Origin of the sequence: Paraburkholderia fungorum (assembly GCF_003610895.1) — a bacterium.
Classification (GTDB): domain Bacteria; phylum Pseudomonadota; class Gammaproteobacteria; order Burkholderiales; family Burkholderiaceae; genus Paraburkholderia; species Paraburkholderia fungorum_B.
Genome location: NZ_MCAS01000020.1, coordinates 1 through 57,671 on the forward strand (window position 1 = coordinate 1; position 57,671 = coordinate 57,671).

45 protein-coding genes (1 of these 45 running past the window's edge) are annotated in these 57,671 nt (G+C 61.9%); 31 read left to right on the forward strand and 14 right to left on the reverse strand.

Going from position 1 to position 57,671, the window contains the following annotated elements:
* From BCY88_RS19470 to BCY88_RS19515, 10 genes are all read left to right on the forward strand, one after another.
* On the forward strand, positions 1–1,170 hold a 1,170-nt coding region (locus tag BCY88_RS19470; RefSeq protein ID WP_120345836.1), incomplete at its 5' end, for a UxaA family hydrolase.
* Positions 1,151–2,200, forward strand: a complete 1,050-nt coding sequence (locus BCY88_RS19475; protein ID WP_120345918.1) for an aldo/keto reductase — start codon at positions 1,151–1,153, stop codon at positions 2,198–2,200. The genes BCY88_RS19470 and BCY88_RS19475, both read left to right, overlap by 20 nt.
* A 6-nt stretch (positions 2,201–2,206) precedes the next feature.
* Positions 2,207–3,037: an amidohydrolase family protein gene (locus BCY88_RS19480; protein ID WP_120345837.1), complete on the forward strand. Its 831-nt coding sequence runs from the start codon at positions 2,207–2,209 to the stop codon at positions 3,035–3,037.
* A 112-nt stretch (positions 3,038–3,149) separates the two neighbouring features.
* Positions 3,150–3,893: an SDR family oxidoreductase gene (locus BCY88_RS19485; RefSeq protein WP_120345838.1), complete on the forward strand. Its 744-nt coding sequence runs from the start codon at positions 3,150–3,152 to the stop codon at positions 3,891–3,893.
* 464 nt (positions 3,894–4,357) lie between these two features.
* Entirely contained in the window at positions 4,358–5,467 is a 1,110-nt protein-coding gene (locus BCY88_RS19490) for a porin (RefSeq protein ID WP_120345839.1), read from the forward strand.
* Positions 5,468–5,781: 314 nt separating this feature from the next.
* A complete protein-coding gene (locus BCY88_RS19495; protein ID WP_120345840.1) occupies positions 5,782–7,422 on the forward strand; it encodes a methyl-accepting chemotaxis protein in 1,641 nt (546 codons plus the stop codon).
* A 662-nt stretch (positions 7,423–8,084) separates the two neighbouring features.
* Positions 8,085–10,565, forward strand: a complete 2,481-nt coding sequence (locus BCY88_RS19500; protein ID WP_220669677.1) for a sensor domain-containing protein — start codon at positions 8,085–8,087, stop codon at positions 10,563–10,565.
* Positions 10,566–10,591: 26 nt separating this feature from the next.
* The gene (locus BCY88_RS19505; RefSeq protein WP_120345842.1) at positions 10,592–12,775 is read left to right on the forward strand and encodes a putative bifunctional diguanylate cyclase/phosphodiesterase; all 2,184 of its coding nucleotides are present in this window, start codon (positions 10,592–10,594) and stop codon (positions 12,773–12,775) included.
* Between the two features lie 76 nt (positions 12,776–12,851).
* Positions 12,852–14,909, forward strand: coding sequence for a sensor histidine kinase (locus BCY88_RS19510; RefSeq protein WP_120345843.1), 2,058 nt, complete (start codon positions 12,852–12,854; stop codon positions 14,907–14,909).
* A 170-nt stretch (positions 14,910–15,079) separates the two neighbouring features.
* On the forward strand, positions 15,080–15,490 hold the full coding sequence (locus BCY88_RS19515; protein ID WP_120345844.1) for a rhodanese-like domain-containing protein: 411 nt from the start codon (positions 15,080–15,082) through the stop codon (positions 15,488–15,490).
* A gap of 56 nt (positions 15,491–15,546) precedes the next feature.
* Here the strand turns inward: BCY88_RS19515 and BCY88_RS19520 are convergent, their stop codons facing one another.
* Complete coding sequence (locus BCY88_RS19520; RefSeq protein ID WP_259461453.1) at positions 15,547–16,824, reverse strand: glycerophosphodiester phosphodiesterase family protein; 1,278 nt, start codon at positions 16,822–16,824, stop codon at positions 15,547–15,549.
* A 358-nt stretch (positions 16,825–17,182) separates the two neighbouring features.
* Between BCY88_RS19520 and ftrA the strand changes: the two genes are divergently transcribed.
* From ftrA to BCY88_RS19575, 10 genes are all read left to right on the forward strand, one after another.
* Entirely contained in the window at positions 17,183–18,148 is a 966-nt protein-coding gene (gene ftrA, locus BCY88_RS19525; RefSeq protein ID WP_120345846.1) for a transcriptional regulator FtrA, read from the forward strand.
* A gap of 396 nt (positions 18,149–18,544) precedes the next feature.
* Positions 18,545–19,483, forward strand: a complete 939-nt coding sequence (locus BCY88_RS19535; protein ID WP_120345848.1) for a hypothetical protein — start codon at positions 18,545–18,547, stop codon at positions 19,481–19,483.
* 155 nt (positions 19,484–19,638) lie between these two features.
* A complete protein-coding gene (locus BCY88_RS19540; protein ID WP_120345849.1) occupies positions 19,639–20,406 on the forward strand; it encodes a bestrophin-like domain in 768 nt (255 codons plus the stop codon).
* Between the two features lie 54 nt (positions 20,407–20,460).
* Positions 20,461–21,675 carry a DUF2252 domain-containing protein gene (locus BCY88_RS19545; RefSeq protein WP_120345850.1) on the forward strand — a complete coding sequence of 405 codons (1,215 nt, stop codon included), beginning with the start codon at positions 20,461–20,463 and terminating at the stop codon, positions 21,673–21,675.
* Between the two features lie 250 nt (positions 21,676–21,925).
* Complete coding sequence (locus BCY88_RS19550; RefSeq protein WP_120345851.1) at positions 21,926–23,341, forward strand: GH1 family beta-glucosidase; 1,416 nt, start codon at positions 21,926–21,928, stop codon at positions 23,339–23,341.
* A gap of 219 nt (positions 23,342–23,560) precedes the next feature.
* Positions 23,561–24,802 (forward strand): ABC transporter substrate-binding protein, encoded by a 1,242-nt coding sequence (locus BCY88_RS19555; RefSeq protein WP_120345852.1) that lies wholly within the window; start codon positions 23,561–23,563, stop codon positions 24,800–24,802.
* A gap of 9 nt (positions 24,803–24,811) precedes the next feature.
* Positions 24,812–25,753: a carbohydrate ABC transporter permease gene (locus BCY88_RS19560; RefSeq protein WP_120345853.1), complete on the forward strand. Its 942-nt coding sequence runs from the start codon at positions 24,812–24,814 to the stop codon at positions 25,751–25,753.
* Positions 25,753–26,664 carry a carbohydrate ABC transporter permease gene (locus BCY88_RS19565; RefSeq protein WP_120345854.1) on the forward strand — a complete coding sequence of 304 codons (912 nt, stop codon included), beginning with the start codon at positions 25,753–25,755 and terminating at the stop codon, positions 26,662–26,664. Before BCY88_RS19560 ends, BCY88_RS19565 begins: the two co-directional genes overlap by 1 nt.
* 65 nt (positions 26,665–26,729) lie before the next feature.
* Positions 26,730–27,935, forward strand: coding sequence for an ABC transporter ATP-binding protein (locus BCY88_RS19570; RefSeq protein WP_120345855.1), 1,206 nt, complete (start codon positions 26,730–26,732; stop codon positions 27,933–27,935).
* A 48-nt stretch (positions 27,936–27,983) separates the two neighbouring features.
* The gene (locus BCY88_RS19575; RefSeq protein ID WP_120345856.1) at positions 27,984–29,042 is read left to right on the forward strand and encodes a LacI family DNA-binding transcriptional regulator; all 1,059 of its coding nucleotides are present in this window, start codon (positions 27,984–27,986) and stop codon (positions 29,040–29,042) included.
* Here BCY88_RS19575 and BCY88_RS19580 read toward each other — a convergent pair.
* Both BCY88_RS19580 and BCY88_RS19585 read right to left on the reverse strand, forming a co-directional pair.
* On the reverse strand, positions 29,012–29,869 hold the full coding sequence (locus BCY88_RS19580; protein ID WP_120345857.1) for a PA4780 family RIO1-like protein kinase: 858 nt from the start codon (positions 29,867–29,869) through the stop codon (positions 29,012–29,014). The genes BCY88_RS19575 and BCY88_RS19580 overlap by 31 nt on opposite strands.
* 76 nt (positions 29,870–29,945) lie before the next feature.
* On the reverse strand, positions 29,946–30,884 hold the full coding sequence (locus BCY88_RS19585) for a LysR family transcriptional regulator (protein WP_120345858.1): 939 nt from the start codon (positions 30,882–30,884) through the stop codon (positions 29,946–29,948).
* Positions 30,885–31,008: 124 nt separating this feature from the next.
* Between BCY88_RS19585 and BCY88_RS19590 the strand changes: the two genes are divergently transcribed.
* From BCY88_RS19590 to BCY88_RS19600, 3 genes are read left to right on the forward strand one after another with little or no spacing between them, the layout of a single operon-like run.
* Entirely contained in the window at positions 31,009–32,196 is a 1,188-nt protein-coding gene (locus tag BCY88_RS19590; protein WP_120345859.1) for a M20 aminoacylase family protein, read from the forward strand.
* Between the two features lie 39 nt (positions 32,197–32,235).
* Positions 32,236–33,414, forward strand: a complete 1,179-nt coding sequence (locus tag BCY88_RS19595) for a porin (RefSeq protein ID WP_120345860.1) — start codon at positions 32,236–32,238, stop codon at positions 33,412–33,414.
* A 14-nt stretch (positions 33,415–33,428) separates the two neighbouring features.
* The gene (locus tag BCY88_RS19600) at positions 33,429–34,712 is read left to right on the forward strand and encodes an MFS transporter (RefSeq protein ID WP_120345861.1); all 1,284 of its coding nucleotides are present in this window, start codon (positions 33,429–33,431) and stop codon (positions 34,710–34,712) included.
* 12 nt (positions 34,713–34,724) lie between these two features.
* Here BCY88_RS19600 and BCY88_RS19605 read toward each other — a convergent pair whose 3' ends face one another.
* Complete coding sequence (locus BCY88_RS19605) at positions 34,725–35,090, reverse strand: antibiotic biosynthesis monooxygenase family protein (RefSeq protein WP_120345862.1); 366 nt, start codon at positions 35,088–35,090, stop codon at positions 34,725–34,727.
* A 537-nt stretch (positions 35,091–35,627) separates the two neighbouring features.
* Between BCY88_RS19605 and BCY88_RS19610 the strand changes: the two genes are divergently transcribed.
* A complete protein-coding gene (locus BCY88_RS19610; RefSeq protein ID WP_120345863.1) occupies positions 35,628–37,337 on the forward strand; it encodes a SulP family inorganic anion transporter in 1,710 nt (569 codons plus the stop codon).
* A gap of 58 nt (positions 37,338–37,395) precedes the next feature.
* Here the strand turns inward: BCY88_RS19610 and BCY88_RS19615 are convergent, their stop codons facing one another.
* The 3 genes from BCY88_RS19615 to BCY88_RS19625 all read right to left on the reverse strand — a co-directional run bounded on the left by BCY88_RS19615 (position 37,396) and on the right by BCY88_RS19625 (position 39,561).
* Positions 37,396–37,755 carry a hypothetical protein gene (locus BCY88_RS19615; protein WP_120345864.1) on the reverse strand — a complete coding sequence of 120 codons (360 nt, stop codon included), beginning with the start codon at positions 37,753–37,755 and terminating at the stop codon, positions 37,396–37,398.
* 69 nt (positions 37,756–37,824) lie between these two features.
* Positions 37,825–38,463, reverse strand: coding sequence for a LysE family translocator (locus BCY88_RS19620; RefSeq protein WP_120345919.1), 639 nt, complete (start codon positions 38,461–38,463; stop codon positions 37,825–37,827).
* Between the two features lie 222 nt (positions 38,464–38,685).
* Positions 38,686–39,561 (reverse strand): LysR family transcriptional regulator, encoded by an 876-nt coding sequence (locus BCY88_RS19625; RefSeq protein WP_120345920.1) that lies wholly within the window; start codon positions 39,559–39,561, stop codon positions 38,686–38,688.
* 167 nt (positions 39,562–39,728) lie between these two features.
* Between BCY88_RS19625 and BCY88_RS19630 the strand changes: the two genes are divergently transcribed.
* Complete coding sequence (locus BCY88_RS19630) at positions 39,729–40,163, forward strand: VOC family protein (RefSeq protein WP_120345865.1); 435 nt, start codon at positions 39,729–39,731, stop codon at positions 40,161–40,163.
* 99 nt (positions 40,164–40,262) lie between these two features.
* Here the strand turns inward: BCY88_RS19630 and BCY88_RS19635 are convergent, their stop codons facing one another.
* From BCY88_RS19635 to BCY88_RS19645, 3 genes are all read right to left on the reverse strand, one after another.
* Positions 40,263–41,570 carry an MFS transporter gene (locus tag BCY88_RS19635; protein WP_259461454.1) on the reverse strand — a complete coding sequence of 436 codons (1,308 nt, stop codon included), beginning with the start codon at positions 41,568–41,570 and terminating at the stop codon, positions 40,263–40,265.
* Between the two features lie 94 nt (positions 41,571–41,664).
* The gene (locus tag BCY88_RS19640; RefSeq protein ID WP_120345866.1) at positions 41,665–42,624 is read right to left on the reverse strand and encodes a dihydrodipicolinate synthase family protein; all 960 of its coding nucleotides are present in this window, start codon (positions 42,622–42,624) and stop codon (positions 41,665–41,667) included.
* Positions 42,625–42,788: 164 nt separating this feature from the next.
* Positions 42,789–43,682, reverse strand: coding sequence for a LysR family transcriptional regulator (locus BCY88_RS19645; protein WP_120345867.1), 894 nt, complete (start codon positions 43,680–43,682; stop codon positions 42,789–42,791).
* Between the two features lie 127 nt (positions 43,683–43,809).
* Between BCY88_RS19645 and BCY88_RS19650 the strand changes: the two genes are divergently transcribed.
* From BCY88_RS19650 to BCY88_RS19675, 6 genes are all read left to right on the forward strand, one after another.
* Positions 43,810–44,934 carry a mandelate racemase/muconate lactonizing enzyme family protein gene (locus tag BCY88_RS19650; protein ID WP_120345868.1) on the forward strand — a complete coding sequence of 375 codons (1,125 nt, stop codon included), beginning with the start codon at positions 43,810–43,812 and terminating at the stop codon, positions 44,932–44,934.
* 351 nt (positions 44,935–45,285) lie between these two features.
* Positions 45,286–48,510, forward strand: coding sequence for an efflux RND transporter permease subunit (locus BCY88_RS19655; RefSeq protein WP_120345869.1), 3,225 nt, complete (start codon positions 45,286–45,288; stop codon positions 48,508–48,510).
* Between the two features lie 52 nt (positions 48,511–48,562).
* Positions 48,563–49,786 carry an efflux RND transporter periplasmic adaptor subunit gene (locus BCY88_RS19660; RefSeq protein ID WP_120345870.1) on the forward strand — a complete coding sequence of 408 codons (1,224 nt, stop codon included), beginning with the start codon at positions 48,563–48,565 and terminating at the stop codon, positions 49,784–49,786.
* Positions 49,787–49,848: 62 nt separating this feature from the next.
* Positions 49,849–51,384: an efflux transporter outer membrane subunit gene (locus BCY88_RS19665; RefSeq protein WP_120345922.1), complete on the forward strand. Its 1,536-nt coding sequence runs from the start codon at positions 49,849–49,851 to the stop codon at positions 51,382–51,384.
* 79 nt (positions 51,385–51,463) lie between these two features.
* Complete coding sequence (locus BCY88_RS19670; protein WP_091802526.1) at positions 51,464–52,150, forward strand: heavy metal response regulator transcription factor; 687 nt, start codon at positions 51,464–51,466, stop codon at positions 52,148–52,150.
* Positions 52,147–53,571, forward strand: coding sequence for a heavy metal sensor histidine kinase (locus tag BCY88_RS19675; protein WP_120345871.1), 1,425 nt, complete (start codon positions 52,147–52,149; stop codon positions 53,569–53,571). Before BCY88_RS19670 ends, BCY88_RS19675 begins: the two co-directional genes overlap by 4 nt.
* Positions 53,572–53,581: 10 nt before the next feature.
* Here BCY88_RS19675 and dinB read toward each other — a convergent pair whose 3' ends face one another.
* The 4 genes from dinB to BCY88_RS19695 all read right to left on the reverse strand — a co-directional run.
* Positions 53,582–54,748 (reverse strand): DNA polymerase IV, encoded by a 1,167-nt coding sequence (dinB, locus tag BCY88_RS19680; protein WP_120345872.1) that lies wholly within the window; start codon positions 54,746–54,748, stop codon positions 53,582–53,584.
* Between the two features lie 181 nt (positions 54,749–54,929).
* Positions 54,930–56,081: a substrate-binding domain-containing protein gene (locus tag BCY88_RS19685; protein WP_120345873.1), complete on the reverse strand. Its 1,152-nt coding sequence runs from the start codon at positions 56,079–56,081 to the stop codon at positions 54,930–54,932.
* A 127-nt stretch (positions 56,082–56,208) separates the two neighbouring features.
* Positions 56,209–57,210, reverse strand: coding sequence for an ABC transporter permease (locus BCY88_RS19690; RefSeq protein ID WP_120345874.1), 1,002 nt, complete (start codon positions 57,208–57,210; stop codon positions 56,209–56,211).
* Positions 57,207–57,671: the 3' end of a sugar ABC transporter ATP-binding protein gene (locus BCY88_RS19695; protein WP_120345875.1), read on the reverse strand. It continues 1,170 nt past the right edge of the window; the window shows 465 of its 1,635 coding nt (coding positions 1,171–1,635); the start codon falls outside the window, past its right edge — the gene reads right to left on this strand; its stop codon occupies positions 57,207–57,209. Before BCY88_RS19695 ends, BCY88_RS19690 begins: the two co-directional genes overlap by 4 nt.

The window sequence follows — 57,671 nt, forward strand, 5'->3', positions numbered from 1 at the left end:
TTCGATGCATTCGACGACCCCTCCGCCGAGCGCGAACCGCCGGTGCATCTGATCGGCTTTCCCGGCTGCTATCCGAATGGGTACGCCGAGAAGATGCTGGAACGGCTTACCACCCATCCAAACGTAGGTGCGGTGCTGTTTGTGTCGCTCGGCTGCGAGAGCATGAACAAGCACTACCTCGTCGACGTCGTGCGCGCGAGCGGCCGTCCCGTGGAAGTGCTGACGATTCAGGAAAAAGGCGGCACGCGCAGCACGATTCAATACGGCGTCGACTGGATTCGCGGCGCACGCAAGCAACTTGCCGCGCAGCAGAAGGTGCCGATGGCGCTGAGCGAACTGGTGATCGGCACGATCTGCGGCGGCTCGGACGGCACCAGCGGCATTACCGCGAATCCGGCCGTGGGCCGCGCGTTCGATCATCTGATCGACGCAGGCGCAACTTGTATCTTCGAAGAAACCGGCGAACTGGTGGGCTGTGAGTTACATATGAAAACGCGCGCGGCACGGCCGGATCTCGGCGATGAGATCGTTGCGTGCGTGGCGAAGGCGGCGCGCTACTACTCGATCCTCGGGCATGGCAGTTTTGCGGTCGGCAATGCGGACGGTGGCCTCACCACGCAGGAGGAAAAATCTTTGGGCGCGTATGCGAAAAGCGGCGCGTCGCCGATTGTCGGCATCATCAAACCCGGGGACGTTCCGCCGACCGGCGGCCTTTATCTTCTCGACGTCGTACCCGACGGCGAGCCGCGTTTCGGCTTTCCGAACATTAGCGACAACGCGGAAATCGGCGAACTGATCGCCTGCGGCGCGCATGTGATTCTGTTCACAACCGGACGTGGGTCGGTGGTTGGCTCGGCGATCTCGCCGGTCATCAAGGTCTGCGCGAATCCCGCGACGTACCGCAATCTCGCCGGCGATATGGACGTCGATGCAGGCCGCATTCTCGAAGGCCGCGGCACACTTGAAGAAGTCGGGCAGGAAGTGTTCGAGAAAACAGTGGCGGTGTCGCTCGGCGCGGCGTCGAAATCTGAAACGCTCGGACATCAGGAATTCATTCTGACGTACAAGACGTTTGAACCGGTGGGGCCGGCTTGCCTGCCTTCGAATGCCACACCCAGGCATCGCGTGGCCGAAATCATGTCGCATGGAGATGCATTCCTTGAAAACTGAAACGGGGGAAGCGATCGGGCGTAGGCGCAAGATTGGCCGCACGACACTGGAAGTTACAGCGTTGTCGCTGGGAAGCGCCCCGCTCGGCGGCCTATACAACGATCTCTCGGACGAAACCGCGCGAGCCACCGTCAACGCTGCGTGGCAATCGGGTATCCGATACTTCGACACGGCGCCGCATTACGGTCATACCAAAGCGGAGCACAGACTCGGTGACGCGTTGCGCCGCTATCCGCGCAGTGAGTACGTGCTGTCGACCAAAGCGGGTCGCCGCTTCTTGCCGCGTACGACGCCATACGACGGCAGCGAGGGTTGGCAGAATCCGCTGCCGTTTGAGGCGGTCTACGACTACACGCATGACGGCATCCTGCGCTCGTTCGAGGACAGTCAGCAGCGTCTTGGTATCGTCGATATTGACATTCTGCTCGTTCACGATATTGGCCGTGACACCCACGGCGACATGAATTCGCACTACTGGACGCAACTGACAGCAGGCGGCGGTTTTCGTGCGCTCGATGACTTGCGCGCCTCGGGTGCGGTGAAAGCGGTCGGGCTGGGCGTGAACGAAAGCGCCGCTGTTCTTGAGGCAATGTCCGATTTCGATATCGATTGTGCGTTGCTTGCGGGCCGCTATACGTTGCTTGAACAGGCCGCTCTCGACAATCTATTGCCTGCTTGCGAGGCGCGCGGTGTAAGCATTCTGCTCGGCGGCGCGTTCAATTCAGGGATTCTTGCGCGGGGCTTGCAGGGCGATCTGAAGTTCAACTACGGCACCGCACCGCTCGAAGTGATGGAGCGCGTTGCACGGCTCGAGGCGGTTTGTCATAGGCACGATGTGCCGCTTGCTGCCGTAGCCTTGCAGTTTCCGTCTGCGCATCCGGCGGTGGCAACCGTGCTGACCGGCGCTCGCAAAGTCGATGAGGTGCGCGAGAACGTCGCTTCGTTTGAGCGTTCGATTCCTGCGGCATTGTGGGAAGCATTGCGCGACGAAGGCCTGCTCGACGCTCGCGCGCCGGTACCGAAGGACTGATCGACGATGCGTATCGATGCACACCAGCACTACTGGGACCCAGCCCGAGGCGATTATGGTTGGCTTACACCTGATCTGAAAACGCTGTACCGCACCTACGGTCCCGCGGATCTTGCACCGATGCGTACGCTTGCGGACATCCAGCGTACGGTGGTTGTGCAGGCTGCGCCGACTATCGACGAAACCCGCTATCTACTGGGGCTCGCGCGAAATGAGGCGTCGATTGCGGGCGTGGTCGGCTGGGTGCCGTTACTCGGCCCGGAAGCGCCAGCATTGATAGCGGAATTTGCACGCGACCCGAAGTTCAAGGGTGTGCGGCCGATGCTGCAGGACCTGCCGGATGACAACTGGATCGCGGATGTTGCGTTGGCGCCGGCTGTCGAAGCGCTGCTTGCGCATGACCTTGCTTTCGACGCACTGATTTTTGCGCGCCACGTGAATGCGTTCGAGACGTTTGCCACGTGTTTTCCGAGCCTGCGCGTCGTCGTGGATCACGGCGCGAAGCCGCCGATCCGCGACGATCACGCCTGCTGGCGAACCTGGGCCGACGGCATCACGCGTCTGGCGCGCCAGCCGCAGGTGCATTGCAAATTGTCGGGGCTTGCGACAGAGGCGGCCCCAGGCTGGACTGAAACAACACTGAAGCCGTACGTCGATCATCTGCTGGTTTCGTTCGGCCCGGAACGATTGATGTGGGGAAGCGACTGGCCCGTGCTCAATCTTAACGGCGACTACTTGCTGTGGCATTCAGTGGCGAGCACTTTACTCGGGTCGCTATCCGATGTTGAGCGCGAAGCAATTTTCGGTGGGAACGCGAGGGCGTTCTATCGTTTGTAAAGTTCATGAGACGACCGTGACGGGCCGCGGGAATGCCCGGAAGGCACGTTGCTGGGCCGCATGCCGGATCGGCCCTGCGGTCCAGATACTATTTCAACCGGAGCCGTAATAGATGACAAAGAGACTGGAAGGCAAAACAGTGTTGATTACCGCCGCGGCGCAGGGCATCGGCCTCGCCACCGCCGAGCTCTTCGCTGCGGAGGGCGCTCGCGTGGTAGCGACTGATATTCGTACTGAAGCGCTGGAGGGAAAACCTTTCGAAGTACGCCGGCTTGACGTTCGCGACAGCGCGGCAGTCAACGTGCTGGCACAAGAGCTGGGCGCTATCGATGCGCTCTTCAATTGCGCCGGCTTCGTACACGCCGGGTCGATTCTCGATGCAACGGAAACGGATTGGGACCTGGCTTTCGATCTCAACGCGAAGGCGATGTACCGAACCATTCGTGCGTTCCTGCCCGCGATGCTGCAACAAGGTCGCGGTTCGATCATCAACATGTCGTCGGCTGCTTCGAGCGTGAAAGGTGTGCCGAACCGTTTTGTCTACGGCGCATCGAAGGCCGCCGTGATCGGGCTCACGAAGGCGGTCGCCGCTGATTTTGTGACGCATGGGATCCGTTGTAATGCGATCTGCCCCGGCACGGTCGACTCTCCGTCGCTGCAGCAGCGCATCGCCGAGCAGGCGGCGCAGCAGGAGTCGAGTGTCGAGCAGGTGAACGCGGCGTTTGTCGCACGTCAACCGATGGGCCGGGTGGGTAAGCCCGAGGAGATCGCGGCACTTGCTTTGTATCTCGCAGCCGACGAGTCATCGTTTACGACCGGCCAGATTCACGTGATCGATGGTGGCTGGTCGAATTAATCGCACCGTTTAGCGGAACCTCTCGACCTGCGACTTCTGTCGGCAAATCTCCGGCGAGGCGAAGAGAGGCTATTGCATCGCGCAGGAAGGGTCTCGGTGGATGAGATTCACGCGCGCCTGGTTCAGGGTCCGGGAGGGTTCAGGAAATCCGCCAACTGCCGTTATGTGCGATTGGCAGGAATTTTATAGGACGGTATTTCTGCATTCTTGTTGTATTTCGTATACACGTTGCACACTTAATAAAAAGTTAACTAGGAATGCTAAATATGTTTCGATAAGGTTGCCGTCAACGAACTGGGAATTAAATCTGAAGGCGGACTTCTTCGGAAAGACGAGGAGTTCTAGCAGACACACAACATCTGTCGTTCCACTTCAAGCCTTCAGAACGGTTTCGGCTCGGTGCGCTGGCACCGGACTACATAGCAGTACTCGGGGTTTTACTTTTAGAAAGGTTGGAGGAGATCATGAAAAAAACTTTACTTGCAGCTTCGCTGCTGACGTTCGCAATGGCAGCGCAGGCACAAAGCAGCGTAACGCTGTACGGTCGCCTGGATGCAGGTCTGGAATATATGAGTGGGCTTGCAAACGGCAACGGCGGCTCGACGAATCGGTTTAAGGCCGAAAGCGGAGATTGGGGCACAAGCCTGTGGGGCATGAAGGGCGTTGAAGATATTGGCAGCGGCAACAAGGTGCTGTTTCAGCTGGAAGGCAGTTTTAATACGATGAACGGTCAAGGTCCTGGTGCGAACGGGCTCTTCAATCGCTGGGCTACTGTGGGTATCTCGAACGACGCCTACGGCACCCTGTTGCTCGGGCGTGAGCTTTTTATCTCCAACGGCGTCTGGGACTTCGATCCGTTCGGACAGTCGAGCTGGTCCTCGGCATCGCTGGTACGCGGTCGTAACTGGGCGGCAACGAGTAACAATATTTCGTACCAGTCGCCGAAATTCGGCGGTTTTGATGTTTATGGCCAGTACGCTCTTTCTAATGCGACTAACTGGAACGGCAACAGCGCCACTGGACAAGGCCGCAGCGATGGTCTTCAGCTGACTTACACGTCGGCGCTCTTCCAGTTGCGCGGCATGTATGACGAAATCCGCAACCCCGCCAATGGCCAGTTCACTGATCCATTCACCGCTTCGCGTGAATACACCGCAGCAGTTAATGTGTTCCTCGGACAGTTCAAGATTCAAGGGGTGTATCAGGCTCTGCGCACGTCCAATGCAGCCAGCGTGGCGGGCACGACACCTACGTCGCTTGACCATGAATGGGGTGGCGTGACATGGCAAGCTACGCCGGCTGCCGCGCTGATCGCGGCGGTATACCACGTCAATGCGAACAAGAATGCGGGTAACGCGACGATCTACTCAGTAGGCGGTTCGTACAACCTCTCCAAGCGCACGCTGCTGGATCTGCAGATTGCGACAGTGCGTAACAGCAAGAACGCCAACTTCAGTCTTGAGGCGAACAGCGCCGGTGCAGGAGGCCCGCAAACCGGCGGCACGTTCAACGATAACCCGCTGCCTGGCAAGAGCCAGACCGGTGTGTACGCGGGCATCCAGCACTCGTTCTAACCGACGCGGTTGTACTTAAGTATCCAGGGTGGTTCTTTTTGCGCCAATGCGAGAGGCGTATTCCGGTGTGACGTCCGAAAGGGCGTTACACCGTTTTTTTGTTCCGCCTCACTGTATGTGGCGCACTGAGTGCCTCAATTGGGGCATGGATTGATAGTGGCTGAATAGCGACGCATGCCTGGCATCTCAATGGGACGGCACTACGGCGGTTCCGATCGCGTCCTCACGAACACGTGGTTCGGAACAGCACAGAGGGTGATGATCGCCGGGAGCAAATGCGAGCGCTTCCGGCCACCAGGAATTAAGGAGAGGTCATGCTAAACAACATCACCATTCGCGGTGGCTTGACACTGGTCATCAGCGTTTTTGTCGCACTTCTACTGACTGTGATCGCGACCGGCTACGGTGCGCTCAAATTTGTAGGCGGCGGGCTGGAAGCGGCGCAGCACAGTTCGACCTCGCTGTCGCATCTTGCGGCCAGTTCGGGGAAGATGCTTCAGGCGCGGCTCACGCTCGCAAGTTGCGAGACGCTCTTTAGCGTTGGCAAGCAAACCGACGACTTGTTGCCGACGGCGCACAAGATGCTGGTCGATTCGAACGACGCTTTCCGAAGCTATATGGCTGGCCCGTTTGGCAGCGACGAGGAGGAGAAGCTCGCACGGTCCGTCGAACAGGCACGTACGACGCTACTCGATCAGGCGATCACCCCGGAGTTCAATGCGCTTAAAGACAACGATTTCATCGCCTTCCGCAATATTCAGGGAAACACCGGAAACCGCTACTACGAGAACTATGCGGCAGCGATCACGAAGCTCGAACAGGTCCAGGAGGCCGATAGGCTGCGTGAGTCCGAAACGGTAGCGTTGTGGCTTCGCGTGTCGACGCTGTTGTTCGGTGCAATCGGTACGATCGCAATCGTGGTTGGCGTGATTGCTCGAGTCGGGTTGTCGGCGGCGGTGATGAGGCCGGTCAATCAGACCATTCGTCACTTTCAGCGCATTGCGGCCGGTGATTTGACGATCGCTGTCGACGTGAGATCTAAAAATGAAATGGGCCAATTGCTTCGCGCCTTGATGGAAATGCGCGACGGCCTTGTTTACACGGTATCGAGGGTACGCGCCAGCACGGGTGCAATCACACATGGGGCTAATGAAATAGCGTCTGGCAACGCTGATCTGTCGCGCCGTACCGAACAGCAGGCCGCTGCACTCGAGCAGACCGCGGCGAGCATGGAGGAGCTTTCGGCGACGGTGAAGCAGAATGCCGACAATGCGAAGCAGGCACACAATCTCGCGCATGGTGCGTTGGAGACGGTGACGCGCGGCGGCACCGTCGTCACGCGCGTGATCGAGACGATGAACGGCATTACTGCCTCGTCGCACAAAGTCTCCGAGATCATTGGGATGATCGAAAGCATAGCGTTCCAGACCAATATCCTCGCATTGAATGCGGCCGTCGAAGCGGCGCGTGCGGGAGAGCAGGGCCGTGGCTTCGCGGTAGTCGCATCCGAAGTGCGCAATCTCGCTCAGCGCTCCGGTACGGCGGCCAAGGAAATCAGGGAACTGATCGGGGAATCGGCAGCCAAGGTGGACCAGGGCGCGTCACTGGTCACCGAAGCCGGCAAGACGATGCGCGAAGCGCTGCAGTCGGTTGAACTCGTGACCAGTCTGATGGGCGAAATCGAAGCCGCAGCACGCGAACAGACTGACGGAATAGATCAGGTCAACAAGGCAATCACGCAGATTGACGAAGTAACCCAGCACAACGCGGCGTTGGTCGAAGAGGCTGCGGCGGCGGCGGGTTCTCTGGAAGAGCAGACGGCTGTGCTGCGTGACGCGGTAGCGGTTTTCCGTCTTGACGAGACGAGTTTTGATGTAATCGATATCGTCAGTAGTGCAGATGCCAGATCTTCTGGTAAGCAGACGGAACTAGTTCCACGGAGATTGCCGTGTTGAGACGTTGGCAACGCATCGGCATGGAGAGTGAGAATTTCTCGGGACGCGGGGGAATCCTGACAAAGCTTCGGTCGAAATTCCGGTAGCAAACCTGGCACCATCCAGAAAAAGGATGACGGCCGTACTAAAAAAAAGCCGTGCAAGCACGGCGGAAGAGATCCTGCGTTCGGGATACGCAGGACCTGGAGAACGGTGGTCGAAGCCACGGGCGGCTGAAAACACCACCCTGATGACTCTGCCGTGAAGTTCAACAAGTTTCTGCATGCGTCAAGATATACGGCATGCATCAAAGTATACGGCGTGCATCAACAAACACCGAAGACCAAACTCGGTAGGGACTGGCTGAAAATAATGTCGGGCGATCCTTAATTCAAATCCCGCTTCGCAGCAGGATATGACACGAAATTTTTCAGCGTGCATCGCACACAATTGTCATCTCGAGATGCTCGATTGCACGCACGCGATTTTGATCCGGATTGAGTCTTTTGCTCGGGTTGGTACGCAGACAATATCCGCAGACGAATTCTGACTGAACTTTCAGGAAATCCTTAGCTGCATTGGTCTTCATAAGATTTGCACCACTGCCGTATACCTAGCTATGGGATCGGTAGTAAGTGAGAAGGAACGCTAGCAGGTGCGTGTTGGCCGGATCTATGGATGCGATGCCGGATATCAACGTAACGAAGCAGTCCGAACGTAATTTTGAGAAGGCACCGCGTTGCGCGGAGGGGATCATCGAGGCCATTTCTGACATTCTGCTAGAGGTGGATCGCAATGGCAGGTACCTGAATGTCTGGACTGAAGACCCGGACATGCTGGCGCGCTCCCGGGAAGCGCTGATAGGCAGGACGGTCCGCGACGTGTTTCCGCCGCAGCAGGCCGCTGCCCTGGTGCAGGCCATACAGGAAGCCGATAGGGACGGGGGGGCTAGCGGCCGTGTTATCTCCCTGGAATCGCCTGACGGCGCTCGTCGGTGGTTTGAGCATTCGTTGGCAAAGAAATCGGGAGCAACGCCCGCCGTCGACACATTCCTCCTGCTGTCACGCGACGTCACTCCCCGCTGGCAGGCGGACCAGCCGCCGGACGCGGAACTGGCCCGGTTGCGCAGTGTGTTGCAGACCATTCCCGACATGATCTGGCTGAAGGATGCCGATGGCGCGTATCTGGCGTGCAACCGCGCCTTTGAGCGATTGGCCGGCAAGCGGGCGCCTGAAATTGTCGGCAAGACAGATCACTCCCTGTTCGACGCGGAGCTGGCCGACTTCCTGTGTGCGAAGGACAGGGCGACAATCGAGGCAAGACGGACGTACATCGATGAAAGACGGGTGACTTATCCAGACACCGGCGAGCGTGCCTTACTGGAAACGCGCAAGGTTCCAGTGTTCGATGCCGATGGCAACGTGACGGGTGTGCTCGCCGTGGCGCGTGATATCACGGCGCACAAAGGTTTCGAGGAAATGCTTACGCACCGGGAGCGTGAATTTCGGACGCTAGTCGAGCATTCTCCCGACATGATCATTCGCTATAGCAGAGATTTTCGGCACCTGTACGTCAATCCAATTTTTGCGGCGCTGCTCGAGGTCGACGCAAGCGCTCTGATAGGTAAGAGGGGCGGAGGACCACAATCGATCTTCTACGAGCAAAAGCTGGGCGAAGTATTCGCCAGTGGAGAAGATCTGGAATTCGAATTGAAATGGAATCCGAAAGATGGCAGGGAGCTATGCCATCTTATCAAACTGGTTGCGGAACCAGGTGTGGACGGGACAGTGGAAACGGTCCTGGCCGTAGGGCGCGATATCACGGAGCTGTACGCGTCACGAGAAAAAATCCATCGGATGGCCTACTACGATCAGCTCACGTCATTACCGAACCGTGCCTTGTTCGACGAGCGTCTGCGGCAGGCGATTGCCGACACCGCGTCTGCGCGCCGCTGGTTGATTGGCGTGATGATGATCGACATGGATCGTTTCAAGGGTATCAATGACACGATGGGGCACGCGGTAGGCGACAAGTTGCTGCGCGAGGCGGCCGAGCGCCTGAGTGTCTGTGTTCGCTGCGTCGATACCGTGGCTCGTTTTGGGGGCGACGAATTCGCCATTTTGCTGCCGGAGATTCTGGATCATTCTCCTCTGGAGGATATCGCCAGAACGATCATTGACAAGTTCGACGAGCGCTTCGTGTTGAATGGCAAAGAGGTGTTCGTCTCGTGCAGCATCGGCATCGCACTCTATCCGACCAACGGCGTTGAAGCTGACGACCTGATCAAATACGCGGATTCGGCGATGTACCTCGCCAAACGCTCCGGCCGTCGCAGCTTTCGCTTCTATTCGAAAGACCTGACGGTCGATGCATCCGCGCACCTGCTGCTGGAGTCAGGGCTTCGCCGCGCCATCGAGCGCGAGGAACTCGAATTGTGCTATCAGCCCAAGGTGTCGCTCAATACGAACGAAGTGATCGGCTCGGAAGCACTGCTGAGGTGGATGCTGCCCGGTGTTGGTCTTGTCCCGCCCAATCAGTTCATTCCAGTAGCCGAGGAAACGGGCCTGATCAACGATCTGGGCAAGTGGGTGTTGCGCGAGGCCTGCCGCACCGCAGCCGAATGGAACGCCGCAGGTACCGTGCCCCACAAGGTGGCAGTCAACCTGTCGGCCAAACAGTTTCAGTCTCCGGACCTGGCGTCGATGGTGGACGGGATTCTCGACGAAACCGGCTGTCGCCCGGCATGGCTGGAGCTTGAAATCACCGAGAGCCTGCTCCTGAAGGAGGACGACACGATATTGCACACGCTGTCGGCGTTCAAATCCATGGGCGTTGCCATCGCCATCGACGACTTCGGCACGGGCTACTCCGCGCTTGGCTACCTGGCCCGATTCCCCATCGACTCGCTGAAGATCGACAGATCGTTCATCCAGAAGGTGACGACGGACCGACGTCATGCGGAGCTCGTCAAGGCGATTCTCTCGTTCGCCAGATGCCTTGGACTGCAAGTCGTTGCGGAAGGCGTCGAGACGGCGGGGCAGGCGGCTTTTCTGCAGGCGAACGGCTGTCAGGCCGCACAGGGATTTCTGTATAGCAAGCCATTGCAGAAGGCAAAAATGGCATCGTTTCCCAGGCATCTCGACCCGGATGTCTGGGCGAAGTAACTTGACCACTCTAGGGATGTAATGAAATGAGCGACCTTATCTTCTGGGACGAGCAAAATGATGCCTCGGAAAGATCCGTGGCGCCGTGGGTCCTGGCGGTCATCGACGACGAACAGTCGGTCCATGACTCAACGCGCCTCGCCCTGCAAGGTCTGGATTTCGAGGGTAGAGGTTTTGAGTTGCTGTCGGCCTACTCTGCCGCTGAAGGGCGTGCTCTGCTCGAGGCGTCGCCCGATATTGCGTGCCTGTTGCTCGACGTGGTGATGGAAAACGATCAGGCGGGTCTTGATCTGGCCGATGAGATTCGCGGCCGGATGGGCAACAGTGCGATTCGCATTATCCTGCGCACCGGGCAACCGGGCTATGCGCCGCCACTGGAAGTTTTGAGGCGCTTCGATATCAACGACTACCGGGAAAAAACCGAGTTGACGCGCACGCGCCTTTGGGCGGCGGTCGCTTGTGCGCTGAGAGGTTACAAGCATATCCGCGCGTTGGAGCAAAACCAGGACGGGCTGGAGATGATCATCCGTTCTTCGGCGTCACTGGTACGGCGGCGCGCCGTCGTGGAGTTCTCGCAAGGGATCGTCACGTGTCTGGCCTCTCATCTCGGCATCGCTCCCGATGGGTTGATCTGCGTCCAGCGAAAGGGCGATTGCAAGGACGCGATTGTCGTTGGCGGTGCCGGGCGGGCCTCGGAACTGCTCGGCCAGTCCGTCGGCGCGTTGCCCGACGAGGAGATGCGCGCCTCGATCAAGGAATCGTTCGAATGCAAGCGCGATATCGTTGGCCCGGATTCGATTGCCTTCAGTATTGATATGACAGGATGGCAGGGGGTCATCTTTCTTCGCGGCCGCACCCATCTCGACGATACCCAGAAGCGCATCCTGCGCCTCTTCTGCCATAACACGGGTTTGGGTCTCGAGAATGCCCAGTTGTTTGCTGCTATCACCGATCTTGCGTATGTCGACGGCGTGACCGGATTGTCCACCCGCGCCCGGCTCGAGCACGCCATCCTTGCGCTGGCGGAGGCCGGGCAGAAGCCGTTGGTTCTGGTCATCGATATCGACAATTTCCACTTTTACAATCAATGTCTCGGCCAAGCCTTTGGCGATTCAATTCTGATCGCTTTTGCTAACCGGCTACGCTTTATCAAAGGCGATGACTCGCGTCTTGGCCGTCTCTACAGTGACGTCTTCTGTCTGGTTACGCCGGAGCCGAAAGTCTCTCAGGAGCTGATAGCCCGGCTTTCAGAACCGCTGCTGGTCGACGGCAATCCACTGAGACTCAGTTTTACGTTCGGACAGGCAAGGTCGTCGGCCGAGCCGGGCAGTGTCGAGACGGATCTCATTCAGAAGGCGGAAATTGCCCTTAAGGCGGCGCGGGCGCGAAGCCGGGGATCCATCGTCGATTTCTCGGAAGATCTGGAGAGTGTCGAGCGGAGCCGCTCGGCGCTTCCTCACGAATTGCGCGAGGCGCTCGCCAACGGTGAGGGACTATCCCTCGCCTATCAGCCTCAGGTGGATTGCCGGACCGGCCGGGTCCGTTCAGTGGAAGCACTGATGCGTTGGCGCAGCCCCCTGCGAGGCGTGGTGCCGCCTTCAGCGTTCATTCCTGCCGCCGAGGCGACCGGCCTCATCGTCGATCTCGGCTACCTGGCCATGCGCATGGCGTGCCGGGAAATGAAACCCTTCCTGGACCGGGGGTGGATCGAGCATGTTGCGGTCAACGTCTCGCCGCTGCAACTGAGCGAACCGGGGCTGTTGACACGGTTCAGTCAGATCATCGAGGAGGAGGGCTTGAGCGAGCATCAGGTTGAGATCGAGATCACGGAAAGCGCCGCATTAACCGATGAAGGTACCGTGGCGCTGCTGGCCGAAGCGCGGCGCAAGGGGCACAAGATCGCGCTCGACGATTTCGGCACAGGCTATTCCTCGCTATCCATGCTGCGATGGATCCCGCTCGACCTGATCAAGATCGATCAGTCCTTCGTTCCGGCCGATGTGGGTTCTGCCGGCGACGCGATCTCGATCGTCAAGCTGATTACCGGGATCTGCCGTCAAATGAAGTTCGACAGCATCCTGGAGGGTGTTGAAACTGCCGAACAACTGGCGATGGCACAGGATGCCGGCACCGATTTCATCCAGGGATATCTGATCGCAAAACCTTTACCGCGGGCCGAACTTGCGACCTGGCTCACTGAGCGTTGCTGAAGACCGATTCATCTGTCTGTTGTCGCCGGCGCCCACCGATCTGTGACGGCGGGGTGGGGTATTGGGAAAAGACGCTATGTGGCAGCTCAAATCACTGCAGATTCGTACGGTCCTTAGCTCGCTCGTCGTTGCTATGGGCAGCCTGCTGATAATCAGCAGCCTGGTGCAGACGGCCAGCGCAATACATGAGAAGCACGAGGCCAACCGGGTCTACGCTATCGCCACGGTCAGCCGCACGCTCTTCAGAACCTTTGTCAGTACCCGGATCGAGCGCGGCACCTTTGTCGCAGTGACTGTCTCTGAACATCCTGCGACAGATCCGGAGAAGATACGCATTGCCAGTAACCGCGAGATTTCTGAGCGGATGTATCAAGTCACCATGGCCGAACTTGGGCACATCGACGTGCCGGGACTGGAGTCGGCGCGCCGCCGCGTTCTCGTTGCTCATGATGCGATGCAGGCATTGCGTCAACGTATCGATGTCCAGATTCTGAAACCTCAAGCCGCACGAGAGCCTTCGCTCATTGAGGATTCGCCACGAATTGCCGGGGATTACGTCGCGGCGCTGGTCGCCCTCAGCGATCTGATCGATACCTCTATCCAACGGCGGGATGCCGTCGTGGATTATTTTCTGACGATAAAACGAGCAGCCTGGGCTGTGCGTACCTACGGCGGACAGATCGCGTTGCGCATCGAACGGGCTGCGGCGGCCGGGAAAGGTTGGAGTCCGGAGGATCTGGCTGCGGCCGCCCAGGATGCCGGACAGGCAGACTACGCCTGGAGTCTGGTGAGGGCGGACGTTGAACTGCGCGATACGCCAAAGCGTCTGGTCGATCTGGTGAACCTGAGTAAGCAATATTTTTCCGGCCCGATGGCCGACGAACGCAAGTCGCTGATTGGAACCCTGGCCGGCGGCGGGAAAATCGTCATACCCATAAGAGATCTACAGGAACGCAATACGGTCGAACTCGGTTTCATCGTCGACGTTGCGAACGAGGCACTGGACGAGATGGTTTTGCGCGCGCATCAGCAGCGCCGCCATGCCGGTTACGTGCTATTCGTTAGTATGGGACTGGTGGCGCTGGCTCTTCTGTTTACCGTTCTCGGTTTTCTACTCGTCTATTTCCGGGTCAGTTTGCCATTGAGGCGGATGACTCTCGCCATGAAACGATTGGCGAGCCATCGTCTGGACACGGCCGGGAGCGACGATGAGCCATCGGCTCGCCAGGCGCTCGATTTCAAAGTTCCGTATGTCGGGCGCCTCGACGAGATTGGTGACACGGCCCGTTCTCTGGAGTACTTGCGTGGCAGTCTGATCGAGAAGCAGGAACTCACGCTGCGCGAGAAAGAGCACTGTGAGCAATTGCACCGCGCCGAGAAGGAGTTGATCGAGGTGGAAAAACTGGCGGCCCTGGGGCGGCTTGTGGCCGGCATCGCGCATGAGATCAATACACCGATCGGGAGCGCGCTGATGGTCGCAACGACGCTGCAGGAGCATGAGCAGGAATTGAGCAGAAAACTCGAAGAAAACCAGGGGCGCATGCAGCGGAGCGATCTGGAAAATTTTCTGGTTAATGTTCGCACGGCGGCGGAAATCCAGCTAAGGGCACTGTCTTCGGCCGCGAAACTCGTGAGAAATTTCAAGCAGGTTGCGGTCGATCAGGCGGGTGAACACCAAAGGGCCTTCGAGTTGGGCGAACTGGTCGAGCAAGTGGTCTCAACGCTGCGACCGACCTTCAAGCATGTGCCGTATCGAATCGCGCTGGCCATAGACGAGAAGATCGTCATGAAAAGCTTTCCCGGCCCTCTCGGCCAGGTGGTCACCAATCTTATCGTCAACAGCTTTGTTCATGGTTTCGAGGGGCGCGAGACGGGCACCGTGACTGTGTCGGCCGAGAGCGCCGGCGGTCTCGTCAAGGTTACGGTGGCCGATGACGGAGTGGGTATTTCGCCGCAGAATCTGCCGCACATCTTCGAGCCGTTCTATACGACAAAATTTGGGCAGGGCGGTAGCGGGCTGGGTTTGCACATTGTGCACTCGATCGTGACGGTCGCGCTCCGCGGCACCGTTAGCGTCGATACGGTGGAGGGGGAGGGCACGGCATTTGTGGTGACACTGCCGCTCGATCTGTAGCTTGCGTTCAGGATTGCGAATATCACGCCGCAGCGCTATCCGTGCTCACGCGTTTTAACGCGGATAGCGCTGTGGCGTGATGTTACCGGAATCTGTCAATTACGCCACTGGCTGGCTATGCGTGAGAACGGGACAATGTGCTGCAACGATTCACGCACAAGGAGCCTTGTATGTCCCCTGTCTCATCCGTACCCCCCGCCGACAGCGCTGCGGCACTCGCCCACTTCAGCGCGTCGTTGTCATTCGAAACCGATTGCGCCGACGTCCACGCGGCACTCGCGAGCGACGATCCGCGTTCGGTCGATTTCGTACTCCTCGACGTGCGCAGTCCCGCGCATTTCTCGCGCGGCCATGTGCCAGGCGCAGTGAATCTACTACGCGGCAAGATGGTGGCGTCGAAGCTCGCCGAGTATCCGCCCGATACGCTCTTTGTCACCTATTGCGCGGGCCCTCACTGCAACGGAGCAACCCGCGCCGCAATCAGGCTCGCCGAGCTCGGCCGCCCTGTCAAGGTGATGATCGGCGGCATTACAGGCTGGATCGACGAGGGTTTCCAACTGGCTACTGCCGATAAGGAGTGACCGCTGTGCGATTCGCCTGCACTCGATTGAATGAAGGCGAATCCAAACGACACGCCTCAACGACCCAGTTCCTTCAGATAGCGCGCGCGGCCCGCCAATGCCGTGTCGGCCACGTCGGAGAACACACCGTCCACGCCGAGACGGAAATGCTGCTGGTACTCAGCGGCCGCGTCGCCTTTGACGTCGAGCGGCAGGTTGTAGGCGCCCGGTTCGCTGCGGAAGGTGTACTCATGCACGAACAGGCCGGCCTTGTGCGCATCGGCTAACAGCGAAGTCGCGGTTTGCGAGGTGGAGTCGTTGTAGCCAGTGAATTTACCGTCGCCGTCCATGTCCTTGCACGCGCCTGTGGTGTCGAGCGTGCACTTGACCGGGATCACCATCGGCTTCCACGGGCCAATGCCGTCCGCGTAGGTTTTGATTTCGGCCAGACCCGCCGGTGTCAGCATGGCGTCGAACAGGCGTTTGTCACCAGCCAGTTTCCAGTCGGTCGGCTGGCTATAGGAGAGGTGGTCAGGTTCGCTGCCGTAGATCAGCTTGCCTGTCTTGAAGTCGACGTCGTAAGCGGAGATCAGCTGTACCTGCTTGACCTTCGAGCCGATGCTGCGCATGTATTTCAGGCTGGTCGACTCGAAGCTCTGTACCAGGATGGGCGCGTCCTTACTGTTCAGACCGTTGCTGTTGATGAGCTTCATCAGCGTGTCTTCCAGGCGCGCCGGAATCTTGCCGTCTTTCAGCAATTGGAGATGGTAGCTCGGGTTCTTGGTTTCCGGGTAGACGGCGACGGTCTTGCCGGTTTCCTTGGCCTTGACCGTGATCAGGTCGAGGATTTCCTGGAAGGTGGCGATCGGGAACTGACCGTCGTACTTCTGCGCCGCCGGGTGGTTCGGCGACGTGGCGCGCAGCGTCTTGAGTTCGGCCAGCGTGAAGTCGGCGACAAACCAGTCGGACGCGACCGGGTCGCCATCGCCGTTCTCGCCGGCACGCTTGCGGGCAGCGAACTCGGGATGTTTTGCGATATCGGTGGAGGTGGCCAGTGTGATGTCGTGTCGGGCCACCAGCACACCGTCCCTGGTGGAGACGAGATCCGGTTCGATCACGTCGGCGCCCATAGCGATCGCCAGCGAATAAGCTTCCAGCGTTTCTTCCGGGTAATACCCGGAGGCGCCTCGATGAGCGATGACGAGGGGCTGCTTGCCATCGAGTGTCGCGAAAGTGGCGCGCTGCTGCGACGCTGGCGAGAGGTCGTCGCTGCCTCCGCATGCTGTCAACGCTCCGGCGGCCATCAGCATGGTCAGGGCAGTCAGGGGAAAGCGCAAACGCGGGGAACGGGCCACGAGATACTCCAGAGAAGGGAAGAGACGCAGTCTGGAGATTTATACTTACAAAATGTTTACCAAAATATTACTTATTTGTTGCGGTGCGAAGGTGGCGCCGCGTCGTGTTCTGATCCAGGTACTGCCGCAGTCGATGACGCGGATAAGGACGACGGCATAGCCGAGGCGATCCCCTTGCTCAGCGCCAGACGGATTGCGCTTGCCGACAGAAATCAGCGACAGAAAATCGGCTCTGGATCCACGCGATTTTAAAAGGGATTGGCGAAACCCTGGTGCAGGGACACTCGAGCCTTCATTGTCACGACGCTACACGCGCCGGGTAAGTGGCGTAATCGTCAATCTCCGGTAACATCACGCCATGCAAAATCATCTCGTCGTTGCGCTGGCTTACGACCGGCTCTGTACGTTCGAATTCGGCTGCGTGACCGAACTCTTCGCGCTCGAACGTCCCGAGCTCGGCGTGGATTGGTACCGCTTCGCGGTATGCGCGAGCGAACCCGGTCCGATTCGCGCTGCGGGCGGCATCACCGTTGCCGCGCCCTACACGCTCAAGCTGCTGGATCGCGCCGACACAATCGTCATTCCGGGTTGGCGCGATGCCGGCGAATTGCCGCCCGAGCCGCTGCTCAAGAAAATTCGCGCTGCCTACGCGCGTGGCGTACGCCTTTGTTCGATCTGTTCCGGCGTGTTCGTGCTGGCCGCCGCGGGTGTGCTCGACGGTAAGACCGTGACAACCCATTGGCGCTACGCCGACATCTTGCAGCAGCGCTATCCGCAATTGCGCGTGCAGCCGGATGCCTTATATGTCGACGAAGGGCAGATCATCACGTCGGCGGGATCGGCGGCAGGACTCGACATGCTGCTGCATCTGGTGCGGCGCGACCACGGCAGCGCGGTCGCCAATCGGGTCGCACAGCGGCTCGTGGTGCCGCCGCATCGCGAGGGCGGTCAGGCGCAATTCGTGCCGCGGCCGATGCCACAAGATGAAGGCGGCCGCGTCGCGAAACTGATGGACTGGGTGCGCCGCCATCCTGCTTTGCCGCACACCTTGCACTCGCTGGCCGAACGGGCGGCGATGAGCTCACGCACACTGCAGCGGCAGTTTCACGACGCCACCGGCATGGCGCCCTACGAATGGCTGGTGCGTGAACGCGTGGCAATCGCGCGGGAACTGCTTGAAGCATCCACGCCGTTGCCCATGGCGCGTGTTGCGGAGCTCGCGGGCTTCGGTTCGGAGGAGTCGCTGCGACGGCATTTTCGCCGCATCGCTTTGACGAGTCCAGGCGCGTATCGTAAGAAATTCGGGGTGCAGGCCGGAGGATAGATTGGTGAGTGGGCCGGCCACCCGGTCGGTGCACGTCATGTTCGTCCTGCCGTTCTCGCATGCCGGCACCGTTTCAAGCAAACGCTTGCGGATGCGCGAAATCAACCAGGGCTCATGCGTGGCAAGCGATTCCATGCGAGTCGCATGAGATGTCGAACACGCGTCACGTCCGCTTCCGCGCAGGTTCAAACGTCACGGAGCGCCGCGTGCCGGGCCTTACGGCTGAATCGTCCGATCGCGTACATGCTTCGGTGGCGTGCGAGGGTTCGCGCAATCGGCGGTTTTCTGTCAGCATCACGGCCAGTGTCCGTCGCGACCCACCTCAAGACGTGTGGCGCATATGGCTGCTTGAAGCGCGTCTTTGAAACGCATCGTTGCCACCGTCCTCTCTCGCTCATGAACGTCAAAACCATCGTTGCTGCCGTTGCCGTCACCGCCGCCACTGCAGTGCTGATGCCTGCGCTCGCCGCGGCGCAAACGGAAGCCGCCGCGTCGCGTGCCGAACTCTATCGGCGCAACCTGCTGGCAGGCAAAGACGTGCCGTGCCGAACGAACGCGTCATGCGCGGCGTTGGGCGTGGCCGCGCTTGAAGCCGGACGCGTCAAGGAGGCGCAAACGCTGGTCGAGATGGAAGCCGCGCTCGCCGAAGCGACCGCCATGCAGGCGAACGAGGAGAACTCGCCGAAAGCCACCAGTTCGGCGCGGGCCCGCGTGGCGATGGCGCTGGTTCATCAGGGCGACGTGCAGTTGAAGCTGGGCGCGCTGCCGGACGCGCGCGCGTACTACCGCAGCGCGGTGAGCCGTGGCGACGACTATCCCAACGACGCGCTGCTCGGCCGTGCGGTCGCGGCCGCGCGTCAGCGTCTTGAATCGATCGCCGGCAAGGGGGTGGTGAGCGGGGTGCCGCCGAACGGCGCGCGCTTCGCTAGTTATATGTTCTTCGGCGCGTGGAACAGCATCGAGGTGAAGCCGGTGAAAGGTCGGCACGGTGTCTATCGGATCGACGGCGACTTCGTGTATCCCACGGTCGGCGCCGACGGTCAGCCCAGCGCGAACATGGGCAGCCTGTCGGCCTACGTGCGCTTTTACGACGGTGTGGCGCGCGTGCCGATGACCGACGGCGGTGGCGATGCGCCGCTCGATGCCACGGCGAGGATCACCAACCTCGCGCCTTACGACAAACCAGCGGGAAAGCCCGCGGACAAATGCCTGATCGAGTTCAAGCTCGCCGCGCCGGAGACGCTCGATGTTCGGACGCACGGTTCTCCGATGGAATGCGGTTTCGGCTTCAATGTCAGCGCGGACGGACGTTACTATCTGATGACAGGTTCCTGACGGCCGGCATGCCGGCCGCCGCCCTGCGCCCGCTCGGTTCCGGGCGCATGCTTCCCGATCCACGCCGCGTCTCTTATGATGCAGTGGCAGTGCACGTTTGATCACCGCCCAAAGCGTTCCCGCTAACAGAACTCCGACGAGAAAAGCGCTCGCCCATGCTAAGCCTCCCTGACTATCCTGGACTCGTATTCATTCTTTCTTTCGTGACGATGTGGTTGTCGGCGCGCGTCGGTGCGTCGGTGCTGCGGCGTTTCAGAAGGATCGAGGACGATGCACGCGACGACTTCGGCGTGATTCAGGCCGCCACGCTAACGCTGCTCGCGCTGATCATCGGTTTCACTTTTTCGATGGCGGTAGGCCGCTACGATCAACGCAAGAACTATGAGGAAGAAGAGGCGAACGCGATCGGCACCGAGTACGTCCGTGCCGATCTGCTGCCTGCCGCCGATGCGGCGGCCGTGCGCAGCTTGCTGAAATCTTATCTCGACGAGCGCGTGCAGTTCTATACAACGCGCGACGACGGCGATCTCGCCCGGGTCAATGCCGAGACGTCGCGCTTGCAGAGCGCAATGTGGTCAGCCGTGAAGAACGCCGCCGCCGCGCAGCCCACTCCGGTGGTCGCGCTCGCCGTCGCTGGAATGAACGACGTGCTCAATACGCAAGGTTATACGCAGGCCGCGTGGTGGAATCGCATTCCCTACGCGGCGTGGGCGCTGATGGTGCTGATCGGCGTGTGCGCCAACGTGCTGGTCGGTTATGGCGCGCGCGGTTTGAAAGCGAGTGCGGGGCTGTTGCTGATCGTTCCGCTGATCGTGTCGCTGTCGTTCATGCTGGTTGCCGATATCGACAGTCCGCGCGGCGGCGTGATTCGCGTGAAACCGCTCAATCTGCATGCGCTCGCGGATTCGATCCGCACGCCTTGAGCCCATTCTGAATTCGAGTTGAACCCCGAAACGAGCCGCATGAAAGAGAAATCCATGTCCGATATCGCACACACCATCGCCAGCTTCAATACCGGTCGCGATCCTGAACGGCTCGCCATGAAATACAAGCTCATGCGCAGCTCGCCGTTCGTGTTTCTGCGGGGTACATGTCATCTGTTTTACGCGCGCCTGCCGCGCGACAAGGTGCTCGACGATGCGCCGCCGGTTTGGATTTGCGGCGACATGCATCTGGAAAATTTCGGCAGCTACAAGGGCGACAACCGCCTCATCTATTTCGACAACAACGACTTCGACGAAGCCTGCCTCGCGCCGAGTCTTTACGAACTGGTGCGGCTTCTCACGAGCGTGCTGGTCGGTGCGAGCGACCTCAAACTGAGCCGCGCGCAGGCACTCGCGCTCTGCCATACGGCGGTCGATGCGTATAGCGGGGCGCTCGCTTTCGGCAAAGCGCGCTGGATCGAAGCGGAGACTTCGGTCGGCATGGTGCGCGATCTGTTCGATGCGCTGGCGAGCCGCACGCGTGCTGCCTATCTCGACCGGCGCACCACGCTCAAGGGCAAGACTCGCGTGCTTAAGGTGGACGGCAAAAAAGCGCTGCCGGTCAGCGACGAGGCACGAGCCACCGTCACCGCGTTCCTGCATCAGTTCGCCGCCACTCAACCCAATCCGGACTTCTATCGCGTGATCGACGTGGCCCGGCGGATTGCCGGCACCGGCAGCCTGGGCGTGGACCGTTACGCGATTCTTGTCGAAGGCAAAGGTTCGCCGGACGGTAACTATCTGCTCGATCTGAAAGAGGCGCTGCCTTCTTCTGTGACGCCACATGTACGCACGCCGCAGCCGAAATGGCACAGCGAGGCGCAACGCGTGGTTGAGATTCAACGGCGCAATCAGGCCGTCTCGCAGGCGTTCCTGCACGCGGTCGATTTCAATCAGTGCTCGTATGTGCTGCGCAGCTTGCAACCTTCGGAAGACCGTGTGGCGTTGAGCGCCTGGGACGACAAGCTGCCGCGGCTCGAAGCCGTGATTAACAGCATGGCCGAATTGAGCGCATGGGGGCAACTGCGCAGCGGTGGACGGCAAAAATCGTCGATTGCGGATGAGTTGATTGCGTTCGGCAATCGCAACGACTGGCGATTGCCGTTGATCGAACTCGCGACGCAGTGCGAGGCCCAGGTGAACGCCGACTGGAAAGCGTATTGCGAGGCTTATGACGGTGGTGCGTTCGATCTGCCGGTGAAAGCTTGACCTTGGCCGCACGGCTTTGAATGCGCGGCGCATAACAGCGCCGCGCATGCCAGTCGGCCCTCCAGACAAACCCTGATTGCTGCGTTGAATTCGCCACTGCTATCGTTCGCTGGTCGCTGTGGAAGCGCTTCCACTTCAGCTTCCAGACGCTTTCCAGGCAGCTTGCAAGCGGCCTCCGGGCAGCTTTCCAGCCAGCTTCCGCATCGAGCTTCGCCGTACCCGGTTCAACGACCTCAGTGAAGGAGAATCCGTGGCAAACGACGCATCCGCTGTATTCGACGCGCGGTCCCCCGCCGTTTCCGACAACCCGCTCGCCGATCCCTTCAGCCCGCCCGCTGACTCCGCGTTGTGGCGCAAGAACTTCCTGCTTGGCGCCGCCACGGCCTCGTATCAGATCGAAGGCGCGGTGAACGAAGACGGCCGCCTGCCGTCGATCTGGGACACCTTCTCCGCGACGCCCGGCAAGGTGCTGGCCGGCGACACCGGCGCGGTGGCCTGCGATCACTATCATCGGTGGGAAGCCGACATCGACATGCTGGTCTCGCTGGGCCTCGAAGGCTACCGGCTCTCGATTGCATGGCCACGCGTGATGGACGCGGCAGGCGTGCCCAACCGCAAAGGGCTCGACTTCTACAAGCGCCTGCTGAACCGCCTGAAAGAGAAGGGCGTCACGACTTTCGTGACGCTCTATCACTGGGATTTGCCGCAGCATCTGGAAGATCGCGGCGGCTGGCTCAACCGCGATACCGCTTACCGTTTTGCCGACTACGCCGATCTGATGAGCCGCGAACTGGCCGGCACAGTCGACGCATGGGCCACGCTCAACGAGCCGTGGTGCTCGGCTTATCTCGGCTACGGCAATGGCCACCATGCGCCAGGCCTCGCCGACGGACGTTTTGCGACGCAGGCGATGCATCACCTGCTGCTCGCACATGGCCTCGCGATTCCGGTATTGCGCGCCAACGATCCGGCTTCGCAGAAAGGTATCGTCGCCAACATCGGCCGCGGCACGGCCAATAGCGATAGCGCCGCCGATCAGCGCGCGGCGCATCTATTCGAAGTCCAGCACAACGCGTGGATTCTCGATCCGCTGCTCAAGGGCGCCTATCCGCAGGACCTGTTCGAGTTGTGGCCCGGCACCGAGCCGCTGGTGCTCGACGGCGACATGCAGACCATTGCCGCGCCGCTCGATTTCCTCGGCATCAACTACTACTTCCGCACGAACGTTGCGAGCGACGGCGGCCATGGATTCCGGGAGGTGCCGCTTGAAGGCGTCGAGCGCACGCAGATGGGCTGGGAGGTGCACCCGGATGGCTTGCGCGACCTGCTGACCGGTTTCAGGCGCACGTATCACAACCTGCCGCCGATCTACATCACGGAAAACGGCATGGCTTCGGACGACAAGGTGATCGACGGCCACGTCGACGACACGCAGCGCATCTCGTTCCTGAAGCGCCATCTCGCGGCGGTCGATCAGGCGATCAAGGCCGGCGTGGATGTTCGCGGCTATTTTCTGTGGTCGCTGATGGATAACTTCGAGTGGGCGTTTGGTTATGAGCGTCGCTTTGGGGTGGTGCATGTCGATTACAGTACGCAGAAGCGCACGGTCAAGCGCAGTGCGGAGCTGGTGGCGAAATTTTTGAAGGAGCGCGGGGCGCGAGTTTAGCGGCGAGGTGGAGCTGGTTTGTATGTCGACTTGAAACACGGGCGCAAAGCCCGGTGCGATTGGGTTGCATGGGACCGAAGTAAGAGCTTTGCATGGGGCTAGAGTAAGAGCTTTGCATGGGGCCAGAGTAAGCGCTGAAGCGCTTACTCTGGCCGACAGCTGAAGCGCTAACTCTAGCCGACAGCTAAAGCGCTAACTCTGGTCGACATAGGAGACGGAATGAACAGCAGAAAAATGATCACGGCGAGCGTGGCAGCGGCACTGGCGTTAGTTGGCGCCGTCGCGCATGCCGCTGAGCCCCTGAAAGCCAATGTGATTCACTGGTGGACCTCGGGCGGTGAATCGGCCGCGATCCGCCAGTTCGCCGATGCATATAACAAAGCCGGCGGCCAGTGGATCGACAACGCAGTGGCCGGCGCCGATCAGGCTCGCTCCACCGCGATCAACCGGATCGTCGGCGGCGATCCACCCACCGCCGCGCAATTTAATACTTCTAAACAGTTTCACGACCTGATCGACCAGGGCCTGCTGAACAACGTCGACGACGTGGCCGCGAAAGAAAACTGGAACAACGTGTTCCCGCAGTCGATCATCGACAGCGTCCGGGTGAAAGGCCATTACTACGCCGCGCCGGTCGATATTCATATGCCGGCCTGGTTCTTCTATTCGAAGCCGGTATTCCAGAAGGCCGGCATTGCCGCCGAGCCGAAGAGCTACGACGAATTCCTCGCCGATCTCGCCAAACTGAAAGCCGCGGGCGTGATCCCGCTCGCGCTCGGCGGTCAGCCGTGGCAGGAAAAGATCACGTTCGACGCGGTATTCGCCGACGTAGGCGGTCCCGATCTCTATCTGAAGGTGTATCGCGATCGTGACCAGAACGCCGTCAAGTCCGACGCGTTCAAGAAGGTGCTCGCGCAGTTCAAGCGCTTGCATGACTTCGTCGATCCAGGCTCGCCCGGCCGCAACTGGAACGACGCCACCGCACTGGTGATTTCCGGCAAGGCAGGAGTCCAGATCATGGGCGACTGGGCCAAGGGCGAATTCTCGGCGGCCAACCAGACGGCCGGCAAGGACTTCGGCTGCTTCCCGGGGTTCGGTCCGCACTCGCCGTATCTGGTCGCGGGCGACGTATTCGTGTTCCCGAAAACCGACAATGCCAGCGCAATCAAGGCGCAGAATCTGCTTGCCACGGTGATGACCTCGCCGGCCGCGCAAGTCGCATTCAGCGCGAAGAAAGGCTCGATCCCGATTCGTCCCGACGTGGACGCGAGCAGTCTCGACATCTGCGCGAAGGAGGGCATTGCGATCATGAAGGACAAGTCGCGCCAGTTGCCGAATCCGGAAATGCTGCTCTCGCCTGACACGCAGGGCGCGTTGATCGACGTCATCACCAACTTCTGGAACAAGAACCAGTCGGTCGACGATGCGCAGAAGGCGTTTGCCAGTGCGTTGAAGAGCTAGGCGCGCGCCATGCACGCGCTCAAGCTGCCGGCCGCCGATTCAGGTCATCGCAAAGGGCCGCTGAAGAAGCCGCTCAAGAAGCGTTTGCCGATAGCGGTGTGGGTGGCGTTGCTGCCGATGGTGCTGACCGTCGTGTTCGCGTATCTCGGCACGATGGTCTGGACCGCGCGCGTGTCCCTCAGCAACTCGCGCACGTTTCCTTCCGGCGACTTCGCGGGCCTCGCGCAATACACGCGGCTGTTCAACAATGACCGTTGGCTGCTGTCGCTGCAAAACATCGTGATCTACGGTGCGTGCTTCATTGTTGCGTGCATGCTGATCGGTTTGCTGCTGGCGATCTTCATCGATCAGCGTGTGGTGGGAGAAGGCGCGTTGCGCACGGTGTTTCTCTACCCGTATGCGATGTCGTTCGTCGCCACCGGACTGGTCTGGCAGTGGATTCTGAATCCCGAGTTGGGCGCGCAGGCCGTGTTGCACAAACTCGGTTTCGTGCATGCGCGTTTCGACTGGATCGTCGATCAGGACTGGGTGATCTACACGATCGTGATCGCGACGGTGTGGCAGGCGTCCGGCCTCGTGATGGCGCTGCTGCTGGCCGGCTTGCGCGGTATCGACGACGAACTGTGGAAAGCCGCGCGTATCGACGGCATTCCACGTTGGCGCGTGTATGCGAGCATCGTCGTGCCGATGCTCGGGCCCTCCATGTCCACCGCTTTCGTGCTGCTCTTCGTGATGGTGGTGAAGCTCTACGACGCGGTCGTCGCCATGACGCAAGGCGGTCCTGGCACGGCAAGCGAAGTGCCCGCGAAATTCATCATGGATTACCTGTTCGGCCGCGCGAACATCGGCCTCGCGTCGGCCGCCTCGATCGTGTTGCTGGCAACGGTGCTGGCGATTCTCGCGCCGTTCTTCTATGCCCGCAGCCGCGCTGCCTTGCGCAAGGAGGGGTGATGAACACGCTCAGTCCTTCACTGAAAGGCGGCACACCGAGTCATGGCCGCCGGCGCCGGCAGACATTTACGCCCGCGCGTCTCGGCGTCTACGCCTTTTTGCTTACCGCCGCCTTGTTCTTCCTGCTGCCGCTGTACGTGATGCTCGTCACGTCGGTCAAACCGATGAGCGAGATTCGCCTCGGCAATCTGCTCGCTTTTCCCACCCATTTCACACTCGACGCATGGAGCGCCGCGTGGCAATCCGCCTGCACCGGGCTCGATTGCAACGGCATTCAGGTCGGTTTCTGGAATTCGGTGCGTATCGTCGTGCCCAGCACGGCGTTGTCGATCGCGATCGGTGCGGTGAACGGCTATGCGCTGTCGTTCTGGCGGCCGCGTGGGGCCGGCTTGCTGTTCGGCGTGCTGCTGATGGGCGCCTTCATTCCTGTGCAGGTGATGGTCTATCCGCTCGTGCGTGTGCTGGCGAGCGTGCATCTGTTCAGTTCGCTGCCGGGCATCGTGGTGATTCACACCATCTTCGGCATGCCGGTGATGACGCTGCTGTTTCGCAACTATTACACGTCGATTCCACAGGAGCTGTTCAAGGCCGCGCGCATCGACGGCGGCGGCTTCTGGCGTATCTTCCTGCAACTGATGCTGCCCATGTCCACGCCGATCATCGTCGTCGCGGTCATCATGCAGGTGACGGGTATCTGGAACGACTTCATTCTCGGCCTGGTGTTCGCCGGCACGAAAAACCTGCCGATGACCGTGCAATTGAACAACATCATCAACACGACGACCGGCGAGCGGCTCTATAACGTCAATATGGCGGCGACCATTCTCACCTCCATGGTGCCGCTTGCGGTCTACTTCATTTCGGGCCGCTGGTTTGTGCGCGGCATTGCGTCCGGCGCCGTCAAGGGATAGGGCTCCGAGGCATGACAAACCCGCTGAATGGGGCAAACGCAGTGGCAAATACGGTGACAAATGCGATGACGCACATGGCAGCAGACGCGGCAGACGTGGTGAACCTCGGCAACCCGGCGGATGCGGCTGGCCTGTCGAATCCGGCCAATGTCTCGGTGCGCAACCTGAAGATCCAGCTCGGCGCGAATACGGTGATCGAGAATCTCGATCTCGACGTGCGCGCGGGCGAGTTCGTGGTGCTGCTCGGACCCTCCGGTTGCGGCAAGTCCACCTTGCTGCACAGCATTGCGGGCCTGATCGATGTGACCGACGGCAGCATCGAGATTGCCGGCGTCGACATGACCTGGGCCGACCCGAAAGATCGCCGCATCGCGCTGGTGTTTCAGTCGTATGCGTTGTATCCGACCATGAGTGTCGAGCGCAACCTGTCGTTTGCGTTACGCATCAACGGCACGCCGAAGGCGGAAATCGCGCGGCGCGTCGCGCGGGCCTCCGAGATGCTGCAACTCGGCCCGCTGCTCAAGCGCAAGCCGGCGCAACTCTCCGGCGGACAACGGCAGCGCGTGGCGATCGGCCGTGCGATCGTGCGCGAGGCCGACGTGTTCCTGTTCGATGAGCCGCTGTCGAATCTCGACGCCAAGCTGCGCACCGAATTACGTCGCGAACTCAAGCAACTGCACCAGCGCCTGGGCGCGACGATGATCTACGTGACCCACGACCAGGTGGAAGCCATGACGCTCGCCACGCGCATGGCGGTGATGCGCGGCGGCGTGATCCAGCAGTTCGGCACGCCCGCCGAAGTCTATGCGCGGCCGAACAATCTGTTCGTGGCGACGTTTCTGGGCTCGCCCGCGATGAATCTGCTCAAAGGCACGCTCGAGGTGCGTGACGGCGCGCTGCACTTCTGTACCGCGCATTTGCGATTCGACGTGTCGCACTATCCTTTCAGAAACCTGCCGGCGGATCGTCTGCCTTGTGTGCTCGGCGTGCGGGCGGAAGACGTGCGCGTAGGCGACATGCGCGTGGGCGACGTGCGCGCAGGCGACATGCGCGTGGGCGAGCACCCGAGCACGAGCATGAACGAGCGCGCGAATATTTCGCTAGTCGAGCCGATGGGCAACCACCGCGTCATTTGGCTCGACTATCATGGAGTGCAAATCGCGTCGATTGATCAGACGAAGACGCCGGTGGCGATCGGGGATGCCGGGGTGTTCTCGTTCGATGGCGCGCATATTTCGCTGTTCGACGAGGAGGGTGGCGCGCGTCTATAGTGACCGGACGCGGCGTCGCGCAATACAACAGGTTTGACGGAGAACCGCGTGGCAACACTCAAGGATGTCGCGGCATTGGCCGGCGTTGGGATGTCGACTGCGTCGCGAGCCATTTCCGGTAAGGGGCCCATTTCAGCCGACGCCGCTGCCCGTGTGAAGGCCGCAATCGAAGCGCTGAATTTCCGGCCGTCGTCTATCGGCCGGGCCATGGCGACGCAGTCGCTCGGCATGATCGGCATTTTCGTGCCGACCTTCTTCGGCTCCTACTACGGCACGATTCTCAAGCAAACCGACACCGAACTGCGCGCGGTGCGCCGTCACGTGGTGGTGGCGACCGGTTGCGGAGAGGTGTCGCCGCGCGAGCAGGCCATCGAGGCGGTGCGCTTCCTGATCGGCCGCGATTGCGACGGCGTGGTGGTGATCAGCCACGATCTGCACGACGAAGATCTGGACATGCTGCATCGTATGCACCCGAAGATGGTGTTTCTGAATCGCGCGTTCGATCAGTTGCCGGAGGCGTCGTTCTGCGCGGATCATCGGCGCGGCGGCGAGCTGGCGGCGCGCACGCTGCTCGATCATGGGCATCGGGATATTGCGGTGATATCCGGTCCGTCCAGCGCTTCGGACAATCAGACCCGGCTCGAAGGCTTCTTCGCCGAGCTATCGCGCGAGGGCATCGCGCGCGAGGACGTCACGCTGATCGAATCGGACTTCTCGCCGGAAGGCGGGTACCTGGCCGCACAGAAGCTGCTCGATTCCAAGCAGCGCTTCACGGGGCTCTTTTGCGCGAACGACACGATGGCGGTGAGCGCGCTGGCGCGTTTCCATCAGGCAGGCATTGCGGTACCGGACGAAGTGTCGGTGATCGGCTACGACGATGACTATTCGGCCGCCTATGCAGCGCCAGGACTCACCTCGGTGCATATCCCGACGGCAGAGTTGACGCAGAATGCCGTACGCTGGCTCGTGAATCAGTGCTACCGGACTTCGTGGGAGATTACCCGTGAGTTTCCGGTGAGCGTGACGATGCGCGAGTCGGTGGGGCAGGCGCCGCGCAGGCCGCGCCTGGAACCCGCTTACGTCCCGCTGCGCAGCGACTGCTCGTAGCGCAGGCGCGCTTCTTCGTCGAGCCGGGTGTCTTCGAGTTCCTGTAGCACACCTTCGAGATCGATCGGCGTGGTGTCCAGTTCGACACGGCCGGTCAACTTTGCATCCACGTGCAAGGCGCCCGCTTCGTACAGCGACCAGATTTCCTTGCCGTAGTGCGTGTCGAGTAACGCGGGCGCGAAACGGCCGAAATACGTGGCGAGGTTGTTCACATCGCGCTCCAGCATGGCCGGCGCTTCCAGATTGCCGGCGGCATCCACGGCTTGCGGCAGGTCGATGATCACCGGGCCGTCCGCCGCGAGCAGGATGTTGTATTCGGACAGGTCGCCGTGAATCATGCCGGCGCACAGCATGCGTACCACCTGATTGAGCAGCAGCGCATGCAATTCGAGCGCGCGAGCCTCGGTCATTTCGACGTCGTTCAGACGCGGCGCGACGTTGCCGTCCGCATCGGTCACCAATTCCATCAGCAACACGCCGTCCGTGCAGATGAACGGCTGCGGCACGCGCACGCCGGCATTGGCAAGCTGGAACAGCGCATCGACTTCGGCGTTCTGCCATGCCTGCTCCTGCACTTCGCGGCCATAGCGGGAGCCTTTTTCCATGGCGCGCTGCTGGCGGCTGTTCTTGACCTTGCGGCCCTGCTGATAGGACGCGGCCTGGCGGAAACTGCGCTGTTTGGCGTCCTTATAGACTTTCGCGCAGCGTGTGGATTCACCGCTGCGGACCACGTAGACGGTGGCTTCCTTGCCGCTCATCAACTGCGAGATGACTTCGTCGATCAGGCCTTCCTCGACCAGCGGGAGCAGACGTTTGGGTGTTTTCATGCGGCCGCCTGAGAGCGGTGGGCGGCTGATCGGCCGGGTGCGGCCGCTTGGCGGGAGAGAGAGTGCGGGATTCGGATCATGCCGGATTATAAGGGGTGATGCGGTCGTGCCCTTGCGCCCCCTTCAACAACGGCCCAATTGCCTGTTCGATGCAGTGGACGAAATACTCCGCCGGCCGGGTCAACTGCGATTCCTGCGGTGACAGCAGATACAACTGCAACGGCGGCGGCGCGACTGGCAGCGCGAGACGTACGAAGCTCTGCCCCAGCAAGGTTTCTTCGAGTGAGTGCGTGGTCCACGCGAAGATCGCGTCGGTGCTGACGGTCAGGCTATAAAACAGTGCATACGACGTGCAACGCGTGATGCGCCGGGGTGGCGCGAGCCCGGCAGATTCGAACATCGCGCGCACGAAGCCCGGATAGTTGTCCGTCACGTCGGTGTGAATCCACTCGGCGTCCTGCACCGCTTCGAGCGACGCCGCGTCCGCATAAGGACTCTGTGCGCGCGTCACGAATACGGTCTCGAACGAGACCATCCGCTTCACGCTCGCCAGATCGCCGACCGGCCGCGCGAAGGCGGCGAACGCCAGATCGAGCGTGCGATTGCGCAGTTGCTCGTGTAACTGGTTGAAGCCCAGTTCGCGAAACTCCAGCGTCACCATCGGCCAGCGCTTGCGAAATTCGACGAAGGCCTCGGCAAGCCCCGTCGTCCCGACGATCGGCGTGATGCCGATTACCAGGCTGCCGTCGCGCAACCCTTTCAGATGCGCCATATCCTCCTCGGCGCGCTCCATCTCGCGCACCACGGTGCGCGCCCGGCTCACCAGCGCCGCGCCTTCGGCCGTGGGCACGACGCCCCACGGGTTGCGCTCCAATAGCCGCACGCCGAACTCCGTCTCCAGTTCCCGCACCGCCTTCGTGATGGCCGGCTGCGTTACGTACAGCGCCTTGGCCGCACCGTTGATGCTGCCGGTCGAGGCAATCGCGACCAGTGCCCGCAGATGATGAATTTTCATGATGCGGAATATAGCACTGCTGGTTATGCGCATCAAAATTTGTGCTTTTTTGTTTTCGGGCCGGATCTTTACGCTTGGCTTCGACGGTTGCGAAACGACAGCCGGCTTAATCGGAGCAATACGAATGACGCAGTCTTTCCCCCAGCTTCTCGCCGAATTGCGCGAGACCGAGCACGAATTCATTTCGATTCGCCACGACATCCACGCGCATCCGGAACTCGGCTTCGCTGAAACGCGCACCGCCGAACTGGTCGCGCGCAAGCTCGCCGAATGGGGCTATGAGGTGACGACGGGTGTCGGCGGCACCGGCGTGGTCGGCCAGCTGCGGCGCGGCACCTCGAGCCGCACGCTCGGCCTGCGCGCCGACATGGACGCGCTGCCGATTCAGGAAGCCACCGGCCTGCCGTACGCGAGCACCGTCGCGCAGACCATGCACGCGTGCGGCCACGACGGCCACACCGCGATCCTGCTGGCCGCCGCGCACCGCCTTGCGAAGCGAGGCGAATTCGACGGCACGCTGAACCTGATCTTCCAGCCCGCGGAAGAGGGGCTGGGCGGCGCCTCGAAGATGATCGCGGACGGCCTCTTCACGCGCTTTCCGTGCGACCAGGTGTTTGCGCTGCATAACGCGCCGGGCCTGCCGGTCGGCCACTTCGCGCTGCGCCACGGCTGCATGATGGCGTCGTCCGATTCGGTGACGATCACCGTGACCGGCAAAGGCACGCACGGCGCGATGCCGCAGTTGGGCTGCGATCCGATCGTCGCGGCGGCCAACATCGTGCTGGCCTTGCAATCGATCGTCGCGCGCAACATCGAGCCGACCCGCGCCGCGGTGGTGACGGTCGGCGCGATCCACGCCGGCACCGCCCCCAATGTGATCCCCGAAACCGCGACGTTGAAGCTTTCGGTGCGCGCGCTCGATTCGGAAACGCGCGACAAGGTCGAGGCGCGGATCCGCAGCATCGCGCACTTGCAGGCGCAAGCCTACGGCGCTACGGCGGAGGTCGATTACCGCCAGATCTCGCGCCCGCTCGTCAATCATCGCGGCGCGGCCGACCTCGCGATCGAAACCATCGAAGCCCTGGCAGGACCAGAGGGCTACACGCTGATGCCCGATGCGGTGATGGGCAGCGAAGACTTCTCGTGGATGACCGAAGTGGTGCCGGGCTGTTATGTGGTGCTCGGCAACGGCGTCGACTCGAAAGGCGGCTGTGCGGTCCACAACCCGGAATACGACTTCAACGACGCGGCGCTCAGCTGGGGCGCGGCTTACTTCGTCGGACTCGCGCAGCGGTGTTTAAGCGTGTCCTGAGTACTACATCTCAATCGCATACGAGGAGAAGGGAGACCCATGAAAAAATGCATCGCAATGAGCGCGGCACTGCTGACGCTCGGGGCCGGCACGGCGCACGCCGAGCCGTATCAGGCAACCTTGCTGGCCGCGCTGCCGGAGTTCAATGGCAGCCTGCGCGAGGGCGTGGCGCTGTACGGCTCGGTCGATATGGGCATCAACTATCAGACCGTGGGCGGCAAGTCGCTGGTGCAGACCCAGAGCGGCGGCGAATGGACGTCGAAACTGGGCTTCTTCGGTCGGGAAGATCTGGGCGGCGGGCTGCGCGCCGAATTCAACCTGGAAAGCGGTTTTCTGGCCAATAACGGCACGATGCAGGACAGCACTTCGTTCTTCAATCGCGAGGCATGGGTTGGGCTGAACTCGTCGACCTATGGCCGCGTGCGTTTCGGCAAGCAGATCGGCACGGGCTTGCCGCTTTTCGTCGACGTGTTCGGCACGGTGGGCACCAACTCGGCCTACACGTGGCTCGGCACCGCTGTCGTGCAAACGCCAAAGGGTTTTGGCTACAACAGCGACCTCGGTGCGGGCGCGACGCAACTTGCCGCGCGGGTGAACAACGCGATCACGTACCTCTCGCCGAGCTTTGCGGGCTTCAGCACGGAACTGATGTACGCGCCGAGCAACGTGGCGGGGCAGTCGCCTACCGCGGCGGCGCAGGGCGCGCTGCTGCAGTGGTATGACGGCACGACCTACCTGACGGGCACTTACAACCAGGTGTGGGGCACGACAGGCACGGGCGGCACGAGCACGGTGCGTAATGATCTGTACGGTCTCGGTGTGGTGGTCGACACCGGCAGGATCGTGCTGTCCGGCGCGTTCAACCAGTACGCGCCGAGGCTCGCCAACGACGGCATTGCGCGCGTCTATACGCTCGGCACGATCTGGCCGGTGGGGCGCAATGCGTTCCGCGCTTCGGTGGTGTATCGCGATACGTCCGGCGTGCACGACTCGGCAAACAACCTCGCGAAAGATTCGGCATTCGGCGTGATGCTCGGCTACGACTACACCCTCTCCAAACGCACGGGGCTGTATGCGCGCGCCGGTTTCATCCGCAACTACGGCATTTCCACTGTACTGCTGAACAATAATCCGCTGCCGACGCAAACCGGAAGCACTGCGCCGGAACTCGGCACGACGCCGGTCACCGTGTCGCTCGGCATGTATCACAACTTCTAGGCGTACTGCTCCCCATGAATGCAATCCAACACACCGCAAGTGCCGTCGCGAGCCATGCAGCGGAGCAGCGCGCGTCGCGCCGGACCATTTTCGCCGCAGCGCTTGGCAATGGCCTCGAGTTCTTTGACTTTACGGTCTATAGCTTTTTCGCCGCGCTGATCGGCAAGCTGTTTTTTCCGGCCGGCAGCGAGGTCGGCGCGCTGATGATGTCGCTTGCGACGTTCGGCGTGGGCTTTGTCGTGCGGCCGCTTGGCAGCATCGTGATCGGCGCGTATGCCGACCGCGTGGGGCGCAAGCAGGCCCTCGTGCTCACCGTTTCGCTGATGGCGCTCGGCACCGGCATGATCGGCCTCGCGCCGACTTACGCGACGATCGGTCTGGCTGCACCGGCGATCATCGTACTGGGCCGTTTGCTGCAAGGGTTTTCGGCGGGGGGAGAAGTGGGCGCGGCGACCACCTTGCTGATGGAGTCGGGCAGCGCGGGGCGGCGCGGTTCGCTGGTGAGCTGGCAGATGGCCTCGCAGGGCGGCGCGGCGCTGGCCGGCGCGCTGGTGGCGGCGACGCTCTCGCGCAGCCTGTCGCACGAGGCTCTGCTTGCATGGGGATGGCGCGTACCGTTTCTGATCGGACTACTGATCGGCCCGCTCGGGTTCTATCTGCGCAAGCATCTCGACGAAACCTTGCCGCCCGCGCATGCAATGAAAGCGGCCCCGCGCACGGCGCGCATCGAATGGCGGCAGATCGTGGCAGGCACGATGCTGGTGATCGGCGGCACCTCGTCGATGTACGTGATCGTGTTTTTCCTGCCGTCGTTCCTGACCATGACGACGGGCATGCCTGCCGCGGTGTCGCTGCTGGCCGGTTGCACGGCAGGCTTCGTGCTGCTGGTCGGCTCGCCGTTCGCCGGCCGTCTCGCGGACCGCATGCCGCGTCGCAAGACCTTGCTGTACGCGGTATCCGTCGTGTCGCTGGCCGTGCTGCTGCCGGCGTTCTACGCGATCAGGACCTGGCCGTCGATCTATACGGTGGTGCTGGTGGTATTCGTGCTGATCGGCTTGATGACGCTTTCGAGTCCGGCGGGCTTCGTGCTGATTCTCGAAGCCTTCAAACCAGAAGTGCGGGCCACTTCCCTCGGCATCATTTACGCGTTGGGTGTGACGATTTTTGGCGGCTTCGCGCAGTTGATCGTCAGCGCGTTGTGGCGCGTGTCAGGTAGTTTTTACGCCCCGGCCTGGTACGTGCTGACGTGTGGACTGCTGAGTTTCGCCGGCGTAGTGCTGTTCAAGGAAGCGAAATAAGGAGGCGCACTTCTATGGTGCGTTCGGTGCCTCGCGTGCCTCACGTGTCTCGTGCGCTTGGTGGGCCGTGGCAGGATGCGCGAACCCTGCGTCGCCGTAAGTGCGCAGTACTTCGGAGATGATCACCTGGTAGCCGTCGAGCCAGTTCGCCTGAGCCGCTTTCGCTTCCAGATGCGCAGGGTGCTGCATCAACATCTGCAATGCGTCGAGCGAGGCCCAGTAATACACATTCGATGTCAGTCCGGTTGAGGCGTTTTCCCACGCCTCTTCGCCGAGATAGCCGGGAATGGCTTTGGCGGCGGTGGCGATGGTCTCGTCGAGCCGGTGAAAGCGGTCGTCCAGTTGTCTGGTTGCGAAGATGAAAGTTGACGTGTACATGGCGTAACCGGTTTGTAGGCAGGTGAGCGTTTGCGCATCATAGCGCGTCGTATCGAGTGCGCGTCTGTCGGCGTTATTGGCCGGATTTTCAGATGTTTTTTTTGCAAGCCGTCTGCCATGCGGCAGTAACGAACTTGTAATAGTCGGCAATAGTGTTTTGCGTTTTCCCTCATTCAATTCGCACCGCAATCGCTTAAACTTGGCGGTAACAATTTGTTACGGGGTGCGAGATGTTGGCCGTGTTCATCATCGCCTGTCCGATCGGCATCGCCGCGCTATTTGGTTTCGCGCGGCATGTGGATCCGCTGACGGGGCAGTTCAGGCGTTAACCCCAGGTGGGCTGGTTTTAGCGGCAAGTTCGGCGTCCGGCATGCGGGTTCGAAGCGCGTGTTCGAAGCGCGGGTTTGGCGTCCGGGTCTGGAGCCACCCAGCTGGCTTGAGCCATTTTCTTTCGCCGATCGAAGCCCCCAATCCTTGCCTTTATGTGCCGAGTCGCGGCACGATGCGCGATAACCTAAGTTCGGGGCACCATCGCGCATGCGAGATTTTCTGGCAAACATCACGACACGCCTCGGCGTACTGAAGGGCGTACTTCCTTTGAGCCGCGCTGCGGCGGCGCGCGATGCGCTCGCCGGTGTGCAACTGGCGTCGATGGACATTCCGCAGGTGCTCGGCTACGCGCGCATCGCCGGCATGCCTGCCGTTACGGGTCTTTACACGGTCTTTCTGCCGCTTCTCGCGTTCGCGTTCTTCGGCGCGTCGCGGCACCTCGTGGTGGCCGCCGATTCCGCCACCGCCACCATTTTCGCGAGCCGGCTTTCGACCATGGCGCCCGCTTCGAGCGCCGAGTATGCGGCGCTTGCCGGAATGGTCGCTTTGCTCACCGCCGTGCTGCTGCTCATCGCGCGGATCTTCAAGCTCGGTTTTCTCGCTGATTTTCTCTCACGCACGGTGCTGGTCGGCTTCCTCGCGGGAGTCGGCGTGCAGGTCGGCATCGCCATGCTGGGCGACATGGTCGGCATCTCCGGCCATGCCGCGACCAGCGTGGACCAACTCGCGGCGGTGGTGCACGAGTCGGCGCAGATCAATCTGCCGACGCTCGCTATTTCAGTGCTGGTGGTGGTGGCGATTCTGGTTTGCAAGCGCTTTTTGCCACGCGTGCCGGTGCCGTTGATCGCGGTGGTGGCGGGTATCGCGGCCAGCGATGTCTACGGTTTCGCGGCGCATGGCATTGCCGTGCTGGGCCCGGTGGCAGGGGGATTGCCGCCGTTGCGGATGCCCTCGGTCACGTGGAGGCAGTTGCTCGATCTGCTGCCGGTCGCGGCTTCCTGTTTCGTGATGATCGTCGCGCAAAGCGCCGCCGCGAGCCGTGTATTCGCCGAGCGTTATCACGAGACCGTCGACACCAATGCCGATCTGCTGGGGATTGCCGCCGCCAATGCCGCGGCGGCGTTTTCCGGTGCGTTCGTGGTGAACGGCAGTCCGACGCAAACCGCCATGGCCGATCGCGCCGGCACGCGCAGCCAGTTGGCGCAGGTTGTATTCGCGCTGGTGGTGGTCGTGGTGCTGCTGTTTTTCAGCCGTTTTTTGCAATACCTGCCGCATTGCATTCTGGCCAGCATCGTGTTTACGATCGCGGTCGGTTTGATCAATGTGCAGACGCTGTTTTCGATTCGCCGCGAAAGCCCCGGTGAGTTCACGCTGGCCCTGTTCACCGCGGCAGCCGTGGTGCTGATCGGTGTCGAGCACGGCATCCTGGTGGCGGTGGCGCTATCGCTGCTGCGGCACGTGCGGCACAGTTACCGGCCCCACACCATGGTTCTGGTGCCCAGCGAAGGCGGTATCTGGGCGCCGGTGCCGGCCGCGCCGGGACTGCAGACCGCGCCGGGGCTGATCGTCTATCGCTTCGGCTCCGACCTGTTCTACGCGAACGACCACTTTTTCATCGACGACACCAGCAGTCTGATCGACCATGCGCCGAGCCCGGTGCACTGGTTCGTGATCGACTCCGGCGCGATCACCGACCTCGATTATTCGGCGGCGCGTTCGGTCGGCGAATTGTGTGAGACGCTAAAGAAGAGCGGCGTCGACGTGATCTTCGCGCGCGTGAACCAGTATCTGCACGCGGATATGAACCGGCATGGAATCACGCCGATCGTCGGCGCGAATCGCATTTTCAGTACCTTGCATGAGGCGCTGCGCGTGGCCGGCGTGGAACAACCGGGCACGCGTAAAGAGGCGTCCTGAACGAGGGGCGATCAGTGGGCGCCGTAAGCGCCTGTCTGGTGGGCGGCGGCGGGTCGCTTCAGGTGGTTGTTTCTTCGTCGGCGAAGTAGTGGCCGATAAAAAAGCATGCACCCGCGGCCAGCGCGCCGAGCACGGCCACCGTATACGCGAGCGTCGTGCCCTGCCAGAGACCGTCGAACCACTGGTGAAGCTCCGCCATGATCACCTCCGCATTGCCGCCGATGCGCTGCAATTCGATCTGATAGCGCGGGTCGGCAATGCTGTATATGGAGACGGCGCTGTCCGGCGCCGGCGCCATGGCATAGATGATCGCAGCGGCGATCAGACTGCCGGGCAGCACGAGCGCGCCCGCCAGATAAAGCCGCTTTTGCAGCGGCGAGCGCGTTGCTGCCGGATTCAGGTTGTTGCCACCGCTCATTGTGTTCGTCTGTCCGCTTGCATCGTCAAGACGACAGTATCGCAGAGCCGGCGCGTACCGAAGGCGCGGCTAGCTTTTCGACGTCAGCAGCTTGATCCCCGCAATGCCGAACATGATCGCGAGCGAGCCGTCCAGCCAGCGGCGGATCGCGACGTAGATGCGCCGCGCGGACGCGGTTGAAAACAGCACCGCGTAACTGCTGAACACCGATACGCCGATCACCATGCAGCCGAGCACCACTGGCGCGGTGTGCGACGTGCCGCCCGCGGGCGACATGGCCAGCGAAACGATCGAGAGCCACACCAGAATCGCTTTCGGATTGGTGAGGTGGAGCAGCAGGCCGCGCAAATAGAGCCGTTTGAGCGGTTCGCCTTCACGTGCGGTCTGCGTGGGCAGCGTTTCTGCGCGCAAGGCCGAGCGCGCGGATTTGAAGCCGAGCCACAGCAGATAAAGTCCGCCGGCAATCTTGATCGCCACCAGACATTCCGAGTAAGTGGCAAGTACCGCCGACAAACCCAGCGACGCCAGCAAGGCCCAGAAGAACGAACCGGACACCACGCCGAGCGCGAAGGTCAGCGCGGATTTCCTGCCGGCGCTCATGGCAAGCGACATGATCGCGAGGTTGCTCGGCCCCGGACTCGCCGTGCCGACGAAGTAGGCGCTATAGGCAATCAGGACATCGGCGGTGAGGAAGGTGCTGGCAGTCATGGGCTGGTCAACCTTGGAGACGGGCAAGTCGCGCGGATCGAGACGGTACGGGTCGGGCAGCGCGGAGCGATGGGAGTCCACCGATTCTGCCCGGCCGCGTGCGAATCTCACAGATACAGTTGCTGACCCCTGCAACAGCACAATCGTACGGTTGCAGGGGCCGTTCAACCGGCGCAGGTCATTCAGGCCGCGGATTCAAGCCACTAAGACTGGCTGGGCAATTCAGGCGCCCGCCGCCGTGCCGATGCAATCGGCCAACGCACCCGCCACCGCTTGCCGGCTATGCCGTGGTCGCTGCACCAGCCCGATTTCACGGTGAAACGTCGCGTCGCCGAGTTCGAGCGCGGTCACGTTGGCGGGCCACCTGTTGAGTCCCGCCGTATTCGGAATGAGCGCCACGCCGATGCCGCGCGCGACGAGTTGCGCGATACCCTGAAGCTCGTCCAGCTCGATCACGTCATGCACGTTCAGCCGCTCGCGCCTCAGAAAGCGGTCGACCAGCCTGCCGCCGAACGATCCACGGTCATAGCGGATGAACGGTTCGCTTTTGAGCAACTCGCGCCAGGACCGCTTGCCGCGCGCGAGCGCCTTGGGCGCCAGCAGCACGAACGGCTCGGTGACGAGCGTGCGCCATTCCAGTTCGGACGGCAGCGCGAAGGGCGGTTTGATGATGACCGCGAGATCGAGTTCGCCCGAGTCCACCTGGCCGAGCAAACCCAGCGACACGCCGGGCACGACGCGAATCCGCCAGCCGGGGCGGTCGTCGCGAAAGCGGGCCAGTGCATCGGCGAGAAACGACACTTGCGCGGACGCAATCGCGCCCACCCGCAGCATGCCGCTGTCGGCCGCACCCGCGCCGCGCTCCGAGAGCCGTGCGTACAGCGTCATCATTTCTTCGGCGAGCGCGAGTGTTTCGCGGCCGGCGTCGTTGAGCGTGGCCGAGCGGCCCGTGCGGTCGAACAGCGCGAAGCCGAGTTCCTCTTCGAGCCGCTGCATCTGCGCGCTCACTGCGGATTGCGTCAGGCCGATGCGCGCGCCCGCGCCGGAAAACGTACCGTACTGGCTGACGGCGATAAAGGTCTTGAGTTCGCTGAGCATCGTCGATTGATCGATTTTGGTGTTGGTCAGATCAAATATATATCGTTTTTCACCATTTTTAGTCATGGTTAAAATTGGCCTTACGCGTGCGGCTTCATGGCTTGCTTCATGAACCGCTTCATGAACCGACACGCGATCCCACTTTCCTCTCTGCGAGTTTTCCCATCATGAGCGTTGCCGAAACCGTTTTGCCGCCGTTCCATCTGGCGTTTCCTGTGCATAGTCTTGCCGCTGCACGCGAGTTCTACGGCGAGCTGCTCGGCTGTCCGGAAGGGCGCAGCTCACCGGACTGGGTCGACTTCAACTTCTACGGCCATCAGATCGTCGCGCACCTCGCGCCTGAGGAAATCGGCCACCGGCACACCAGCAAGGTCGACGGCGACGCGGTGCCGGTGCGCCACTTCGGCGCGGTGCTTTCGATGGCGCAATGGCAGGCCGCCGCGGACAAGCTGCAACAGGCCGGCATCGACTTCATCATCGAGCCGCACGTACGCTTCAAGGGTGAAGTCGGCGAACAGGCGACGATGTTCTTCCTCGATCCGTCGGGTAACGCGCTGGAATTCAAGGCGTTTGCCAATATGTCATCGTTGTTTGCGAAGTAAGCCTGGGGCAAGGGCGCCGGCGGCATACACCGGCGCCTGGAAATGAGAAGGCCGGTCAACCCTCATGGTTGACCGGCCTTTTTTGCGTGATGCCGAAGTTCAGCGATTCACCAGCCGCGCCGGAATGAACACCAGAATCAACACGGCGGAAAGCGTCAGCGTGCAGGCCGTCAGTACCAGCCCCGACGCCAGCGTATGCGTGTAGCCCTTGAGCCAGCCGATCACGGTCGGACTGATGAAGCCTGCCAGGTTGCCGGTGCAGTTGATCAGCGCGATCCCCGCCGCCGCGCCGCTGCCGCCGAGAAACGCGGTAGGCAGCGCCCAGAACATCGGCAGCGCGGTGACCACGCCGGAGACGGCGAGAGTAAGCCCGATCATCGACAGCAGCGAGCTGTCGCCGTTGGCCGCGCACAGGCTGAAACCGCTTGCCGCCACCAGCGCGGGCACGACGATATGCCAGCGGCGCTCGCGCGTGCGGTCCGCGTGACGGCCCACCGTGATCATGGAGATCAGCGCCGCCGAGTAGGGAATCATCGTCAGCAGACCGATCATCAACGGATCGTCGATGCCTGTGCCGCGAATGATGGTGGGCTGCCAGAAGCCGATTGCGTAGGACCCCATCACGACGCCGAACAGCACGAGGCACAAGAGCCAGACGCGCGCCGAACCGAACACCGCGCGCACCGAGCCATGCGTGCGCACCACGGCGTCGGCGTCGATCTCGCTCTGAATCACGCGCTTTTCTTCGTTGCTGAGCCACTTCGCGTCGGCCACGCGATCGTCGAGCCAGCGATAGATGACAAAGCCGAGCACGATAGACGGCAGCGCTTCGACGATGAACAGCCACTGCCACCCTTCGAGGCCGCCCGCGCCGTTGAAAGCGTGCATCAGATACCCGGACAGCGGGCCGCCCAGCAAACCGGAAACTGGAATGCCGGCCATCAGCAGCGCGGTCATCCTGCCGCGCCGGTGCGAGGGGAACCAGTAGGTGAGGTACAGGATCATGCCGGGGAAGAAGCCCGCCTCGGCGACACCGAGCAGAAAACGCACCACATAGAACATCAGGGGCGTATGTACCCAGGCGGTGACCATCGACAGCAGCCCCCACGTAATCATGATGCGGGCGATCCAGCGCCGCGCGCCGAGGCGATGCAGCAGCAGGTTGCTCGGCACTTCGAACAGGAAGTAGCCGATGAAGAAGAAGCCGGCGCCGAGGCCGTAAGCCGCTTCACTGAAATGCAGGCTGTTGAGCATCTGCAGTTTCGCAAAGCCGACGTTGACGCGATCCAGATAAGCGATCACGTAGCCCACGAACAGCAGCGGCATGAAGCGCCACGCGACGCGCCGGAATAGCTGGTCGGCCGGATTCGTATCGGCCGTGGCGGGGTAGGACGTTTGGGTTAGCAAGACTTGTCTCCTGGCCCGCCGTGCTGATTGTTTTGAAGGCTTGGGCGGGCGAACGATGTGAGAGTGTAAGGGCTGGTGAGCCGCGTTTCCATGCTCAGGCGGGGCTGATCTCCTGAAGGTCGGCCGCGAGCGCTGCAGCGTTTTCGATTTCGAAGCCGATCTGGGTGAGCGCCTGCTGCAGTTCGTGTTGCTGGGCGTCGTCGAGTTCGACTAGCGGCGCGCGCAGCACGGCCCATTGCGGATCACCCGATTGCCAGGCGATCGCGGCCTTCATCGCGGCGATGATCGGATAGCGCTGGAATACCGCGCGCGTGTCGTTGAGCCGTTGTTGCTGGCCGGCGGCATCCGCCTCGCGCCACGTTTGCGCAAGACGCACGATCGCCGCCGCGTTGACGTTGCCCGTCGCCGTGATGCAACCGGCGCCGCCGTTCTGAAGGGTCGGCAGCAATAGCGTTTCGGTTCCGGCGAAGACATCGAAGCCCGTATTCTGGAATTCCTTGAGCAGCGTGGCGGTGTGATTCCAGTCGCCGGAACTGTCCTTGATGCCCGCGATCACGCCGGGATAGCGCATGAGCAGGCGCTCGATCAGGCCGAAGCTGATGCCGACCTGGGCAACCGGCGGGATGTGGTACAGGTAGACGCGCAGGCGTGCATCGGCCACGGCTTCGATGACTTCGGCAAAGCCGCGAAACAGCCCCTCGTCGCTCACGCCTTTGTAGAAAAACGGCGGCAGCATCAGTACGCCGGCACAACCGCTGCTCACGGCATGGCGCGTGAGTTCGATCGCATCGGGCAGCGCGCAGGCGCCCGTGCCCGGCATCATTCGCCCGGGCGGCAAGCCGGCGTCGAGCAACGCATCGAGCAGCGCGCGCTTTTCGCTCACAGTGAGCGAGTTTGCTTCCGAGTTGGTGCCGAATACGGCGAGCCCTACGTCCTGACGCAACAGCCAGCGGCAATGGTTGATGAAGCGGGCGGGCGAGGGCGAGCGGTCGGCGTTGAACGGCGTGAGTACCGGCGACAGGACGCCGCGTAAGCCGGGCATGGGCGTGCTCATGACAGTGTCTCCTTCGATGTTCCGATGTTCGTATAGGTCAGGTCCGCGAATGCGTGGCAATGCCGGGCAGGGCGGGCCGGCCAGTGCAAAGCATTCGGGCGCCGACGCAGTATTGCGTGACCGTGAACAGCGAAGAAGCGCGAGCCGCTTGCTTCAAACGTTAATTATTTTTGTGTTTCGCGCGGCGCGGCGTTCAGTTCCTGCGCGGCCTTGAGGAAGGCGTGGACGAGCCGCATGCGGGCCGACGAGCGCCCCCATAACAAACCGACCACGCGCTTCGGAAAGGCGTGCGGCAACGGCCATTTCGCGAGCGAGAGCCCGGAAAAGCGCGTCATCAGCCAGTCCGGCACCAGGGATACACCCAGGCCCCGGTCCACCATCACCGCGATGGCATCGAGCCCGTCGAGCTCGCAGCGCTGATGCGGCTGGATGCCGTGCTGCCGCAAATACCCGTCGGCCAGTTGTCCGCCGACCACGTTGCGGTCGTAGCGCACGAACGGCTCGCGTTGCAGCACAGCGTGCGGATCGTCGACCGTCATCGAGGCGGGCGTGAGCAGCACCAGCGGCTCTTCACGAAAGGTGTGCCAGTCGCAGCTTTTCGGCAGATCGAAGAGCGGCTGCACCAGCATCGCCGCATCGAGATCGCCGCTCACCACCTTGCGGTAGAGCTCGACCGAGTTGCCCGGCTCCAGATAGATATCGATCTGTGGGTGCCGCGCAAGCAGCCCGGCCAGCACGTCCGGAATCACGCTCGTCATCATGGTGGGCGTGCCGCCCAGGCGCAGTTGGCCGGCGAGTACGGACTCGTCGTTCAGGTCGGATTTCAGGTCGCGGATATCGTGCAGCACCGCGCGGGCGCGTTCCAGAATGCGCTCGCCGGCCTCGGTCGTGCCGACCGTGCGGCCGGAGCGGCGCACCAGCTTCGCGCCGAGTTCCTGCTCGAGCATTTTCACGCGCTGGGCCACCGCCGCGGGCGTCAGATCGAGCCTGCGCGCGGCTTCGGCGATCGATCCGAGTTCGACCACATAGACAAAGCTCTGCAGATAGCGCGAATCCATCGAATAGAATTTTTATCTTTTGAAGAAGCCAAAGGATACTGTTTTTGACGCCTCGCGGCTATCACACTTCGATCTCACCGAACGCGCATCAGACGCGGACGGCCAGCAAATTTGGAGGAGTGTGGAAATGCCAAGGATTGAATCGGTATCGGTTTGCGCGGCGGGTGTGCCGCTCGATCGCGTGACCTCGTTTGCGACTCGCACGGTCTCGACGCGTCACTATGGTCTGGTGAAAGTGCGCTCGACCGATGGCGTGGAAGGGATCGGTTTCTGTTATGTCGGCAGCGCGGGTGGCGAGCTGCTGCGGGTGGCGGTGGAGCAACTGCTCGCGCCCGTGCTGATCGGCAAGGACTCGTATGCGGTCGAGGGACTCTGGCAGGCGATGTATCAGGAGGCATTGCTGCAAGGCCGTGCCGGCACCGTGATGCGCGCCATCAGTATTCTCGACACGGCGTTGTGGGACCTGAATGCGCGCAGCCACAACGTGCCGCTGCACAAGTACCTCGGCGCGGTCGAACTCGATAGCGTGCCCGCCTATGCGAGCGGCGGCTACTACCTCGACGGCAAGTCCGCGGGCATGCTCGGCGAGGAAATGGCGAGCTACGTCGAGATGGGTTTCAAGGCCGTGAAGATGAAGGGCGGGCGCCTGTCGCCACGCGAAGAAGAAGCGCGCGTACGCGCCGCGCGCGAAGCGATCGGCCCGGATGTCGAACTGATGATCGACATCAACAACGGCTGGACCGACACGACGCAGGCGTTGCAGCACCTGCGCCGGATCGAACAATACGATCCGTACTTCGTGGAGGAGCCTTTTTCCCCTGACGATATCGACAACCACGCGCGCCTTGCCAAACTCACGCGCGTGCCGGTAGCGACCGGCGAAATCGGCTATGGCCGCTGGTATCACAAAGAGCTGCTCGACAAGGGCGGCGCGGCGATCCTGCAAACCGACGCGGTGGTGTGCGGCGGCATCAGCGAATGGCGGCGGATCGCGGCGACGGCCGCGAGCTACGGCGTGGTGATGTGCCCGCACTGGTTCCATGACGTGCATGCGCCACTGGTTGCGGCCACACCTAATGCTCGCTATGTCGAGTACTTCTGGGACGACCAGGTGCTCAATTTCCGCCGTCTGATCGATCGCCAGCTCGGCCACAGGAATGGGCGCATCGTGCTGCACCAGACGCCGGGCCTTGGCTTCGATTTTGACGAGCGCGAGGTTGCGAAGTACGGCAAGTGGACCGTGATCGCCTAGCCTGGCTTCGAGTGGTTTCGAGTAGATTCGAGTCGAATGCAAAGGCGTTGCATGACGCGAATCTGGCCGTAAGGTATTAGTATTGCGCAATAAAATATAAAGGCATGTCCCGCGTGAGTTCAGTGAGACTCGCGTGAGACATGCCTTTAATCATCCCCTTAAAATCGCCCATCTCCCTCTCTTCAAACGTTTGCGTCCACATGATGCACCCTGCGTTTGAAGTATCGTCTATCCTTACATTAGCCTTCCTGACAATTTCGCCATTTTGGTGCCATGCAGGCGTTGGTGCTATCGATCTAGCATAGCTGCTGATTCACCCATCCCTTATCGGCATTCTCTCAGGCGCGTTTCATGTGGATCGTCAACGTTGCGCTTAAGCGGCCATACACGTTCATCGTGATGGCCATTCTGATCTTGCTGGCGACGCCGTTCGTGCTGTTGACCACGCCGGTCGACGTGCTGCCGGAGATCAATATTCCGGTGGTCAGCATCATCTGGACTTACACGGGCTTGTCGGCCGAAGACATGGCCAACCGTATTACGTCCGTCAACGAGCGCAGTTTGACCACCACGGTCAACGACATCGAGCACATTGAATCGCAGTCGCTCGCGGGCATCACGATTCTCAAGGTGTTCCTGCAGCCGACCGCGAATATCCAGACCGCGATCGCGCAGACGGTGGCTGTCGAGCAGGCGCAGCTCAAGCAAATGCCGCCGGGCGCGACGCCGCCTCTGGTGATCAGTTATTCGGCCTCCAGTATTCCGGTGATCCAGCTTGGTTTGTCGAGCCCGAAGCTCTCCGAGCAGGCGCTCAACGATACCGCGCTGAACTTCCTGCGCCCGCAGCTGGTAACGATTCCGGGCGCGGCCGTGCCCTATCCGTACGGCGGCAAATCGCGTCTGATCTCGGTCGACCTCGACACGCGCGCCTTGCTTGCGAAAGGCTTGACACCGTCGGACGTGGTCAGCGCGTTCAACGCGCAAAACCTGATTTTGCCGACCGGCACGGCCAAGATCGGGCCGAAGGAATACACGATCAATATGAACGGCTCACCGCCTACGGTGGAAGGGCTCAACGATATTCCGGTGCGCACGCTCAATGGCGCGACAACCTATCTGCGTGAAGTGGCGCATGTGCGCGATGGTTTCTCGCCGCAGACCAATATCGTGCGGCAGGACGGACACCGTGGCGTGCTGATGTCGGTGCTGAAGAACGGCAGCGCGTCGACTCTGTCGATCGTCAATACGTTGCAAGGCCTGCTGCCGACCGCGCGCGCCGCCTTGCCGCCCGACCTGCACATCACCGCCTTGTTCGACCAGTCCGTATTCGTGAAGGCAGCGGTGCAGGGCGTGGTGCGCGAGGCGCTGGTCGCGGCCGCCCTCACTGCCGCGATGATTCTGCTGTTTCTCGGCAACTGGCGCAGTACCTGCATCATCGCGATCTCGATTCCGCTGTCGATTCTGTCCTCGTTGATCGCACTGCATGCACTCGGGCAAACCATCAACATCATGACGCTGGGCGGCCTCGCGCTGGCGGTCGGGATTCTGGTCGACGATGCGACGGTGACGATCGAGAACATCGAACGGCATCTGCATATGGGCACGAATCTGCACGATGCAATTCTCGACGGCGCCGGCGAAATCGCGATTCCGGCGCTCGTCTCGACGCTCTGTATCTGTATCGTGTTCGTGCCGATGTTCTTCCTGACCGGCGTGGCGCGTTATCTGTTCGTGCCGCTTGCCGAAGCGGTGGTGTTCGCCATGCTCGCCTCGTACATTCTGTCGCGTACGCTGGTGCCGACGCTGGCGATGCTGCTGATGGGACACGCGCACAAGCCCAAAGCCAACGCCAGGCCGAATCTGTTCCGGCGCCTCTATCTGCGTTTCGATCGCGGCTTCGAGCGCATGCGCTCCGCCTACATCATGATTCTGAGCAGCGTGCTGGTGCGCCGCGCGACGTTCGGCAGCGTGTTTCTGGGTTTCTGCGTGCTGTCGATGAGTCTTGTGTTCGTGCTCGGCGAGGACTTTTTTCCGACCGTCGACGCCGGCGACATTCGTCTGCACATGCGTGCGCCGACCGGCACGCGCATCGAGGAAACCGCGCGCCTTGCCGATCAGGTCGAGAATGTGATCCGCGAAGTCGTGCCGGCCAATGAGCTCGTCACGATTCTCGATAACCTCGGCTTGCCGTATAGCGGTATCAATCTTTCGTATAGCAATGCGGGCACGATCGGCACGCTCGATGGCGAAATTCAGGTGGCCCTGAGCGAGGATCACAAACCGACGCAGACCTATATGGACAAACTGCGGGCAATCTTGCCGCAGCGCTTTCCGGGCGTCGAATTCTTCTTTCAACCCGCCGACATCGTCACGCAGATTCTCAACTTCGGCCTGCCCGCCGCAGTGGACGTGCAGATTTCCGGCACGGATCAGCAGGGCAACTTCGACATTGCACGCAAGCTGCTGAAACAGGTGCGGATGATTCCCGGCACCGTCGACACCCACATCCAGCAGAAACTGGACGAACCGGCGATCAATCTTCAGATGGATCGCACCCGGCTGCAACAACTCAATCTGAGTGCGAGCAATGTGGCGCAAAATGTGCTCATTTCGCTGTCGGGCAGTTCGCAGACTTCGCCGGGTTTCTGGTTCAACAACAGGAACGGCGTCGAATACAGTGTTGCAGTACAAACGCCGCAGTATCAGGTGTCGTCGATCGATGAGTTGTTGCGCACGCCGGTGTCGGGTTCCGCCAACGGACCGACGCAGTTGCTCGGCAACCTCGTGCGGGTCTCGCCGCAGACGCAGTTCGCGGAAGTCACGCACTACAACATCCGGCCGGTGATCGACCTGTACGTGAGTGTGGAAGGGCGCGACCTGGGCAGCGTGGCCCGTCAGGTCGACAAGCTGGTGAACGACGCGCGAGCGACGTTACCGCGCGGCAGTCAGATTACCTTGCGCGGGCAGGTGCAGACCATGCGCAGTTCGTTCTTCGGTCTCGGGATCGGCGTGGCCATGGCGATCGTGCTGGTGTACCTGCTGATCGTGGTGAATTTCCAGTCGTGGGTCGATCCGCTGATCATTATCAGCGCCTTGCCCGCGGCATTGGCGGGCATCGTATGGATGCTGTTCCTGACCGGCACGCATTTGAGCGTGCCCGCCTTGACCGGCGCGATCATGACGATGGGCGTGGCCACGGCCAACAGTATTCTGATGGTGGCGTTCGCGCGCCAGCGGCTCTCCGCCGGCGCACCGCCGCTGACCGCCGCGCTCGAAGCCGGGGCAAGCCGGATCAGGCCGGTGCTGATGACCGCGTTCGCGATGATCATCGGCATGATTCCGATGGCGCTCGGTCTTGGCGAGGGCGCTGAGCAGAACGCGCCGCTGGGTCGCGCGGTGATTGGCGGATTGCTGTTCGCCACCGTGTCCACGCTGTTTTTCGTACCGCTAGTGTTCGCGAGCATTCATAGCCGCCTTGCGCGGCGTCACCGCGACGATGACGATACAGACACGACGGGCGGCCATGGCAACGACGGTCCCGCACCGGACCATGGCGGTGAAGGCAAACCCGCGTAACGTTAATTGATTGATGGCCGGCATGTACGGCTGACTGGAATGGCTGACTGAGATGACCGAAAAAACTCATGCATCGCTGGCGATTCCCGCGCGGGAGACCGAGGGTGGACATGCCTTGCCGCCCCGTGGCCGCGAATGGAAGCGCGCCAAGATCGCGATCTGGATCGTACTGGCGCTCCTCGCCGTGGGCGCGTTGCGCACGGTGATCGCGAATGTTCTGCAAAGCCGTTCGGTCGCCGAAACGACCAGGCAGAACGCGGTGCAATATGTGAACGTGGTGAGTCCGACGCAAACGGAAGGCGGTGGCGACACCCTGTTGCCGGGTACCTTGCGCGGCAATGTCGAATCGCCGATTTACGCGCGCTCCACGGGTTATCTGCTGCACTGGTATGTCGATATCGGCACGCGTGTGAAGCAGGGGCAACTGCTCGCCGATCTGGATACGCCGGAAATCGATCAGGAACTCGCGCAGGCGCTCGCGCAACGTCAGCAAACCAGTTCGAGTCTCGGTCTTGCGAAAAGCTCGCTGGATCGCTGGCAACAACTGCGTCAACGCGATGCGGTTTCGCAGCAGGAACTCGACGAACGGCAAAGCACCTATACGCAGGGCGTCGCCAACCTCGCCGCTGCGGATGCCAACGTGAAACGCCTGCAGCAACTCGAATCGTTCAAGCGCATCGTCGCGCCGTTTGCGGGCGTGGTCACGCAGCGCAATGTCGACGTCGGCGACCTGATCGACGCGGGCAGCGGCACGAGCCGCGCGCTGTTCGCGCTCGCGCAGTCGGATCCGCTGCGGGTCTACGTGCAGTTGCCGCAGGCGTATGCGCAAAACGTGTCGGTCGGGCAAAAGGTCGTGGTCACTCAGGCTGAATTGCCGGGTCAGCAGTTCCACGGCACGATCACGCACATGTCGGGCGCGATCGACGTGCCGACCCGCTCGCTGCAAATCGAAGTGACGTTGCCGAATCCCGACGACAAGCTGCGGCCCGGCGCCTATGTGCAGGTGGCCGTTCCGGCGGTGGCCCATGCGAAATGGCTGGTGCCGGGCAATGCCCTGCTGTTTCGCGCCGAGGGTCCGCGGGTCGCGGTGGTCGACGACAAGGGCAATGTGGCGTTACGCAAGATCGTGATCGCGCAGGACCTGGGGCAGTCGCTCGAAATCGAAAGCGGCATCGAGGCGAACGACAGGATCATCATCAACCCGAGCGATTCGATCGCGGACGGCGATCACGTGCAGGTCTCGCAGCCGCAGAAAAACGGCAAGGGGGCGTCGTGATCGCGAAGCAGGCGGGCGCTGGCGAGGCACGCCCATCACGAACCACACGCACGACGTTTGCCATCGCCGCGAGCGCGGCCTTGCTGGCTGCGTGCACGGTGGGCCCGGATTATCAGCGGCCGCAAGCCGAGGTGCCGCCGGGCTGGCAAACCGATTCGTACTGGCGTGTCGCGGCGCCTTCGCATGCACCGATCACGCCTGACTGGTGGAGCGCGTTTGGCGATCCGACGCTCACCACGCTGGAAACGCAGGCGCTCGCGCAGAATCAGACTCTGGCCGCGGCAAGCGCCCACTATGAGCAGGCCAAAGCGACGCTCGCCAACACCCGCGCGCAGCAGATTCCCGAGGTCGATCTGAACGCGACCGGCTCGCGCTTCCGGATTTCGAAGGACCGGCCGCTCACCAATTACAACACGCCGACCACGTCGACGGTGCAGAACAATCTGCAACTCGGCCCGACCATCAACTACGACACCGATCTATTTGGCCGGATACGTCGTGAGGTGGAAGGCGCCACGGCCTCCGCGCAGCAATCGGCCGACGACCTCGCCAACGCGCGGCTCGTGCTCACCACCGATCTCGCCACCGACTATTTCTCGCTGCGTGAACTCGACGCCGAGATCGACGTGCTGAATCAATCGGTGAAACTGCAGCAGAAGGCGCTCGATTACGTTTCGGCCGAGCACGATCTCGGCTCGGTGTCCGGGCTCGACGTGCTGCAGCAGAAGTCACTGCTCGACTCGACGCGTGTGCAGGCGCAATTGCTGCTAAATCAGCGTGCGCAGCAAGAACATGCAATTGCCGCGCTGGTCGGCGTGCCCGCGCCGCAGTTCGCCATCGAGTCCCGCGTGCTCGACACGCAGGTGCCGCCGATTCCGCTCGGTCTTCCTAGCGACGTATTGCAGCGCCGCCCGGATATCGCCTCGGCGGAACGCGCAATGGCGGCGGCGAACGCGCAGATCGGCGTCGCCAAGGCGGCGTTTTTCCCGAGCCTGACGCTGATGCCGGGCATCGGCTGGGAAAGCACGCAGTTCGCCAGCCTGCTGAGCGCGCCCACACTGATGTGGACGCTCGGCGCGACGGTCGGCCAGGTGCTGTTCGACGGCGGCCGCCGCGCGGCCAACGTGAAGTATGCGAGCGCGGGCTACCAGGCCAGCGAGGCGAACTACCGGCAAACCGTGCTGACCGCATTCCAGCAGGTGCAGGACGGCATCACCGGCCTCTCGGTGCTGGACGGCGCGGCGAAGCAGTCGCACGAGGCGGTGACCGATGCGCAGCATCTGCTGGCGCTCGCCAACGACCGCTACTCGGGCGGCCTCGTGGCGTATCTCGACGTGATCACCGCGCAGCAGTCGCTGCTTACCAGCGAGCGTCAGGACGTGCAGATTCACGGCCAGCAGATGAGCCTCTCGGTTTCACTGGTGAAGGCGCTCGGCGGCGGCTGGGACGCGAGCACGGACCTGGCGGGCACGCAGCAGCCTCGCGACACGGCCAACGCAACGAACGTAGCGAACGTAGCAAACGCAACGAACGTAGCAAACGCAACGAACGTAGCGAACGCGGCGAACACGAAGGAGGCGATGGCTCCCGCGAAGTGAGCCGCCTGACAATGACACGGCCAGACAGGAAAAGCGTAAAACGAGGCGTTTCGTATAATGCAGAGACAAGGGGACGCGCATGAAATTGCTGATCGTTGAAGACGAGCATAAGGTGGTGGACTACCTGCGCTCCGGTTTGACAGAGCAGGGCTGGGTCGTCGATGTCGCGCTGGACGGCGAGGAAGGCATGCATCTGGCAACCGAATTCGACTACGACGTGATCGTCCTCGACGTGATGCTGCCCAAGCGCGACGGTTTCAGCGTGCTCAAGGCGCTGCGCATGCGCAAGTCGACCCCGGTCATCATGCTGACTGCCCGCGATCATGTGAACGACCGCGTACGGGGCCTGCGTGAAGGCGCTGACGACTACCTCACCAAACCCTTTTCCTTTCTCGAACTGGTCGAGCGGCTCCATGCCCTGGCACGCCGCACGCGCTCGCAGGAATCCACGCTGATTTCCGTGGGCGATCTGTTCGTCGATCTGATCGGCCGGCGCGCCACCCGTGACGGCGTGCGGCTCGATCTGACCGCCAAGGAATTCCAGTTGCTCAGCGTGCTGGCGCGCCGCCAGGGCGACATTCTCTCGAAGACCGCGATCACCGAACTCGTGTGGGACGTCAATTTCGACAGCCATACGAACGTGGTCGAAACCGCGATCAAGCGGCTGCGCGCCAAACTCGACGGCCCGTTTTCCTCGAAGCTGCTGCACACCGTGCGCGGCATGGGCTACGTGCTCGAAGTACGTGAAGAGGCAGAACAATCATGAACCGTTCTATCGCACGCCGCCTTGCGCTGATGTTCGCGCTGGTGGCGCTGCTCGTGTTCACGCTGGTGGGCACGTGTCTGTTTCTGGTGTTGCGCACGCAACTCGAACACCATCTGCGCGAATCGCTCGACGCTCGCGCCGAGATCGCGCGCATTATCGTCTACCACGCGGTGACGCCCGAAAAATGGCGTATGGCCCGCGAAAAGCTCACCGACATGACGCCGCACGACGGCAGCACTGTCTATGCCGTGTCGAGCACCGATCCGTATTTCCACTATGGCAAGCCTGTCGAGGGGCCGGTCGTATCGAACTGGCAGGGCGGCTACGCGAAGATTTCGCCGGTCGGCGGCGGCGCGGATATGCTCACCATCAACGTGACGATACCGGCTTACGGCGCCCGCCCGCCCGTGCAATTGCAGGCCGCCGCCAGTTGTTCGCCGAACGCCCGCACGATGCGCGTGTTCGGCTCGACCCTCGCCGCGCTGTCCGCGTTGGGGAGTCTCGCCGTGCTGCTGCTGAGTTACTCGGTCACGCGTCTCGGCCTTGCACCGTTGACGCGCTTGACGAGAGACGCGTCCGCGGTGAGCCCGAATAATCGCTCGCAACGTCTGAATACGGCCTCGCTGCCGCTTGAACTGAGCGATCTGGCCAACTCGTTCAACGGTGCGCTCGAACGTCTGGACGGCGCCTATGGGCGCCTCGAATCGTTCAACGCGGATGTCGCTCACGAACTGCGCACGCCGGTGACGATTCTGATCGGTCAGACCGAAGTGGCGTTGACACGCAACCGCTCGGTCGACGATTTGCGCCATACGCTGCAATCGAATCTCGAAGAGTTCGAGCGCATGCGCGCGATCATCAACGACATGCTGTTCCTTGCTCGCGCCGACCAGGGCGAACGCGCGACTGGCCTCGTCGAGGTGTCGCTGGCCGCCGAGGTTGCGCACACACTGGAGTTTCTGGAGATACCGTTCGAAGAAGCGCAGGTGCAAGCGCAGTTGCGCGGCGATGCGGTGGCGCGTGTGAACCGCTCGCTGTTCGGCCGCGCCTGCACGAATCTGCTGATGAACGCGATCCAGCACTGTGCGCCCGGCGCGGCGATTACGGTGACGATCTCGAATGCCGCGGATCAACTGCACGTGGCGGTGGCCAACCCGGGCGAGCCGATCGAACCGGCCGTGCTCGAGCACCTGTTCGACCGCTTCTATCGCGCGGAAGTATCACGCACCAATAGCCGCGAAAACCATGGGCTGGGTCTCGCGATCGTGAAGGCGATTGCCGAGATGCATCGCGGCACGGTGTCGGTGGAAAGCGCGAACGGGATCAACACGTTTGCATTTTCGATCGCGTCGTCGGGCCTGGAGAGCAGCGTGCCGGCGGCGCGCACGAATGCCGGTGTTCCCGCGGTGGCCGTGGGGTAGTCGTCGCCGCTTAATCGTCGCTGAAAAAAGGCAAGTCGGCCTGAACCGGTACGCGCGGCTTCGCCGCTTGCGCGTTGGCCGGCGTCAACGCGCTGACGCGCACGCCCAGCAGCCGCAGCTTGCGGTTCAGTTCCACCCGCCGCAGACACTCGGTTGCCGCGCGCCGGATCTCGGCGGCGTCGGCCGTCGGTTCGTCGAGCGTCAGGTCGCGCGTGACCGTGCGGAAATCGTCGTAGCGCAGCTTGATGCCGACGGTGCGGCCCACATAGCCCTTGCGCACCAGATCTTCCGCCACCCGCACGCATAAGCCGGTAAACGAACTGGACAGGGCCGGGCGATCGTGACGTGGATGCAGATCGCGCTCGAAGGTCGTCTCGCGGCTCATCGACTTGGGCTCCGATTCGACCACGATCGGCCGCTCGTCGTAGCCTTGCGCGACTTGCATGAGCCACGCCGAATAGCTGCGCCCGAAATGGTCCTGCAACAGGCCCGCGTCCGCCGCCGCGAGATCGCCGACCGTGACGAGACCGAGCGCGGTGAGTTTTTCCGCGGCCTTCGGTCCGATTCCGTTGACCTTGCGCACCGGCAGCGGCCACACACGCAACGGCACGTCCGCGGGCGTCAGAATCGTGAGACCGTTGGGTTTGTCGAGTTCGGAACCGATTTTCGCCAGCAGCTTGTTCGGCGCGACGCAAATGGAGCAGGTGAGGCCGGTTGCCTGATTGACGGCCTGCTTGATGCGCCCGGCAATCTCGCGCGGCTCGCCCGGCAACTCGGTGAGGTCGATGTAGATTTCGTCGATGCCGCGATCTTCGATCCGGTCCGTGAAGGTTGCGACCGCCGCCTTGAACAGGCGTGAGTAGTAGCGATACGACTCGAAATCGGTGGGTAGCAGAACCGCGTCCGGCGCAAGCGCGGCGGCTTTCATCATGCCCATCGCGGAGAACACGCCGAGCGCGCGGGCCTCGTAGGTGGAGGTGGTCACCACGCCGCGGCCCGCGTAATCGCGCAGCTTCGCAAAGCGGCGGCTGCCGTCTTCAAGCGTTTGCGGCGCGCCGTTGCGGCCGCCGCCGATCACCACCGGCTTGCCGCGCAGTTCGGGATAGCGCAGGAGTTCGACGGACGCGTAGAACGCGTCCATGTCCAGATGCGCGATACGGCGGCTTGCAGAACTCATGGATGGCGGATGGAGTGACAGCGCGGGCCGCGAGCATAACAGTCAATGCGCGCGGCCGCGGCGCCTGGGTATGGCTTGCCGCGTTGGGCGCCCGCGCGTGTGAGCCATGATGCGCTCTCCGCCGGACGCCAAACCGTAATAGTACCTTGCTCCGCCCGGGCAAGGTGTCACCGGCGAGGCGTCAACCGCAAGCCGGCTTGGCTTTCTTGCAGGCGTCCGCAAGCTGGGGCGGCGGGTCCTTCTTGAACACGGTCTTATACGACTCGAGCACGTTCGATTGAACCACCGGCAGCGACTGCACGCCGATCCACGCCGGCGGCGTCTGGCCGATCAACGCCTTCATCATCGCCATGGCCTCGGCCACGCCCTGATCGTACGGCCGTTGCGAGCCGGTTGCCTTCAGCGGTCCGCCTTTGGCGATCTCGATCGCGGACTGCAGGCCCAGGTCGACCGTCGTGACGGGGATATTCACCCCTTGTGCCCGCATCGACGTCAGCGTGTCGAGCGCCGGTTGATCCCAGACGGCGAACAGTCCCTTGACGTCCGGATTGCCGGTCAGAAAATCGCCTGCGATCTGTCCCACCTTCGAGGGGTCCGTAAAGGCGACCTGTTTGATCTTGATGTCCGGCCGATTCTTCTTGAACCAGTCGTTGACGGCCTTGGTGCGTTCCGTGGTGCTGAAGTAATCCACGCCGAAATTCACGAGTCCGATGGTGGCGCCTTGCGGCACGCACGAGGCGAGCACTTTCGCCGCGATCTGGCCATTGCCTTCGCTGTCGGCGGAAATCATCGACGCGTATTGCTCCGGATGCTTCAGGCCGGTCGGCACGTTGTCCATGAACACGAGTTTGATGCCGGCTTCGGACACTTTCTTGTAAGTGGCGGCCGTGGCCGTTCCATCGACCGGAATGGAGATGATGCCGTCCGGATGGCGTTGGATGGTGTTCTCGATATCCGCGATCTGCTTGTCGACCTGATATTCCGCCGACGCCGTGCCGATCACTTCCACGCCGTACTTCTTGAGCGTATCCGTGATGCCTTGCACCTGCAGTTGCGACCAGTCGAGATTCATGGTCTGCATCGAAATGCCAACCTTGAATTTGCCGGCCTTGATTTTGGCGATGTCGGCGTCGCTCAGCTTGACGGCATCCACCGAGGCCGCTTTTTCGCCGTTCGGCCCTTGCCCGACAATCGTCTTCGGACCGATCGAACCGGCCGGCAGGCTGGTCACGCATTGCGCGTAGGCGCCCGGCGCTGCCAGCACCATGACGGCGGCTGCGGCGGCTGCCATGAGAGAGGGTAGAACGTATCCTGAGCCACGACGATGTTTCATGATTCTTCTCCGTTGGTCTTCATGTTGGTGTTACGTCTCCTGCCATTCACGAACAGCGTGGGCACACGAGCTCACGCTTGATTGATGCGCCCGCGTCTGCTGCTGGGCCACGGGCTTGCTTGCGGACTCATTTCCGGGTGAAGGCCACCGCCGCGACGATGATGGCGCCCTTGATCACCAGCTGCAGCGATGAGCTGACGCCGAGCAGAACCAGCCCGTTATTGAGCGTGCCGATGATGAGACTGCCGAGCAGCGTGCCGAGTACGAAGCCGCGTCCGCCGAACAGACTGCAGCCGCCGAGCGTCACCGAAGCGATCACGTCGAGCTCCATGCCTTGCACGACGTCGGGCCGTGCCGCATGCGAGCGCGCGGAGAGCACGAGCGCCGCGAGCCCGGCGAGCATGCCGGTGAGCACGAAGGCGATCGTGGTCACGCGTCTCGTGTTGATCCCGGAGTAGAGCGCGGCTGTCGGATTGCCGCCGGCCGCATAGATCTGCCGGCCGAACACGCTGAAATGAAGCAGCAGGATGCCGGCGATCACGGTCAGCCCGGTCCAGATGATCGGCACGGGCACACCCGCAATGTCGCCCTCGCCGAAGATCGCGATGAACGAGTCGTTGGTGATGATCTCGGGTCTTGTTGTCGTCACCATCAGGGCCAGTCCGCGTGCGGCGCTCAAGGTGCCGAGCGTCACGAGGAACGACGGAATGTTCAGCCGCGTGGTCACGACTCCGTTGATCGCGCCGACAATCGCGCCGGTGCCGATGCCGGCAATCGCGCCGATGATCCAGTTGTCGCCCACATATGCCATGGCGAGCGCCGCGGACATGCCGGACAGCGCCAGCGTCGAGCCCACCGAGAGATCGATTTGCCGCGCAATGATCACGAAGGTCATGCCGACAGCAACGATCGACACGAGCGCGGTTTGCCGGCCGATGTTCAGGAAGTTGTCGATGGAGAGAAACCAGGGCGAGGCGAAGCTGAACACCACCAGCAGGATCGCGAATGCGCCGTACAGCGCATAGGGCCGGTCGCCTTGCAGCAGCAGTTGCGCGATGCGCCGCACGCGGCTTTTGCGCGGTGGCGATGCCTGCCGTTCGGCCGGCATCGGCGAGACAGAATCGTTCATGTTGAATGCGCCCTGGAAGACGTCCCAGCGGGGGACTCGATGGAAGAACGGGACAGCTGGATCAGGTGATGGAGCGCCTCGGCGTTGGCGAGGTCGGCACGCTCGACGGTCTTGACGATGGAGCCGTCCACGACGATCGAAATCCGCCCGCACAGGCGCAACAGTTCATCGAGGTCCGAGGACACGACGAGCACGCCGGTGCCCGCATGCGCGGCGTCATTGATCACGCTGTAGATCTCCTCGCGTGCGCCGACGTCGACGCCGACCGTCGGTTCGTCGAGCAGAAGGATCTTGGGACGCGGGTGATTCCACTTCGCAAAGACCACCTTTTGCTGATTGCCGCCGGACAGAAACTTGACCGCGGTCGACGAGCCGGGTGCCTTGACGGTCAGCTCCCGCATCGAGCGCTTTGCCTGATTGACGGCCGCCTGGCTGCGCAGCCAGCCCCACCGGGAGAATTC

Bases quoted from the DNA above. Each gene is read 5' to 3' on its own strand.
- BCY88_RS19655 (WP_120345869.1), top strand. From the start codon at position 45,286: ATGTGGATCGTCAACGTTGCGCTTAAGCGGCCATACACGTTCATCGTG.
- BCY88_RS19685 (WP_120345873.1), bottom strand. From the start codon at position 56,081: ATGAAACATCGTCGTGGCTCAGGATACGTTCTACCCTCTCTCATGGCA.
- BCY88_RS19505 (WP_120345842.1), top strand. From the start codon at position 10,592: ATGAGCGACCTTATCTTCTGGGACGAGCAAAATGATGCCTCGGAAAGA.
- BCY88_RS19510 (WP_120345843.1), top strand. From the start codon at position 12,852: ATGTGGCAGCTCAAATCACTGCAGATTCGTACGGTCCTTAGCTCGCTC.
- BCY88_RS19645 (WP_120345867.1), bottom strand. From the start codon at position 43,682: ATGGATTCGCGCTATCTGCAGAGCTTTGTCTATGTGGTCGAACTCGGA.
- BCY88_RS19660 (WP_120345870.1), top strand. From the start codon at position 48,563: ATGACCGAAAAAACTCATGCATCGCTGGCGATTCCCGCGCGGGAGACC.
- BCY88_RS19555 (WP_120345852.1), top strand. From the start codon at position 23,561: ATGAACAGCAGAAAAATGATCACGGCGAGCGTGGCAGCGGCACTGGCG.
- ftrA (WP_120345846.1), top strand. From the start codon at position 17,183: ATGCAAAATCATCTCGTCGTTGCGCTGGCTTACGACCGGCTCTGTACG.
- BCY88_RS19580 (WP_120345857.1), bottom strand. From the start codon at position 29,869: ATGAAAACACCCAAACGTCTGCTCCCGCTGGTCGAGGAAGGCCTGATC.
- BCY88_RS19485 (WP_120345838.1), top strand. From the start codon at position 3,150: ATGACAAAGAGACTGGAAGGCAAAACAGTGTTGATTACCGCCGCGGCG.
- BCY88_RS19615 (WP_120345864.1), bottom strand. From the start codon at position 37,755: ATGAGCGGTGGCAACAACCTGAATCCGGCAGCAACGCGCTCGCCGCTG.
- BCY88_RS19675 (WP_120345871.1), top strand. From the start codon at position 52,147: ATGAACCGTTCTATCGCACGCCGCCTTGCGCTGATGTTCGCGCTGGTG.
- BCY88_RS19570 (WP_120345855.1), top strand. From the start codon at position 26,730: ATGACGCACATGGCAGCAGACGCGGCAGACGTGGTGAACCTCGGCAAC.
- BCY88_RS19495 (WP_120345840.1), top strand. From the start codon at position 5,782: ATGCTAAACAACATCACCATTCGCGGTGGCTTGACACTGGTCATCAGC.
- BCY88_RS19480 (WP_120345837.1), top strand. From the start codon at position 2,207: ATGCGTATCGATGCACACCAGCACTACTGGGACCCAGCCCGAGGCGAT.
- BCY88_RS19640 (WP_120345866.1), bottom strand. From the start codon at position 42,624: ATGAGCACGCCCATGCCCGGCTTACGCGGCGTCCTGTCGCCGGTACTC.
- BCY88_RS19490 (WP_120345839.1), top strand. From the start codon at position 4,358: ATGAAAAAAACTTTACTTGCAGCTTCGCTGCTGACGTTCGCAATGGCA.
- BCY88_RS19670 (WP_091802526.1), top strand. From the start codon at position 51,464: ATGAAATTGCTGATCGTTGAAGACGAGCATAAGGTGGTGGACTACCTG.
- BCY88_RS19475 (WP_120345918.1), top strand. From the start codon at position 1,151: ATGCATTCCTTGAAAACTGAAACGGGGGAAGCGATCGGGCGTAGGCGC.
- dinB (WP_120345872.1), bottom strand. From the start codon at position 54,748: ATGAGTTCTGCAAGCCGCCGTATCGCGCATCTGGACATGGACGCGTTC.
- BCY88_RS19605 (WP_120345862.1), bottom strand. From the start codon at position 35,090: ATGTACACGTCAACTTTCATCTTCGCAACCAGACAACTGGACGACCGC.
- BCY88_RS19590 (WP_120345859.1), top strand. From the start codon at position 31,009: ATGACGCAGTCTTTCCCCCAGCTTCTCGCCGAATTGCGCGAGACCGAG.
- BCY88_RS19620 (WP_120345919.1), bottom strand. From the start codon at position 38,463: ATGACTGCCAGCACCTTCCTCACCGCCGATGTCCTGATTGCCTATAGC.
- BCY88_RS19540 (WP_120345849.1), top strand. From the start codon at position 19,639: ATGCTAAGCCTCCCTGACTATCCTGGACTCGTATTCATTCTTTCTTTC.
- BCY88_RS19650 (WP_120345868.1), top strand. From the start codon at position 43,810: ATGCCAAGGATTGAATCGGTATCGGTTTGCGCGGCGGGTGTGCCGCTC.
- BCY88_RS19610 (WP_120345863.1), top strand. From the start codon at position 35,628: ATGCGAGATTTTCTGGCAAACATCACGACACGCCTCGGCGTACTGAAG.
- BCY88_RS19690 (WP_120345874.1), bottom strand. From the start codon at position 57,210: ATGAACGATTCTGTCTCGCCGATGCCGGCCGAACGGCAGGCATCGCCA.
- BCY88_RS19630 (WP_120345865.1), top strand. From the start codon at position 39,729: ATGAGCGTTGCCGAAACCGTTTTGCCGCCGTTCCATCTGGCGTTTCCT.
- BCY88_RS19560 (WP_120345853.1), top strand. From the start codon at position 24,812: ATGCACGCGCTCAAGCTGCCGGCCGCCGATTCAGGTCATCGCAAAGGG.
- BCY88_RS19515 (WP_120345844.1), top strand. From the start codon at position 15,080: ATGTCCCCTGTCTCATCCGTACCCCCCGCCGACAGCGCTGCGGCACTC.
- BCY88_RS19545 (WP_120345850.1), top strand. From the start codon at position 20,461: ATGTCCGATATCGCACACACCATCGCCAGCTTCAATACCGGTCGCGAT.
- BCY88_RS19585 (WP_120345858.1), bottom strand. From the start codon at position 30,884: ATGAAAATTCATCATCTGCGGGCACTGGTCGCGATTGCCTCGACCGGC.
- BCY88_RS19535 (WP_120345848.1), top strand. From the start codon at position 18,545: ATGAACGTCAAAACCATCGTTGCTGCCGTTGCCGTCACCGCCGCCACT.
- BCY88_RS19595 (WP_120345860.1), top strand. From the start codon at position 32,236: ATGAAAAAATGCATCGCAATGAGCGCGGCACTGCTGACGCTCGGGGCC.
- BCY88_RS19500 (WP_220669677.1), top strand. From the start codon at position 8,085: ATGCCGGATATCAACGTAACGAAGCAGTCCGAACGTAATTTTGAGAAG.
- BCY88_RS19625 (WP_120345920.1), bottom strand. From the start codon at position 39,561: ATGCTCAGCGAACTCAAGACCTTTATCGCCGTCAGCCAGTACGGTACG.
- BCY88_RS19600 (WP_120345861.1), top strand. From the start codon at position 33,429: ATGAATGCAATCCAACACACCGCAAGTGCCGTCGCGAGCCATGCAGCG.
- BCY88_RS19565 (WP_120345854.1), top strand. From the start codon at position 25,753: ATGAACACGCTCAGTCCTTCACTGAAAGGCGGCACACCGAGTCATGGC.